General features: G+C 42.1%; 55 protein-coding genes and 1 pseudogene (2 of these 56 only partly in view). 21 read left to right on the top strand and 35 right to left on the bottom strand.

What is annotated here, in order from left to right:
- Together ACFSX4_RS12425 and ACFSX4_RS12420 are read right to left on the bottom strand one after the other, a co-directional pair.
- Window positions 1-511, bottom strand: the 5' portion of a protein-coding gene (locus ACFSX4_RS12425) for a thiamine pyrophosphate-dependent dehydrogenase E1 component subunit alpha (protein ID WP_377775322.1). 491 nt of this gene lie to the left of the window's left edge; 511 of the gene's 1,002 nt are visible here — the first part of the coding sequence; the start codon lies at window positions 509-511; its stop codon lies beyond the left edge, outside the window.
- 208 nt (window positions 512-719) lie between these two features.
- The gene (locus ACFSX4_RS12420; protein WP_377775407.1) at window positions 720-1,463 is read right to left on the bottom strand and encodes an SDR family NAD(P)-dependent oxidoreductase; all 744 of its coding nucleotides are present in this window, start codon (window positions 1,461-1,463) and stop codon (window positions 720-722) included.
- Between the two features lie 206 nt (window positions 1,464-1,669).
- Between ACFSX4_RS12420 and ACFSX4_RS12415 the strand changes: the two genes are divergently transcribed.
- Window positions 1,670-1,957, top strand: coding sequence for a hypothetical protein (locus ACFSX4_RS12415; RefSeq protein ID WP_377775320.1), 288 nt, complete (start codon window positions 1,670-1,672; stop codon window positions 1,955-1,957).
- A 40-nt stretch (window positions 1,958-1,997) separates the two neighbouring features.
- Here ACFSX4_RS12415 and ACFSX4_RS12410 read toward each other — a convergent pair whose 3' ends face one another.
- The 7 genes from ACFSX4_RS12410 to ACFSX4_RS12380 form a co-directional block, all read right to left on the bottom strand.
- Window positions 1,998-2,954 (bottom strand): FUSC family protein, encoded by a 957-nt coding sequence (locus tag ACFSX4_RS12410; protein WP_377775318.1) that lies wholly within the window; start codon window positions 2,952-2,954, stop codon window positions 1,998-2,000.
- Window positions 2,955-3,018: 64 nt separating this feature from the next.
- A complete protein-coding gene (locus ACFSX4_RS12405) occupies window positions 3,019-3,528 on the bottom strand; it encodes a CueP family metal-binding protein (protein ID WP_377775316.1) in 510 nt (169 codons plus the stop codon).
- A gap of 154 nt (window positions 3,529-3,682) precedes the next feature.
- Window positions 3,683-4,561 (bottom strand): agmatinase family protein, encoded by an 879-nt coding sequence (locus ACFSX4_RS12400; protein ID WP_377775314.1) that lies wholly within the window; start codon window positions 4,559-4,561, stop codon window positions 3,683-3,685.
- Window positions 4,562-4,595: 34 nt separating this feature from the next.
- Entirely contained in the window at window positions 4,596-5,882 is a 1,287-nt protein-coding gene (locus tag ACFSX4_RS12395) for a TRAP transporter large permease (protein ID WP_377775312.1), read from the bottom strand.
- Window positions 5,879-6,379, bottom strand: coding sequence for a TRAP transporter small permease (locus ACFSX4_RS12390; RefSeq protein WP_377775311.1), 501 nt, complete (start codon window positions 6,377-6,379; stop codon window positions 5,879-5,881). The genes ACFSX4_RS12395 and ACFSX4_RS12390 overlap by 4 nt, the downstream gene beginning before the upstream one ends.
- 11 nt (window positions 6,380-6,390) lie before the next feature.
- Window positions 6,391-7,389 carry a DctP family TRAP transporter solute-binding subunit gene (locus ACFSX4_RS12385; protein ID WP_377775309.1) on the bottom strand — a complete coding sequence of 333 codons (999 nt, stop codon included), beginning with the start codon at window positions 7,387-7,389 and terminating at the stop codon, window positions 6,391-6,393.
- A 183-nt stretch (window positions 7,390-7,572) separates the two neighbouring features.
- On the bottom strand, window positions 7,573-8,331 hold the full coding sequence (locus tag ACFSX4_RS12380) for an alpha/beta hydrolase (RefSeq protein WP_377775307.1): 759 nt from the start codon (window positions 8,329-8,331) through the stop codon (window positions 7,573-7,575).
- 226 nt (window positions 8,332-8,557) lie between these two features.
- Between ACFSX4_RS12380 and ACFSX4_RS12375 the strand changes: the two genes are divergently transcribed.
- Genes ACFSX4_RS12375 through ACFSX4_RS12360 form a run of 4 tightly spaced genes read left to right on the top strand, consistent with a single transcriptional unit; the run spans window position 8,558 to window position 11,977 of the window.
- Entirely contained in the window at window positions 8,558-9,700 is a 1,143-nt protein-coding gene (locus tag ACFSX4_RS12375) for a betaine/proline/choline family ABC transporter ATP-binding protein (RefSeq protein WP_377775305.1), read from the top strand.
- Window positions 9,697-10,332, top strand: coding sequence for an ABC transporter permease (locus ACFSX4_RS12370; RefSeq protein WP_377775303.1), 636 nt, complete (start codon window positions 9,697-9,699; stop codon window positions 10,330-10,332). The genes ACFSX4_RS12375 and ACFSX4_RS12370 overlap by 4 nt, the downstream gene beginning before the upstream one ends.
- A gap of 17 nt (window positions 10,333-10,349) precedes the next feature.
- Complete coding sequence (locus ACFSX4_RS12365) at window positions 10,350-11,282, top strand: osmoprotectant ABC transporter substrate-binding protein (protein ID WP_377775301.1); 933 nt, start codon at window positions 10,350-10,352, stop codon at window positions 11,280-11,282.
- Window positions 11,282-11,977 (top strand): ABC transporter permease, encoded by a 696-nt coding sequence (locus ACFSX4_RS12360; RefSeq protein WP_377775299.1) that lies wholly within the window; start codon window positions 11,282-11,284, stop codon window positions 11,975-11,977. Before ACFSX4_RS12365 ends, ACFSX4_RS12360 begins: the two co-directional genes overlap by 1 nt.
- 173 nt (window positions 11,978-12,150) lie before the next feature.
- On the opposite strand, the gene ACFSX4_RS12355 is transcribed toward ACFSX4_RS12360, so the two are convergent.
- From ACFSX4_RS12355 to ACFSX4_RS12335, 5 genes are all read right to left on the bottom strand, one after another.
- Window positions 12,151-13,347 (bottom strand): amidohydrolase, encoded by a 1,197-nt coding sequence (locus ACFSX4_RS12355; RefSeq protein ID WP_377775297.1) that lies wholly within the window; start codon window positions 13,345-13,347, stop codon window positions 12,151-12,153.
- A 153-nt stretch (window positions 13,348-13,500) separates the two neighbouring features.
- Entirely contained in the window at window positions 13,501-14,988 is a 1,488-nt protein-coding gene (locus tag ACFSX4_RS12350) for a DHA2 family efflux MFS transporter permease subunit (protein WP_377775295.1), read from the bottom strand.
- 31 nt (window positions 14,989-15,019) lie between these two features.
- The gene (locus ACFSX4_RS12345; RefSeq protein ID WP_377775293.1) at window positions 15,020-15,904 is read right to left on the bottom strand and encodes a TetR/AcrR family transcriptional regulator; all 885 of its coding nucleotides are present in this window, start codon (window positions 15,902-15,904) and stop codon (window positions 15,020-15,022) included.
- A 283-nt stretch (window positions 15,905-16,187) separates the two neighbouring features.
- Window positions 16,188-16,610 carry a GNAT family N-acetyltransferase gene (locus tag ACFSX4_RS12340; RefSeq protein WP_377775291.1) on the bottom strand — a complete coding sequence of 141 codons (423 nt, stop codon included), beginning with the start codon at window positions 16,608-16,610 and terminating at the stop codon, window positions 16,188-16,190.
- 12 nt (window positions 16,611-16,622) lie between these two features.
- Complete coding sequence (locus ACFSX4_RS12335) at window positions 16,623-17,081, bottom strand: YaiI/YqxD family protein (protein ID WP_377775289.1); 459 nt, start codon at window positions 17,079-17,081, stop codon at window positions 16,623-16,625.
- 74 nt (window positions 17,082-17,155) lie between these two features.
- Here ACFSX4_RS12335 and ACFSX4_RS12330 point away from each other — a divergent pair, with 74 nt between their 5' ends.
- Both ACFSX4_RS12330 and ACFSX4_RS12325 read left to right on the top strand, forming a co-directional pair.
- Window positions 17,156-17,758: a LysE/ArgO family amino acid transporter gene (locus ACFSX4_RS12330; RefSeq protein WP_377775287.1), complete on the top strand. Its 603-nt coding sequence runs from the start codon at window positions 17,156-17,158 to the stop codon at window positions 17,756-17,758.
- A 150-nt stretch (window positions 17,759-17,908) separates the two neighbouring features.
- Window positions 17,909-18,769: a PhzF family phenazine biosynthesis protein gene (locus ACFSX4_RS12325; RefSeq protein WP_377775285.1), complete on the top strand. Its 861-nt coding sequence runs from the start codon at window positions 17,909-17,911 to the stop codon at window positions 18,767-18,769.
- 63 nt (window positions 18,770-18,832) lie between these two features.
- Here ACFSX4_RS12325 and speB read toward each other — a convergent pair whose 3' ends face one another.
- Both speB and gltS read right to left on the bottom strand, forming a co-directional pair.
- A complete protein-coding gene (speB, locus tag ACFSX4_RS12320) occupies window positions 18,833-19,753 on the bottom strand; it encodes an agmatinase (protein WP_377775283.1) in 921 nt (306 codons plus the stop codon).
- Between the two features lie 27 nt (window positions 19,754-19,780).
- Window positions 19,781-20,983 (bottom strand): sodium/glutamate symporter, encoded by a 1,203-nt coding sequence (gene gltS / locus ACFSX4_RS12315; protein ID WP_377775281.1) that lies wholly within the window; start codon window positions 20,981-20,983, stop codon window positions 19,781-19,783.
- Between the two features lie 115 nt (window positions 20,984-21,098).
- Between gltS and ACFSX4_RS12310 the strand changes: the two genes are divergently transcribed.
- Together ACFSX4_RS12310 and ACFSX4_RS12305 are read left to right on the top strand one after the other, a co-directional pair.
- Window positions 21,099-21,983: a LysR family transcriptional regulator gene (locus tag ACFSX4_RS12310; protein ID WP_377775279.1), complete on the top strand. Its 885-nt coding sequence runs from the start codon at window positions 21,099-21,101 to the stop codon at window positions 21,981-21,983.
- A gap of 158 nt (window positions 21,984-22,141) precedes the next feature.
- The gene (locus tag ACFSX4_RS12305; RefSeq protein WP_377775277.1) at window positions 22,142-23,437 is read left to right on the top strand and encodes an MFS transporter; all 1,296 of its coding nucleotides are present in this window, start codon (window positions 22,142-22,144) and stop codon (window positions 23,435-23,437) included.
- A gap of 338 nt (window positions 23,438-23,775) precedes the next feature.
- Here ACFSX4_RS12305 and ACFSX4_RS12300 read toward each other — a convergent pair whose 3' ends face one another.
- From ACFSX4_RS12300 to ACFSX4_RS12290, 3 genes are read right to left on the bottom strand one after another with little or no spacing between them, the layout of a single operon-like run.
- Complete coding sequence (locus tag ACFSX4_RS12300; RefSeq protein ID WP_377775275.1) at window positions 23,776-24,858, bottom strand: 5,10-methylene-tetrahydrofolate dehydrogenase; 1,083 nt, start codon at window positions 24,856-24,858, stop codon at window positions 23,776-23,778.
- A gap of 1 nt (window position 24,859) precedes the next feature.
- Complete coding sequence (locus tag ACFSX4_RS12295; protein ID WP_377775273.1) at window positions 24,860-26,059, bottom strand: 5,10-methylene-tetrahydrofolate dehydrogenase; 1,200 nt, start codon at window positions 26,057-26,059, stop codon at window positions 24,860-24,862.
- A gap of 17 nt (window positions 26,060-26,076) precedes the next feature.
- Window positions 26,077-26,532 carry a GNAT family N-acetyltransferase gene (locus ACFSX4_RS12290; RefSeq protein WP_377775271.1) on the bottom strand — a complete coding sequence of 152 codons (456 nt, stop codon included), beginning with the start codon at window positions 26,530-26,532 and terminating at the stop codon, window positions 26,077-26,079.
- Window positions 26,533-26,635: 103 nt separating this feature from the next.
- Between ACFSX4_RS12290 and ACFSX4_RS12285 the strand changes: the two genes are divergently transcribed.
- A complete protein-coding gene (locus ACFSX4_RS12285; protein WP_377775269.1) occupies window positions 26,636-27,346 on the top strand; it encodes a hypothetical protein in 711 nt (236 codons plus the stop codon).
- 68 nt (window positions 27,347-27,414) lie between these two features.
- On the opposite strand, the gene ACFSX4_RS12280 is transcribed toward ACFSX4_RS12285, so the two are convergent.
- Window positions 27,415-27,933 carry an NUDIX hydrolase gene (locus ACFSX4_RS12280; protein WP_377775267.1) on the bottom strand — a complete coding sequence of 173 codons (519 nt, stop codon included), beginning with the start codon at window positions 27,931-27,933 and terminating at the stop codon, window positions 27,415-27,417.
- 261 nt (window positions 27,934-28,194) lie between these two features.
- Here ACFSX4_RS12280 and tenA point away from each other — a divergent pair, with 261 nt between their 5' ends.
- Complete coding sequence (tenA, locus tag ACFSX4_RS12275; RefSeq protein ID WP_377775265.1) at window positions 28,195-28,869, top strand: thiaminase II; 675 nt, start codon at window positions 28,195-28,197, stop codon at window positions 28,867-28,869.
- 48 nt (window positions 28,870-28,917) lie between these two features.
- Here tenA and ACFSX4_RS12270 read toward each other — a convergent pair whose 3' ends face one another.
- Window positions 28,918-30,009, bottom strand: a complete 1,092-nt coding sequence (locus ACFSX4_RS12270; RefSeq protein ID WP_377775263.1) for a glycerol dehydrogenase — start codon at window positions 30,007-30,009, stop codon at window positions 28,918-28,920.
- A 363-nt stretch (window positions 30,010-30,372) separates the two neighbouring features.
- Between ACFSX4_RS12270 and ACFSX4_RS12265 the strand changes: the two genes are divergently transcribed.
- Window positions 30,373-32,007, top strand: coding sequence for a BCCT family transporter (locus ACFSX4_RS12265; protein ID WP_377775405.1), 1,635 nt, complete (start codon window positions 30,373-30,375; stop codon window positions 32,005-32,007).
- 216 nt (window positions 32,008-32,223) lie between these two features.
- Window positions 32,224-32,820 (top strand): class I SAM-dependent DNA methyltransferase, encoded by a 597-nt coding sequence (locus ACFSX4_RS12260; protein ID WP_377775261.1) that lies wholly within the window; start codon window positions 32,224-32,226, stop codon window positions 32,818-32,820.
- Between the two features lie 226 nt (window positions 32,821-33,046).
- On the opposite strand, the gene ACFSX4_RS12255 is transcribed toward ACFSX4_RS12260, so the two are convergent.
- The 5 genes from ACFSX4_RS12255 to ACFSX4_RS12235 form a co-directional block, all read right to left on the bottom strand.
- On the bottom strand, window positions 33,047-35,686 hold the full coding sequence (locus ACFSX4_RS12255) for an MMPL family transporter (RefSeq protein WP_377775259.1): 2,640 nt from the start codon (window positions 35,684-35,686) through the stop codon (window positions 33,047-33,049).
- 197 nt (window positions 35,687-35,883) lie between these two features.
- On the bottom strand, window positions 35,884-36,291 hold the full coding sequence (locus ACFSX4_RS12250) for a hypothetical protein (RefSeq protein ID WP_377775257.1): 408 nt from the start codon (window positions 36,289-36,291) through the stop codon (window positions 35,884-35,886).
- 42 nt (window positions 36,292-36,333) lie between these two features.
- The gene (locus tag ACFSX4_RS12245) at window positions 36,334-37,041 is read right to left on the bottom strand and encodes a TMEM164-related integral membrane acyltransferase (protein WP_377775255.1); all 708 of its coding nucleotides are present in this window, start codon (window positions 37,039-37,041) and stop codon (window positions 36,334-36,336) included.
- Between the two features lie 127 nt (window positions 37,042-37,168).
- Window positions 37,169-37,852 carry a small-conductance mechanosensitive channel gene (locus tag ACFSX4_RS12240; RefSeq protein ID WP_377775253.1) on the bottom strand — a complete coding sequence of 228 codons (684 nt, stop codon included), beginning with the start codon at window positions 37,850-37,852 and terminating at the stop codon, window positions 37,169-37,171.
- A gap of 32 nt (window positions 37,853-37,884) precedes the next feature.
- Complete coding sequence (locus ACFSX4_RS12235; protein ID WP_377775251.1) at window positions 37,885-38,601, bottom strand: DUF5058 family protein; 717 nt, start codon at window positions 38,599-38,601, stop codon at window positions 37,885-37,887.
- Window positions 38,602-38,932: 331 nt separating this feature from the next.
- Between ACFSX4_RS12235 and ACFSX4_RS12230 the strand changes: the two genes are divergently transcribed.
- Complete coding sequence (locus ACFSX4_RS12230) at window positions 38,933-39,379, top strand: helix-turn-helix domain-containing protein (RefSeq protein ID WP_377775249.1); 447 nt, start codon at window positions 38,933-38,935, stop codon at window positions 39,377-39,379.
- 85 nt (window positions 39,380-39,464) lie between these two features.
- On the opposite strand, the gene ACFSX4_RS12225 is transcribed toward ACFSX4_RS12230, so the two are convergent.
- Window positions 39,465-40,496, bottom strand: coding sequence for a M42 family metallopeptidase (locus tag ACFSX4_RS12225; protein WP_377775247.1), 1,032 nt, complete (start codon window positions 40,494-40,496; stop codon window positions 39,465-39,467).
- Between the two features lie 187 nt (window positions 40,497-40,683).
- On the bottom strand, window positions 40,684-42,423 hold the full coding sequence (locus ACFSX4_RS12220) for a pyruvate oxidase (RefSeq protein WP_377775245.1): 1,740 nt from the start codon (window positions 42,421-42,423) through the stop codon (window positions 40,684-40,686).
- A 223-nt stretch (window positions 42,424-42,646) separates the two neighbouring features.
- On the opposite strand from ACFSX4_RS12220, the gene ACFSX4_RS12215 reads away from it, so the two are divergent.
- On the top strand, window positions 42,647-43,414 hold the full coding sequence (locus ACFSX4_RS12215; RefSeq protein WP_377775243.1) for a M50 family metallopeptidase: 768 nt from the start codon (window positions 42,647-42,649) through the stop codon (window positions 43,412-43,414).
- A gap of 112 nt (window positions 43,415-43,526) precedes the next feature.
- On the opposite strand, the gene ACFSX4_RS12210 is transcribed toward ACFSX4_RS12215, so the two are convergent.
- The 3 genes from ACFSX4_RS12210 to ACFSX4_RS12200 all read right to left on the bottom strand — a co-directional run bounded on the left by ACFSX4_RS12210 (window position 43,527) and on the right by ACFSX4_RS12200 (window position 46,993).
- The gene (locus tag ACFSX4_RS12210; RefSeq protein WP_377775403.1) at window positions 43,527-44,432 is read right to left on the bottom strand and encodes a macrolide 2'-phosphotransferase; all 906 of its coding nucleotides are present in this window, start codon (window positions 44,430-44,432) and stop codon (window positions 43,527-43,529) included.
- 148 nt (window positions 44,433-44,580) lie between these two features.
- Window positions 44,581-45,921, bottom strand: coding sequence for an SGNH/GDSL hydrolase family protein (locus ACFSX4_RS12205; protein WP_377775241.1), 1,341 nt, complete (start codon window positions 45,919-45,921; stop codon window positions 44,581-44,583).
- Between the two features lie 226 nt (window positions 45,922-46,147).
- Window positions 46,148-46,993, bottom strand: a complete 846-nt coding sequence (locus tag ACFSX4_RS12200) for a DUF368 domain-containing protein (protein WP_377775239.1) — start codon at window positions 46,991-46,993, stop codon at window positions 46,148-46,150.
- 210 nt (window positions 46,994-47,203) lie between these two features.
- Here ACFSX4_RS12200 and ACFSX4_RS12195 point away from each other — a divergent pair, with 210 nt between their 5' ends.
- A complete protein-coding gene (locus ACFSX4_RS12195; RefSeq protein WP_377775237.1) occupies window positions 47,204-47,542 on the top strand; it encodes a hypothetical protein in 339 nt (112 codons plus the stop codon).
- Window positions 47,543-47,627: 85 nt separating this feature from the next.
- Here the strand turns inward: ACFSX4_RS12195 and ACFSX4_RS12190 are convergent, their stop codons facing one another.
- Window positions 47,628-48,401 (bottom strand): SDR family NAD(P)-dependent oxidoreductase, encoded by a 774-nt coding sequence (locus ACFSX4_RS12190; RefSeq protein ID WP_377775235.1) that lies wholly within the window; start codon window positions 48,399-48,401, stop codon window positions 47,628-47,630.
- Window positions 48,402-48,599: 198 nt separating this feature from the next.
- Here ACFSX4_RS12190 and ACFSX4_RS12185 point away from each other — a divergent pair, with 198 nt between their 5' ends.
- Window positions 48,600-49,436, top strand: coding sequence for an alpha/beta fold hydrolase (locus tag ACFSX4_RS12185; RefSeq protein WP_377775233.1), 837 nt, complete (start codon window positions 48,600-48,602; stop codon window positions 49,434-49,436).
- Between the two features lie 42 nt (window positions 49,437-49,478).
- On the opposite strand, the gene ACFSX4_RS12180 is transcribed toward ACFSX4_RS12185, so the two are convergent.
- Together ACFSX4_RS12180 and ACFSX4_RS12175 are read right to left on the bottom strand one after the other, a co-directional pair.
- The gene (locus ACFSX4_RS12180; protein WP_377775231.1) at window positions 49,479-50,081 is read right to left on the bottom strand and encodes an FMN-binding negative transcriptional regulator; all 603 of its coding nucleotides are present in this window, start codon (window positions 50,079-50,081) and stop codon (window positions 49,479-49,481) included.
- 21 nt (window positions 50,082-50,102) lie between these two features.
- Window positions 50,103-50,837: an MBL fold metallo-hydrolase gene (locus ACFSX4_RS12175; protein ID WP_377775229.1), complete on the bottom strand. Its 735-nt coding sequence runs from the start codon at window positions 50,835-50,837 to the stop codon at window positions 50,103-50,105.
- Between the two features lie 207 nt (window positions 50,838-51,044).
- On the opposite strand from ACFSX4_RS12175, the gene ACFSX4_RS12170 reads away from it, so the two are divergent.
- Both ACFSX4_RS12170 and ACFSX4_RS12165 read left to right on the top strand, forming a co-directional pair.
- On the top strand, window positions 51,045-52,025 hold the full coding sequence (locus ACFSX4_RS12170) for an aldo/keto reductase (protein ID WP_377775227.1): 981 nt from the start codon (window positions 51,045-51,047) through the stop codon (window positions 52,023-52,025).
- Window positions 52,026-52,182: 157 nt separating this feature from the next.
- The gene (locus ACFSX4_RS12165) at window positions 52,183-52,713 is read left to right on the top strand and encodes a GNAT family N-acetyltransferase (RefSeq protein WP_377775225.1); all 531 of its coding nucleotides are present in this window, start codon (window positions 52,183-52,185) and stop codon (window positions 52,711-52,713) included.
- Window positions 52,714-52,732: 19 nt separating this feature from the next.
- On the opposite strand, the pseudogene ACFSX4_RS12160 reads toward ACFSX4_RS12165, so the two are convergent.
- Window positions 52,733-53,887: pseudogene (locus tag ACFSX4_RS12160) on the bottom strand (IS3 family transposase).
- Window positions 53,888-55,479: 1,592 nt separating this feature from the next.
- On the opposite strand from ACFSX4_RS12160, the gene ACFSX4_RS12150 reads away from it, so the two are divergent.
- The gene (locus ACFSX4_RS12150; protein WP_377775221.1) at window positions 55,480-55,848 is read left to right on the top strand and encodes an ArsR/SmtB family transcription factor; all 369 of its coding nucleotides are present in this window, start codon (window positions 55,480-55,482) and stop codon (window positions 55,846-55,848) included.
- Window positions 55,841-57,671, top strand: the 5' portion of a protein-coding gene (locus ACFSX4_RS12145) for a heavy metal translocating P-type ATPase (protein WP_377775219.1). 404 nt of this gene lie beyond the right edge of the window; the window shows 1,831 of its 2,235 coding nt (coding positions 1-1,831); the start codon lies at window positions 55,841-55,843; its stop codon lies beyond the right edge, outside the window. Before ACFSX4_RS12150 ends, ACFSX4_RS12145 begins: the two co-directional genes overlap by 8 nt.

Raw genomic sequence — 57,671 nt, 5'->3', positions numbered from 1 at the left:
CCGCCGCAAAATTCAATCCTTCATGGAAGTCCCCCTGGTTTGAGGAACCTTCACCAAACGTCGTAAATGTAACAAAATCTTTTCCTTCAATTTTTCCGCCGAGCGCAATTCCCGCAGCATGGGGAATCTGCGTTGATACCGGTGATGACTGGGTGACAATTCTGTTTTCGCTCTGTCCGAAATGGTTCGGCATCTGTCTGCCGCCTGAATTCGGGTCCTCAGCCTTCCCAAAGTTATTCAGCATCAGTTCACGCTCCGTCATACCGCAGGCAAGCACTACACCGACATCCCTGTAGTACGGCAGAATATAATCTTTCGAACGGTCAAGTGCGAATGCTGCACCAATCTGTGCAGCCTCCTGCCCCTGCCCGGAAACAATGAAAGAAATTTTTCCTGCGCGGTGTAAAAGCCATAACCGTTCATCCAGCTTTCTCGCCCGCAGCATCAATTCATACATTTCCAGCACATCTTCATCCGTAAGTCCAAGTGACTTGTGACGTGATTCACTCATAATGTCCTCCTTAAAATAATGATATATATAATTGAAATATTCAGATATTTATAAAGTGAAATAAAAGCTTTACAGCTGTTAAAATTAGTACCTAGTAATAATAGTTTATTATAATAATAGCCGATAGATTAGTAAAGTAATTAAGGTTCGAATCCGGAGAAACATAAAAAATCCATCCCCATATCAGGGACAGATTTTACAATGAATTCTACTGTGCGGTATATCCGCCGTCTGCAAGCAGTGTAGTCCCATTAATGAATGAAGATTCATCACTCGCAAGAAATACCACTGCCTTCGCAATTTCTTCAGGTCTTCCGAGTCTGCCTTCCGGGTGAAGGGATTTAAGATGATTTAAACCGGCCTCATCCACTTCCTTTAGAAGCGGTGTTTCAATATAACCCGGGCAGATTGCATTTACTTTAATGCCTTCTTTTGCGTATGCTGTACATAAATTCTGAGTCAGCAGTTTTACTCCGCCCTTGGCAGCAGAGTACGCTGTCGGATTCGGCAGTGATACGAAGCTGTGGATGGAACCCGCATTCACAATAGTGCCGCCCCCGCCCTGCTTTTGAAACTGTTCAATCGCATATTTATCTGACAGAAATACACCAGACAGATTTATATCAATCGTCTGTTTCCACTGTTCGTAAGACAACTCCGCTGCCGGTGCATCTTTTGCGATACCTGCGTTGGCGTACATGATATCAAGACGCCCGTATTTTTCAACTGTTTTCTCAATTAAATGCTTTGTCTGTGATTCACTCGTCACATCCGTTTTAACAAACAGCGTATCGTATCCGGCGGCATTTAATTCATCAGACACTTCCTGACCGCGTTCAGCAAAATCTGCGATTACCACTTTCGCACCTTCATCTGCAAAAGCACGGACAGACGCTTCACCAATACCGCTCGCTCCACCTGTAACAATCGCGACTTTGTCTTTTAATCTCATCATAAGATCAAACTCCTCATTCATTAATATAATGTCTCTCAACAGGATATTATACGCTTTTTTATGATTTCATGAAATTAAAATACATCATTGTATATTTATTCGAGAATTAAAATTCCGTTATTTTTATAGATACAGTAACACATGTTTTATTACTCAATGTTCAGGCAATATACCATTATATACAATTTGAGGAGGATTTTACGATGAGTGACAGACTGATAAGATTCCTCAGCTTCTTTCTCGGCATTGTTTTTTTCATTTTCTACACATTTATTTTCGAGGATTTTCTTAACCTGAACATCTTCGGTTTCCCATACATTTTTCTAACCACTTATCTTTTTCTTTCCATATTCATTTACCCGGCAGTAAGTATAGAAGCGGGTGAAAAGACAAAAAATCTGCCGCCGTTATACGCCGTCATGACTGCTTATTTTATCTCTCCTGTATGGCTGATTGTAAACAGTTTTAAGGATGAAGAGCATCAAGACTAAAAAACTCCGGACAGGCAGGCCCTGTCCGGAGTTTATCTATTCATTCGTTATCTTTATAATGCATTTCAATAATAATAATGATCTCATGAAGCAGATGAACTTTAAAATCATTTTGATGAATTTCGGTAATATTGATTTTTTCATTCAGAAGAGACAATCCTTCACTGTCAAATTGCCCGTCTTTCAACTGTTCACTTAAAGAAAGCAGTATTTCTTTTTCTTCATCATCAAGCTGTATCGAATCTGTATCCGGCAGATAAATTAAATTCCCGATACGTGTCAGGAGCATTTTTTCATACTGCAGATCATGCTCAATCTGGTGAAGCTCGCGGAGTTCAGTCCTTTTTGATTTATGATACCTGTACTCCTGCTGCTGGTACTGAATTAATTTCTCCGATGCGTTCAGCTGCTTTTGAATGGCGCTGTACTTTCTTTCGATTTTCACCGATGTATACCGTTCCCGGGCAATTTCTTTCAGCCTGTCCCTGAATAGTGCTTCTGTATCTTTTTTCGCTTTTGCCACCTGGAGTTTAATCTGCGGTGTATATTTCGGCGGCAGGACAAAGTAATTAATCAGGGTGCTTGTCCCGAGTCCGATGGTTGTGGTGGCGAGGCGTGACACAAAATTATAGACATATGCATCTTCTACTGACGGAATCATGGCGACAGAAGTAATCGCCGCCACCAGCATACCGTCATATAATTTTAACCGGTATGTCACAAAAATAGTGAGTGTTGCACTGATGGCGTATGTAAAGGCATTTTCACCAATCAAATATAATGAAACGACTGCGATAAATGCACCGATAATCGATGCGGGAAATCTCACAAATGCCTTTTTAATAGATGCCTGTGCGGTCGGCTCTATTGTGACAATCGCAGTAATGACCGCAAAAATCGGAGGCAGATTCAACAATATGCAGATTAAGGCTGTCAAAAACGTTGAAAGTGCCGTCTTTATCATTCTCGGACCGAATACTTTACGTATATCAAACATGTCATAACTTCTTTCTAATGAGGGTTACACTGATTATATCATTCTATATTCCGGAAGAACCGGCTTAAACGAGCTGCATTGTTGTGATGCACGTATCATCACCTTCAAATGTTGAAATTTCTGATTCAGACGTTTTACCGTCATGTTCAATTTCGACAGTGAATGTCTGTTCGCGCGGCAGCCATAAATCAATAAAGCCGTTTTCAAATGATGTCATCTCTTCATCCACTACAGTATTTCCTGATTCATCCGTTATTTTCACATTGAATGTCTCTTCTGTCATCTCGCCCTGACAGCCTGTTAAGCTGTGGACTGCACAAGGATGAGTCATCTCAACAAAAGGTGCCACAGAAACAAAAAATTCATCTTCAGGCAGGCTTGTTTTCGTCACTTCATCACCGTCGGTCACAACCAGCTCTTCCGATGTAATAGATGCCTCTATATCCCCGTGATCTTCTACACTGTATGAATGCACCTGCTCTTTAACATCCGCCTGTGCATCTCCTGTATCGTTACCACATGCGCTTAAAACCATCATCAGAAATCCAGCCGTTAACAGCATACACTTCTTCATTTATGATCGACTCCCTGTATTTTAATATCTGTCTTCAGTGTAATATAAATTTTTACATAAATGAATGTCCACATTGTGAATTTTTAATAAAACAAACCTCCCAGACTGTCTTGAAGCTTCAGACAGACGGAAGGTCTTTATTATCATATATATTTTAACTGAGCTTATTCACTGCACATTCAAACATAATTTTCGCCGCAATGGACGAGGTAATTTCACGCACATCATACAAGGGATTTACTTCAGCAATATCAAAAACATCCACCTTATCATACAATTCTTCAAGCATCGAGAATGCCTGAACCACTGTCAGACCACCGGGTTCGTTGGCACCTGTGCCGGGTGCAAGACCCGGCTCCAGTACATCCATATCAAAAGTTAAGTAAATATGGTCGACATCTTTTAATTTCTCTTCAAGAATCTCTTTAACAATTTTTTTAGGATTCCCGCTGTGCACGTCTCTTGCCGTGTACTGAACTACACCCGCTTCTTTTAAATATTCCGCATACCATGGATAATTAAAGCTTCTCACACCAATCTGAATCACATGCTCCGGACTGATTCTGTCCAGTTCAATCGCACGCCTCATCTGACTGCTCTGGGAAAACTTCCCCTGCACCGGAGAGTTGTCGACGAGATCCAGATGCGCATCAAACTGAATGATGCCGATACGCCCTTCAGTGTGCTCATGCAGTGCTTCGATGATCGGATAGGAGATTGAATGGTCACCGCCGAGTACAAAAGGAAATACCCCCGCTTCAAGCATATCGAGTGTCTGCTGTCTGGCATTTTCAAATGTTTTTTCCGTACTGTATGCCGCAATGTCAATATCTCCGAAGTCTTTAATACTTCCTTTATCCAGAGTGTAAAGTTTCCTTTTGTCCACATCATACACTTGATTATTCTCAATACGATTTTCAAACCACTGATAGGCCTCTCTGATATTTTTCGGTGCAAACCGTGCACCCGGCCGGCCGAGTGATGCACCGCCGTCCCATGGGAACCCTAAAATACCAAATGTCGTTTCCGGCATAATTCAAACCCCTTCCAATCTTTATTTCAATTCATTATCCTTCAAATAACCCGGGCAGCCAGAGTGACAGCTGCGGTACAAATGCAATGACCAGCACTGCAATAATCATTACGATAATAAACGGTACAACAGCGACAACAATTTTCTCAAACTTCACCTTGCCGACACTGGATGCGACAAATAAATTCACACCTAAAGGCGGTGTAACAAATCCGATTGCGAGTGTCGATACCATAATGACACCGAAATGGACAGGATCGATTCCAACAGATGTCACAACGGGTAGAAGTATTGGCGTCAGTACAATTAATGCTGAAATCGTATCGATAAACATACCGACAATCAGTAAAAACAAAATAACAATCAATAAAATGAATACCGGGTTCTCAGTAAAGCTTGTCATTGCGGATGCGATACTGCCCGGAATCTGTTCGAGCGTCATAAAAAATGCGAATGAAACTGAGAAACTGATAATAATCATTGTCGTTGCATTAATGACCACCGTGTCGAGAAAACATTGATACATTGTCTTTAAATCCAGTTCTTTATAGACAAAAACGCCGATAATAAGTGCATATACCACTGCCGCAACCGCCGCTTCTGTCGGAGAAAATATCCCGCCGTAGATTCCGCCTAAAATAATCACAGGGATAAAGAGCGCCCATTTGGCTTCCCAGAATGCTTTTAATACATCTTTCGCCTTAAACTCTGCAGCATCTTCAGATTTGTATCCTTTTCTTTTTGAAATGACATATGCCGTGAGCAGTATCACAAGACCGACAAGAATACCGGGTATAATACCTGCTAAAAACATTGCACCGACAGACACACTGCCGATGGCGCCGAATAATACAAACGGAATACTCGGCGGCAGAATCACACCGATTGATCCTGCTGCTGCAGGCACTGCTGCAGAAAAGCCGACATCATATTTTTTCGCAATCATTGCCGGTATCATAAAACCGCCGATAGCTGCAACAGTCGCAGGACCGGAGCCTGAGATTGCTGCAAAAAACATACATGCAACCACCGTCACCAGCGACAGTCCGCCTGTTATAAAGCCGACAAGTGATGATGCCAGGTCGAGCAGCCGTCTTGAAATCCCGCCCTTCCCCATCAATACACCCGCAAGCATGAAAAATGGAATGGCAAGAAGCGGGAAAGAATCGAGTGATGTAAATGCCTTCTGTGCAACAAGATCAAGCGGTAAATCCGTGCCGAAATAGATTGCTGCAATGGCTGCAACACCCAAAGAAATCGCAATCGGAACACCAATCAAAAGGCAGACAGCAAGCGTCCCGAAAAGTATAAATATTGTCATTGGACTGCCTCCCCTGCATCTGAATCTTTCTCTGTCTCTTCACCTTTGTAAATACTCACAAGCTGTAAAATCAGTCTGACTGCCATAATGAAAGCACCAATTGGAACAGCCAAATAAGGTATCCAGAACGGAATCTGTGACGCTGGTGACAGCTGACCGTACTGGAATGTAGACATCACAAGCTGCATACCGAATACTGCTACAAACAGAACAAGCAGAAACCATATAATGACGGCCGCCATGTCCATCATCTTTCTTACTCTCCCTTTAAACAAATCAATAAATGCATTTACTTTAATGTGCTCCCTCAGTTTCACCGCATAGCCTGCACCAATCCACACTTGAAAAATATGGATATACCGGGTCGCTTCCTCCGTCCAGCTTGGTGCACTCTGAAACACATACCGTCCAATGACCTGTCCGAATATCAGGAGGACCATCACAGCCAATGTCAGAACAAGAAAACCTTCTTCAAGTCGATTTAATTTTTTTAACATACTGCACCCCCTTATTGATCTCGTGCCCGGTAAAATTCTTCAAACAATTCGCTGCCGAGCTTCTCTTCATATTTTTCATATACCGGAACGGATGCCTCTCTGAACTCATCCAATGCTTCATCGCTCAGTTCGTTGACCTCCATGCCGTCTTCAACAAGCACTTCAAAATACTCATCATCCTGTTCACGGGCGAGCTTCCGCTGTTCATCCCTGAACATCACCGCAGCCTCATCCACCACCTCTTTTAAATCATCCGGCAGTTCTTCATAAAACTCATTATTCATTAATAATGCAGTCGGCATGTAATAATGATTCGACAATGTCAGATAATCCTGAACTTCCTGAATGTTGCTCGTGTAAATTAACGATATCGGCCCCTCCATCGCATCATATACACCCTGCTGAAGCGCAGAATACATTTCACCGAACGCGAATGGTGATGCATTTGCCCCAAACGCGTTATAAACATCTGTCTGCACCGGACTCTCAAGTGTTCTGAATTTCTGCCCGTTCAAATCGGACATTTCTTCAATCGGCTGAACATTATTTGTAATGTATCTAAAGCCGTTCTCTCCAAATACCAGACCTTTTAAATTATATTCTTCCAGTCCTGCGAGCAGATTTTCTCCAAATTCGCCGTCGAGCACATCATACACCTGCTCATGATTTTCAAATAAAAACGGCAGATCCAAAATCATAAAATCCTGATCAAATGATGATACTGAAGCAAGTGCCGGAATCGTCATCTCCACATTGCCAAGCTGTACAGATTCGATTGCCTCTCTGTCTGAAGGAAATAAAGAACCACTTGGATAAATTTCCACCGTAATCCTGCCGTCCGAGTTTTCCTCGACCATGTCTTTAAACTCCAGTGCCACTAAGTGGCTGGAATGAGTTTCAGCCACCACATGCGCGAGCCGGATGGTATACACTTCATCATCTTCCGTCGGTCTTCCGCATGATATCAGCACCATCACTGAAATCAACAGAATCAACACACACTTTTTCATCTCAATTCATCCCTTTAATATGTAATCAACAATATAAATATTATTTATACACTATTAAATATAAATATTCAAATTGATTTTTCACAATTCTGTCTTTTCATCCATGGATTCCACAGCCAATAAAAAAACTCCCGTGTAATATCCTGAAAGATACTTACGGGAGTTTTTACTGCCATTTATTTTTTATTCAACGAACCATTGAATCGCTTTTTCAATTCCTGTATTCCAGTAATCCCAGTCATGATCACCCGGGCCGTCTTCATACTTCAAAGGAATGCCCTTTTCTTCCAGAAACGATTTGAACTCCAGATTATCCGGATAAAGCACATCTTCAGTACCGCACATCATATAAAGCTCCGGAACAGTATATTCTTCCGCGAGCGCCCGGTTTACAAGAAACTTCAAATCAAACTCTGTGCCCTCTATACTCTCACGGTCACCGATAATTGCACTGCCCGAAAAGTCAAACCAGTCATAATCCAGCAGATTTTGAAAATTTGCCGCACTCGACATAAAACATGCTTTTTGAAACCTGTCACCTTCTGTAAATGCAGCCTTAATCGTACCGTATCCGCCCATGGAATGACCCGCAATAAAATTATCCTCCCGTTTTTTCGATAACGGCAGAATCTGGCGGGCGTAATCATGCACTTCAAGAATATAATCATAATAACTGTGACCATGTGCCATGTTCAGATAGAAGCTGTGGTCCGCACTCGGCATAATGACAGCGATACGGGCTTCATTCGCAAATCGTTCAATATTGGTGTACCGCGTGTACACAGTATCATCATTCGATAAACCGTGAAGAATCATTACTGACTTTAACAGGGGAACCTCTTTCCCGGTGTTATACTGTGCATCTTCCTCCGGCAGGATTACTTTAAAAGAATGGTGTTTGCCGAGTGTTTTAGTGTGGTGATTGATTGAAATCAGCGCCATATAATTCCTCCTGGTTTAATATGATTTTACAGACAAATAATTTAAGTGAAATTTTATTTCTTAAGTATAATTAATAAATTTAATATGAATTATAAAGGATTTTTTCAGAAAAACAATTGGAAAGCGTTTTATATACGCTCATTTTGTAGCACAGTTTCAATTACATCGATATTTGTTATAATAGGACAGTAGTAACAATTTACAAAAAACGTAAAGGAGCAACATTATGTTAAGGATTAAAGGATTGACTAAAGTCTACCAGGGAAACACAAAAGCTGTCGATGATATGACAATTGATGTTAAAGACGGGGAATTTGTCGCCTTTATCGGAACATCAGGCAGCGGTAAAACGACCGCCCTCCGCATGCTGAACAGAATGATTGAACCGACTTCAGGAACGATTGAAATCGACGGCAAAGACATCAGCAGAATGAACCCCGTTGAACTCAGACGGAGTATCGGTTATGTCCTGCAGCAGATCGGCCTTCTGCCTCACATGACAATACGGGATAATATCGTCCTCGTGCCGAAACTTCTCAAATGGGATGAGAAAAAGAAAAATGAGAAGGCAAAAGAACTGCTTAAACTCGTCGACCTGCCGGAATCCTATCTGGACCGCTATCCGGCCGAACTTTCCGGCGGACAGCAGCAGAGAATCGGGGTCGTCCGCGCACTTGCCGCCGAACAGAATATCATTTTAATGGATGAGCCTTTCGGTGCACTGGACCCGATTACACGGGATACCCTGCAGGATTTAGTGAAAGAACTGCAGCAGAAACTCGGACGGACGTTCATCTTTGTTACACATGATATGGATGAAGCTATCAAACTTGCAGATAAAATCTGCATCATGTCAAAAGGGAAAGTCATTCAGTTTGATACGCCGGACAACATATTAAAGCATCCCGCAAACGACTTTGTGCGTGATTTCATCGGTGAAAACCGCCTCATCCAGGACAGCCCGAACATCCGCACCGTTGAAGATGCGATGATTCAGCCGATTACCATCAATGTGAATGAATCATTGAATAACACAGTAAAACTTATGCGTGAAAAACGTATTGATACGATTTTTGTAACCAATACCGACAACAAGCTGCTCGGTTACCTGGACATCGAAGAAATCCGGGACGGAATAAGAAGCGGAAGTGAACTGATTGATATTATGGAACGTGATATTTACCGCGTCCGTCTCGATACCAAACTTCAGGACTCCGTCCGTACCATTCTGAAACGGAATATACGTAATATTCCTGTCGTTGATGAAAATAACGTGATCAAGGGACTCATTACCCGTTCCAATCTTGTGGACATTGTATATGAGTCAATCTGGGGCGAAGAGGAAGCCGCAGGAGTTGATAGCCAATGATGGAATTTTTAAATGAGTACGGCGGTGAATTGTTTGATAAAACACTCGAACATTTTTACATCTCAATTATTTCACTCTTCATCGGTATTTTGATTGCTGTACCTCTCGGGCTCTTGCTCGCGAAAAATAAAAAGCTCAGCAGCGGTGTACTGACAACTGCAGGCGTACTGCAGACCGTCCCGACACTGGCAATTCTTGCACTGATGATTCCTTTATTCGGCGTCGGAAAAACACCCGCTATTATTGCATTGTCCATCTACATTTTACTGCCGATATTAAATAACACCATTCTCGGCGTTCAGAATATTGACAGTGATGTTAAGGAAGCCGGGAAAAGCATGGGGATGACCAAGTTTCAGGTTATGCGTTCCATCGATTTTCCTTTGGCACTGCCGTTAATTATGTCCGGCATCAGACTGTCGAGCGTCTATGTCATCAGCTGGGCGACGCTCGCAAGTTATATCGGGGCAGGCGGACTCGGCGACTTTGTATTTAACGGACTCAATCTATATGAACCGGCAATGATTATCGCAGCAGCTGTGCTCGTTACAGCTCTTGCACTGCTTACCGATTTTATCCTTTCATTTGTTGAGAAATGGACAATACCTAAAGGATTAAAAGTATCCAGATAAAAGGAGGACAATAGACAATGAAATCATTTAAAAAATTATTCATCGTGATGTTTACAGCCCTCCTGGTACTTTCTGGATGCGGCCTGCCGGGACTCGGCGGAGGTTCTGACGACCCGGTAAGAATCACATCATTGAATACAAGTGAATCACAAATTATGGCGCATATGGTACGACTGATGATTGAACATGATACAGACGGTGAAATCAATCCGACCATCATCAACAACCTTGGTGCTTCAACACTCCAGCATAATGCCGTGGTGAACGGGGATGCGAACCTGTCCGCCATCCGTTACTCGGGAACTGAGATGACCGGACCGCTTAACCATGAACCGGTTCTGGACCCTGAAGAAGCCATGACTGTTGCACAGGACCTTTTCCAGGAGGAGTTTGATCAGACTTATTTCAATTCATTTGGTTTTGAAAATTCATATGCCTTCATGGTGACAGAAGAAGTCGCAGAAGAATATAACCTTGAAACAGTGTCAGATCTTGAAGAATATCAGGACGAACTGCACCTCGGTGTCGACAGCTCATGGCTGAATCGTGAAGGTGACGGCTATCCTGCATTTGTTGAACATTACGGCTTTTCATTCGATTCTGTCAGCGCAATGCAGATCGGCCTGGTCTATGATGCACTTGAGAGCGGCAGCCTGGATGTAACGCTCGGCTATACCACTGACGGTCGTATCGCTGCCTACAATCTTGTCATACTGGAAGATGATCAGCGGTTCTTCCCGCCGTATGACGCTGCGCCGCTCGCAACTGACGAACTTCTTGCAGAGCACCCTGAAATCGGGGATATCTTGCAGAAACTTGAAGGCAAAGTATCGACTGAAACCATGCAGGAACTCAACTATGAAGCAGACGGTGAAGGTAAGGAGCCTGCTGTTGTTGCGGAAGAATTTTTAGAAGAAAACAGTTACTTTGAAGAAAGTGGGGATGAGTAATGAGTGGAAATACACTAGTCGATTTTTTCAATTATTTCACTGTAAACGGCAATTACCTGCTCGGATTATTCTTTGATCACCTTCTGATGTCCGTATACGGCGTGCTGTTTGCTTCAATCATCGGAATACCTGTCGGTATTCTCATCGCAAGATTTTCAAAAATTTCAGGTCTCGTGATTACTTTGACTAACATTATCCAGACGATTCCTGTCATTGCCATGCTTGCTATTTTGATGCTTGTCATGGGACTCGGCAACACTACCGTTGTTGTTGCAGTATTCTTTTATGCACTGCTGCCGATTATTAAAAACACTTATACCGGTATTGTCAGTGTCGACGGTAATATTAAAGATGCCGGCAAAAGTATGGGTATGACAAGAAATCAGGTCCTCCGGATGATTGAACTGCCGCTTGCACTGTCTGTTATTATCGGCGGACTCAGAATCGCACTGGTTGTTGCGATCGGGGTTGTTGCGGTCGGCTCATTTATCGGAGCCTCTACATTATCTGATGTCATCATCCGGGGTATTAATGCATCCGACGGCACTGTGTTCATACTCGCAGGCGCGGTTCCAATTGCGATTATCGCCATCATTATTGACATCGGATTGAGACTTATCGAACGAAAACTTGATCCGACAAATAAAAAGAAATCAGTCAGCGAAACAGACCCTGAGGCCCAGACGATTAATTAATATACCGGGGTATTTTATTCCGACAGATTCTAAATGATTCATATTTAAAAAGAAGCAGAAATTCATGTAAAACTGAATTTCTGCTTCTTTAGTCTGTATAGGGATAAATCAATCATCGTATGCAACAGGTTATGCCGGCCTGCTGCTTGACCCGTTCAGAATACCGCATGAATCTATTTTCCACTGCCCAGACGGTCGAGTACCACTTCACCAAGTGCCTTCGCACAAATCATGAGTGACTCTTCATTCACATCAAACTTCGGATGATGGTTCGGATAGGGTTCCGTCACCCCTTCAGGTTTGGTGCCGACATTGATAAATGTTCCCGGCGCCTTCTCAAGATAATAAGAAAAGTCTTCCGAGCCGCTGGAAGGTTTTGAATGCACGATTTCATTAAAATATGTGCCTCTGCTCTTTTCCAGTATTTCTTCCACATGTCTCGTTTCTTTCGGATGATTGTATGTGACCGGATAATCATATACATAATCCAGACTGCACTCAACTCCGAATGACCGCTCAATACCTGCAACAATATCCGACATCGCATCATACGCAGGCACTTTATTCTCCTCTTCCAGATAGCGGACTGTTCCGCGCAGCACCACTTTATCCTGGATGACATTATAGCCGCCCGGTGCATCAAAGGCTGTCACAGAGACAACCACACTGTCCATCGGATTCATCCGGCGGGATACTATTGTCTGTGCTTCCGTAATAAAGTACGCCCCCGCTACAAGCGCATCTCTTGTTGACTGAGGCACTGCACCGTGCCCGCCTCTTCCCTGAATTGTCAGATCAAAATTAGAACGTCCCGCCATCGCATTCCCTTCAATCAGACCGATAGTTCCTGTATCAAGCATCGGGAATACGTGAATACCATAAACTTCATCGAGGTCATCAAGAATACCTGACTCCACGATACTTTTGGCACCGCCCGGCGGCACTTCTTCTGCATGCTGATGAATCAGTTTCACTGTGCCTGACCACTCATCTTTCAGCTCAATCAGTGCTTCTCCGAGTGTGAGCAGGTATGACGTATGCATATCATGGCCGCAGGCATGCATCACACCATCGTTTTTAGATTTAAACGGTACATCCGCTTCCTCCTGTATCGGCAGTGCATCAAAATCCGCACGGAGACCAATAGTTCTCCCCGGACCACGGCCGTTAATTTCAACGATAATACCATAACCGTTGCCGACATTGGAAGTCACTTTAACATCCTTGTCTTTATAGAAATCTTCAATTAGTTTCGCTGTATTTTCTTCCTTAAACGATAACTCAGGATTCTCATGAAGATAACGTCGTGTTTCAACCATCTGTGATGCTTTTGCTTCCAGTTTTTCAAATAATTTTTCCTGCAGACTCATCAAATTCCCCCCAGTAAATTTCATATGTATTTTAACATTATGAAATCCCGTACTCAAATTATTTATTGAATTTTAAGAAATCTTAAACACCCTGGTCGTATGAGATGAAAAATAAAGGCCTCTGCACTCAAACGGTACAGAAGGCCTTTTATTCTAAGCATTACTGGATTGGAATGTTTCTTCAGAAACGTTGTCATCATCTGATTTGATGCCGCGTTTCAGGAAGAAGGACAAGATGAGTGCGACGACCGCAAAGATTGTGGAAACCATAAATGCATGGTTAATCCCTTCCACCTGTGCAAGATTCATCGCATGCACCATATCCGCCTGATTTTCAGGATTGAACTGGTGTTCAACAATGATGCCTTCAATACTGTTTCTCGCATCATTTGTCATTAAAGTGACAAGCAGTGCAGTACCGATAGCACCCGCAACTGCTCTGACCGTATTCACCATCGCCGTTCCATGCGGATGCAGACTCTGCGGCAGCTGGTTTAAACCTGCTGTCATAATCGGCATCATAATCATGGACATACCGAACATACGGATGGTGTAAATCGTAATCAGGTAAGAGTAACTTGTTGTATCTGTAAGCTGTGTAAATAAATACGTTGTAATCACCGTAATTAAAAGTCCGACAATCGCAAGTGGTCTTGCTCCAATTTTATCGAATATTTTACCTGTAACAGGTGACATAATACCCATAATAATCGCACCCGGCATCAACATTAAACCGGAGTTCATCGGTGATACACCCAGAACATTCTGTAAATACAGCGGTATTAAAAGCATCGGCGCAAACATTGCGACAGTCACCGCAATATTAATCACAGTTGTCAGTGAGAAAATGCCGCTTTTAAATACCCGGAAGTCGAGCATCGGACGTTGCGCACGAAGTTCACGGACGACAAACAATGCCAGACTGACAAAACCGACGATTAAACCGGTCACTACAGTGACGTCACTCCAGCCGTTTGATCCCGCCGTACTGAAGCCGTATAAAATACCGCCGAAGCCTAGTGTAGATAACATTACTGCAATCACATCGATTTTAGGGAAAGTTTGTTTTGTAACGTTTTTCAGGAAGAAAATACCGAGTACCAGGCTTAATACTGCGATTGGAAGAATAATGTGGAACAACATTCTCCATGTATAATGCTCAACAACAAACCCTGAAAGTGTCGGTCCGACTGCTGGTGCGAAAATAATCGCCACACCAATCAGTCCCATAGCACCCCCGCGTTTTTCAACAGGGAATAAAGCGAGTACCACTGTTGTCAGAAGCGGCATCATAATACCTGCACCCGCTGCCTGAATCACACGTCCGGTCATTAATATCGGGAAATCCGGTGCTATGCCGCATATCAGCGTACCAAGTGCGAATAGTCCCATTGCTGCGATAAACAGCTGTCTGGTCGAAAATCTTTCCATTAAAAAAGCTGTAACAGGAATTAACACCCCGTTAACAAGCATAAATCCTGTCGTAATCCATTGTGCTGTACTTTCTCCAATTGATAAATCCTCCATAATTGAAGGCAGGGCAACATTCATCAATGTCTGATTTAACATTGATACAAATGCACCCAGTATCAATACTGTAAGTATTGGTCCTTTTTTTATATTCTGCATTGAATCGTTCATACTGCTTGTTTCATCTCCTAAATTCTTTTACTTATAATCTCTTCATTGCTTTAAGCAGCTTCTCAAGCTGCTTCATCAGCCCGCGGTTAATATCAAGCGCGTTTAAATACAGGAATAAAGCCTTGATTAAAAACAGCTTCGGAGTCTCTTTCTCGAGCTCTTGCTCAAGCGCGTTCACTGCTGATACGTATTCTTCATGCTCTAAAGAAGCTTCTGTTCCCGGCGCTTTCCTCCGTAATTCATCAAGTAAATCAAGCATCTGCTCTTCAGGCGACCTGGATTTTATCTCTGTCTTAAATGAGATGTATTCTTCCATTTCCTCTGTCGTCAGAACAGGCTTAATATCCGCTGGTCCTTCTACAATCGTATCGAAACGAGCGACGATAAATCTGGCCACATCTTCAAACGACATATCTTTCTGATCACGGAATATCAGCGTGGCATATTCTTTCATAATCCCCTGAAGCATTAATGCCAAATCCCAGATATACGGCTTCACTTTACTGCCGTAGGCTTCAATCAGACATTCTTTATACCAGTTCATCATCGTAAACTGATTTCGTTTCATCATTAATAAAATTTCAGGATTGTCATGAGGCGGGAGCGCACTGAGCAGCATATGCATATAATCTTTGTTTTCACGGATACCGACAAACTGCACGACAATTTTTTGAACCAGCTTTTCTTTCTTCGGCAGTGTATCATCCAGATTCAAGTTTTCAGCCTGTCTGAGCATCTTCTTGTAGTTATACTGAATCACTTCAATTAACAGTGCTTCCTTGGAATCAAAGAAGTTATACAATGTGCCTTTTGAAATTTTACATTCGTGTGCAATCTCCTGAACGGATGTCGATGCATATCCTTTTTCAGAAAACAAATGAATCGCAGCCTGCATAATCTCTTCTCTTTTATCCATCTCTTCACCTCTCCAAAGTAAAATTTTATTTCCATTATGACTAGGTAGTCATCAAAGAACTACAAAGTCATCTATGAAGTCAGAACTATATTGTAAGTGACCGACGGGTTCTCTGTCAACCAGCGGGTACTAAAATTTTATTTCTTTATTTTTAATTTTTGTAAAAAATGACAGCTAACTTAAAAATTGTAATAACTTTATTCAGCAGAATCTTGAATACATTAAAACAACGACCTGCTCAGATGATTAAAATAAAAAAATCCCGGAAATTCCGGGATTCACACTATAATTCATGTTTAAATACGTAACTGACTTTATCGTAGTTCATTTTGTCTTCATAAAAACGATGGGCATCTGTCCGCTTCAGTCCGGAGGACAAAGCGACACTTTCATAATGATTCTCTTCTGCCCACCGGTGGATATAGGAAAGTAATGTCTCACCATATCCTTTGGAGCGTGCCTCAGGAGCAGTTACTAAATCACATACCCATACAAACCGTCCGTAATACAATGTGATCATCGGCTTAAAACCCGTGACCGCGACCATGCTGCCCTCATCATATAGTGCATATAAATGATAAGAATCTTTCTCCATCGCTTCATTGACCAGTTCCAAATACTCTTTTTCTGTTAAATGTGTACGGAGTGTTTTCATTATTAAAAAAGCACACAGTATTTCTTCCGATGTTTTCAACTCTTTAATCATACATCAGACCTCCTATTTTCTCTGTGATAATTCTTCACTGATTACCTTCTTGAAAATACCAAGAAAACTTTGCTTATCCTCTTTTGACAACGGCTTCGGACCTTTCGTTCTGCCGCCGCCCTTTCGAATCATACTGCCTATGTACCGTGTTTCGAGCAGGTGATTCATATTATCTCCAGTGTATTCAAAGCCTTTATGATGAAGTACTCTGCATTTTTTCGGCAGAAGAAGTGATGCGAGGCCGTAATCCTGCGTCACCGCAATATCACCTTGATCAATCAGTGCCACAATTTTAAAATCTGCTGCGTCACTGCCGCTGTCAACATAGACGACACTGACATGTTCATCCAGATCTTTTGATGAAAAATGTGAAAAACTCGACACAAGTACGACCGGAATATCTTTTTTCTTTGCTTCTTTAATGATGATATCCTTCACCGGACACGCATCGGCATCTACAATAACTTTCATCTCTATATGCATCTCCTTTTGTCTTTCGTTTTATTGTATACTAAAAAATAACATATAAAAAAGAGTTGATACATATGGAAGCTGTGCTTCACGGAATTATTCTGGCTTTCGGGCTGATTCTGCCTTTAGGCGTTCAGAATGTTTTTGTTTTTTCACAAGGTGCCACACAGCAAAGCCTGCTCCGGGCCGTTCCTGCCACAGTAACCGCAGCAGTTTGTGACACATTATTAATACTCCTTGCCGTCCTCGGCTTATCGATGGTTGTGCTGCAGTTTGAATGGCTGAGAGTCGGATTAATGAGTGCAGGGATTTTATTTTTATTATATATGGGATACAGTATCTGGCGTACACGTCCTGCTGCGATGAGAACGGGAAAGGCATTGAACGGGAAGCAGCAGATTGTCTTTGCATTATCTGTTTCTCTGTTAAATCCGCATGCAATACTTGATATTTTCGGTGTCATCGGAACAAGTGCACTCAGATACACCGGCTTTGAGCAGTTCCTTTTCACTGCCGCATGCATTATTGTGTCATGGTTGTGGTTCATCGGTCTCATGCTTGCAGGCAGCACCATGCAGCGGATTGATGACAGCGGACGCTTAATGAATATATTTAATAAATGCTCTGCCGTCTTTATATGGGGCACTGCCGTATATTTATTTTTCGGGCTGATATAAAAAACATTCATCCGCCGGTATATCCATACCGCCTTGGATTGAATGTTTTTTTACGTCCTTAAATTATTTATAAACGGCCAAATATGTCATAATAGACTGTAATCAAAGCAGAGTATTTCATTCAGAAATTAAAACCAAGGAGGCGTAATCATGACATCCCCACTCCCCTTCCAGCAAGTTGACGTTTTTACTGCGGTTCCTTTTACAGGGAATCCTGTTGCGGTTGTACTTGAAGCAGACGGCCTGTCCGCTTCAGAAATGCAGCGCATCGCTCACTGGACCAATCTGTCAGAAACGACATTTGTATGTACACCTGATCATCCGGATGCAGATTATAAGCTCAGAATCTTTACACCCAACAGCGAACTCCCCTTTGCAGGACACCCGACACTCGGGTCCGCTCACGCTGTACTGCAGCACGGCATCAAACCTAAAACACCGGGACGGCTTGTACAGGAATGCCGAATCGGCCTTGTGGATATCCGGATAGACCATGATGAAATATTTTTCACGCTGCCAGAGGCAGAAATTAAAGAAGTAGATCCTCAAATGATGCTTTCACTGATGGATGCATTGGATATTAACGCAGATGACGTGAAGTACAGCAGGGTAGTTGATATCGGTGCTGTATGGGTCACACTTCAGCTTCCGAGTGATGAAATAGTCGGAAAGCTCATTCCCGATATGCAGAAATTATCGTCTATAATCCCGGACGGTATTACCGGCGTCACTGTCTTCGGCGAGACGGACCCCAACAGCAGAACGCAGTTTGAAGTCCGCTCATTTGCACCGAACGAAGGTGTCCCCGAAGATCCGGTGTGCGGCAGCGGCAACGGCTGTGTGGCAAATATGGTAAAACTGTTCAATCTGATTAATGAAGACCGTTATACCGCATCGCAGGGTTCACGTGTGAAACGAGACGGCTATATTGAAGTCCGTTTTAAGGAAGACGGCCGTATTGAACTCGGCGGACATACTGTAACATGCGTGGACGGAACGTTGAACAGCTGACAATGATGCCGGTCATCAACTGAATAACACGAAAAATGCGGGTGCCCGGCACCCGCATTTGATTTATCTATTCTTTAATATAAATGCAATAAAGTTCAAAATTACGAGAGATGCTGTCCGCGTTGTCGTATCCGTCGGATCATACTGAGGCGCAACCTCCACAAGATCAAAACCTGCGACATTCCCTTTCTTTGAAATACCCTCCAGGAACTCAATCAGCCACTCGAAACTTAATCCCCCCGGTGACGGAGATCCTGTTCCCGGCGCAATGGAAATATCCAGTCCGTCAATGTCTATTGTGACAAAACAATTTTCAAAATCCGGAATTCTATCCATTAATGTATCCACATCCATTGTTTTCGCTTCCTGTGCCGAAATTAATTGACAGCCATAGTCCCGGGCATCTTCATAATCTTCTTTTCTACTGCTTCCCATGCCTCGTAATCCAATCTGAACAATATCACCAATATGAGACATTTCAGACATTCTTCGAAGCGGGCTCCCGTTTCCATATTTCTGACCGTCTCTTGAATCCGTCCAGTCCAGGTGCGCATCAATTTGAATGACAGTCAGATTTTCATATTTATCAAGCGCCTGTGCAACAGGGATTGAAATCGAATGGTCACCGCCGAGCACAACCGGCAGTGTGTCAGAAGCTGCTATCTTTCTTACGCAGTTTTCAATATTTGAAAGCGTCGCTTTTAAATCTCCTTGTACAAGCGGGGCATCTCCGCAGTCCACAATATTATTTTTTCCTGCCAGATAAGTTTCATCTCTTTCCGGATCATAAAAACCCACTTCACCTCTGCCGTATTGTGTAGACGCTTCCCTGATTCTTCTCGGACCGAGTCTCGTTCCCGATAAAAACCCAACACCGATATCGCTCGGTGCACCAAGAATTCCGACTTCAGCTTGAATATTATCCAAATCATCACATAACGGATAACGTCCGAAAGTAGCAATCCCCGTAATTGGCAGTGTCATATTATCACCCTTTTATCATCTGTAGTTTTACCCGAATAAATTGATAAAGAATACAATAATCGGGATATTAATTGTATCAATCAAGAACGCACCGACAATCGGCACGATTAAAAATGCAGTTCTTGATTCACCGAATTTTTTCGTCAAAGCATCCATATTAGCCATCGCTGTCGGTGTTGCTCCGAGACCATGGCCAATCATACCATTCAACATAACAACTGCATCATAATTTCTTCCGAGTACTCTGTAAACTATGAAAATAACGTATAAAATAATAAATAACACATGCATTGAAACGATAAGCAGAATCGGTAATGCAAGATCTGCAAGTTCCCACAATTTTATACTCATTAAAGCCATGGCTAAAAAAATACCAAGGGATACTCCTCCAATCGAATCATTCAGAGTGGTATCAAATTCAAACGAAATACGCTCCTGTCCGGCATCAATCAAACTTCTGATTAAAACGGCAATCAGCATAGCACCTACATAATCCGGGAGCACAAAACCTGTGAGTTCAGAAAACCTGTCACCAATGAATGTCCCCAGTGCCATTGAAAACGTAATAATTCCCAGGTAAACGAAAAACTGAGTTGTTGAAACTTTCTTCCCTCGAGCCTCATTAAAAGTGTGCGCATCAATATCATTCTGTACTTCACCCTTTAAATGATGTTTATTTAATAAATATCTTGCGACCGGACCGCCAACCAAACCACCGGCTACCAGTCCCAGTGTTGCAGCAGCAATACCTACAGCTACAGCACCATCAACACCAAGTCCTTCAACTGTTGCGCCAAATGCTGCCGCACCGCCATGGCCGCCAATCATAGCAGGGGAAGATGCCATAAGCCCAAGCAGTGGATGTATCCCGAGAAGACTTGCAATTGTAACGCCCATCGTATTCTGTACTAAAGATAAAAAACCTGCTGCAAGCAAATAAATAATTAATAACTTACCGCCCATTCTGATAAGTCTGACACTCGCACCAAGCCCTACCGTTGTAAAAAATACCAGCATAAATAAGTTCTGCAAAGATGTATCCAAAGTGATTGTGATAATACCTGAAGCATGCATCACAAATATCAATAACGCAAATACCAGCCCGCCAGCCACCGGTGCCGGAATGGAAAACCGATCCAGTAACTTAATGTGTTTTACCAAGTATGCACCTATAAGAAAAACCAACACTGCCAAGAACAATGAAGTAACCTGATTAAACTCCATAGACATCCCCCCTAGAGATTTTAAAGAAAATTCTCAATATTATTATAATATAGCGTTATAATAGATACCAATACTATTTATCTATGTTTATATAGAAGGAAACTATGAAGGGATGGGGAGAATGGATATAAGAACTATCAAATACTTTGTTGCATTGGCAGAGCATGAAAATTTCACTAAAGCGTCTCAATCGTTAAAAATTGCACAGCCGTCATTAAGCTACGCAATTAAAAAATTAGAACAGGATACAGGGACCCAGTTGTTTGAAAGAGAAAAGAAAAGAGTCATATTAACTGAAATAGGCCAACAGTTTTTTATTTTCGCCAAAGAATTTCTAAACCATCATCAGTCATTGGAGAAAAATCTTGAGTACCTGGGAGAGTATGGGACAGGCGCTATATCCATCGGTATGATTGAATCAGTAAAAAACTGGCTGCCGCAGATTATTGATAAGCACCATCAGAAATACAAAGATCAAAAATTTGAGCTCTATGAGATAATTACTTTGAAGGAGATGAATAATGCTTTAAAAACCAGCAGTCTTCACCTCTGCATATCTAATCATAAAATGGAGGACGATTTAATTAATTGTGAGCTTCTCTATGAAGAAGAATTCATACTTGCTGCAAGGGAAGAAATTTTCGGTAAAAGAAAAGCAGTTGTGTCTTTAAAAGAACTGAAAAATATCCCGTTGATTATCACACCGAACAAATTTCTGACACATCAGGATATACTTACAGTATTCGAAACTGCTGGTATTACACCACTCATAAAATATGAAGTGGAGCGCTTTGATACCGCCTGTTCTCTTGTCGAATCAGGGCTTGGTGTCACCTTTCTTCCGAAAAGTTATGTAACCATTCCCGGCAGCAATACTTTTCAACAGATGGAAATCTCAGATTTTACTCCAAAGCGGAAAGTCTATCTGCTCTATAATAAAAACCGGGTATCTATCAATTCTGTTAGTCATTTCATCTCACTATGCAGATCATTTTCAAAAAAATAATATCTTCAAATATTTCTACAAGAAATTAAATTCTAAACATTAAACCAAACCTCAAAACTGTGATGATTTCAATATTTAAATTGACAGAAAATTTATGTTGACTTATTTTTATAATGAAACTAATATAAATCTATAATTATGCGTTTGGGGGTATAATCATGGATAAGAAATTACGTAATAAAGTACTCACTGCAAGCTTAATCGGGTCATCTATTGAATGGTTTGACTTCTTCCTTTATGCTGCAGTCGCAAGTATCATCTTCAATACGCAGTACTTTGTAACAGAAGATGCTTTTCTTTCAACAATACTTGCTTATTTTGGTCTGGCACTTTCGTTTTTCATTCGTCCTTTAGGCGGCGTTGTTTTTGCTCACCTTGGGGATAGAGTCGGACGCAAAAAAACACTTATCATCACGCTGACATTAATGGGGGTAGCTACAGCGGGAATCGGTTTTCTTCCAACGTATGCGCAGATCGGTATTGCAGCACCTTTACTTTTACTGCTGTTCAGAATCATTCAAGGACTTGGTATCGGCGGCGAATGGGGCGGTGCACTTTTACTGGCAACAGAATATGCACCTAAAAACCAGCGCGGCTTCTACGGCAGTGTGCCGCAGATGGGGATTACCATCGGTCTGGTGCTGGCATACGGATTTTTCTTCCTTTTAACTACTCTTCTGCCGGAAGAAACATTTTTAACATGGGGATGGCGTATTCCATTCATTTTCAGCCTGCTTCTCGTCGGCTTTGGATTATGGATACGTAAAGATTTAGATGAAACACCGGCATTCAAGAAAATGAAGGAAGAGGCGGCAAAATCCGATCAGGTGCCAAAGCTTCCAATTGTTGAAACATTTCAGAAACACACTAAGGAAGTATTCATTACTTCAGCGGCAAAATTTGTTGAAACGGGACCGTTCTATATCTTCACTACATTTATCGTAGGGTATGGTACTGCACGTCTCGATGTTTCATTTGAGTTTATGATGTTATCAGTCATGATTGCGGCATTAATTACAACATTTCTAATCCCGGTTTTCGGAAGTCTGTCAGATAAATACGGCCGCCGTAAAATGTTCCTGATTGGGTCCACTGCAATGTTAATTTATGCATTCCCGTATTTCCTGATTGTCAACACACACCAGCCGTTCCTTATGATACTGGCAACATTAATCGGTCTTTCCATCATATGGCCGCCGATTACCGCTGTTCTTGGGACAATGTTCTCTGAAGCATTCAGTAAAGAGGTTCGTTATACAGGCGTAACGCTCGGCTATCAGATTGGTGCTGCACTGGCAGGAGGTAGTGCACCAATGATTTCAGAATTTTTAATGGAACAGTTCAACGGTTCAAGCATTCCTGTATCCATCTACATTGTCGCAACTTCCATTATCTCTATTATTGCTGTATGGTCAATCAAAGGCGTTCAGGCTCAGGATTTGGATCACGAGTAATTTACTAAAAACAGCACTGGTTACCGGCATTCCCGGTATCCGGTGTTGTTTATTTTTAAAGTAATTTAAATCTGCAGGTCCTCATTAACAGTCGTTATTTTTTTAATAAAAATACAGAAACGGAACCCGCTTCTGTACTTCACTTCTTCTATTCATATTTAACAGATACAATTATTTCCCGGAATTTTTCTTTGACAGCTTCATTCGTCTGATGACGATAAAAATGATGAACGCGAGAACCAGCATGATAACAAATGACATGGGGCTTACTGCTCCTATAATCACAGCACTTCCTCCTACACTCCCATAAGGGAATCAATTTTCAAATCATACTTCTTTTATTCTTTAAACGACCGTTCATAACGAAAGCGCTGTCTGTACCCGTACGTACTTTCTCTGATTAAATCACGGTCCTGTATACCTGCACCAATGGCTCCTGCAACTGTTGACAATGACGCTGCAAACCACGCAAGTTCCAGATAAAAACCCGGGCCGATATTATCGACACCAATTGTGGATGCCACATAAGTGGATGGTAATAATATAACCCCCGCACCCAAAAACATCAAATAAAGTACTGTATAGTAAAAAAATAAAGAAATGATAAGCGTCAGCACTGTGGTGCTGTTATATAGTCTTACGATATGTTTACTTCGCCCGCTCCCCGGCGATTCCCAGAGACTGTGTGACACAATAATCCAAATAACCATACCGAAAACCGCAAGCACACTGACCGCTGCGAGCCGCCATAACGGAAAATGATAACTCAAATTCCACATGGTTGAAAAAATCAGACCGAATGAGCCTGTCGCAAAAGCAATCGCGATTACACCGCTCAGACTCCGCATCATGTTAAACGGATTATTTGTCCATGCCATACCGCCCATTAAACGCAGAGTGCCTCTGGTATTATTATTTAAATAATATAATGCCCGGCTGTCTGAACTGTCAGGGTTGTCTGTCGTATACTGCAGTCTGCTTGTCGGAAAAAAATTCTTGAATAGACGTCCATGCCTCGTTTCATCATAAATACCATCCATCATTTTAACAATTGAAATAATCGAACGTTCAACTTTCTTTTTCACCGGCGGGAAACCGTAGGAAGGAGTTGAAATGATTGCGGCCTTCCTTGTCTTATTAACATCAATCGCAATAATTTTTTCTTTCTCGTATACAGGCAGGTCAGTGACTGTAATCACATAATTCCATCCATTATCCTCAAAATATTCTAAAGTTTTTTCATAAATCTCTTCTTTTGACTCCGCAAAACCTGTAAGTGGATCTGTCACCACTTCCACCTTCCAGTCGACTGTATCCGATACTCCTTCTGAAAGCTGATTCGGCAGTTTCTCTTTAAATGTTTCAGTCACATTTCCGAGTGCACCGGGTGCTATAATCACTCCAACACATTTATCCGTCATATCATTCAGCCTCCTCAGATTCCCGGTGTGCTTGTTTTTGACCTTCATATTCTTCAGTCTCTTCCTCTGATTCATCCTGGGTTTTACTCTCACTCTCCCCGGATTCTTCATATGACTCAGTTTCATCCTCTTTTTCAATCTGCTCGTGACGGTACAGCTGTCGGTATGAATAGGTTACATTACGAATTTTATCTTCGTCTTCAACAGTAGACCCGAGTGCGCCGGCAAGTATTCCAAGTGAAGAAGCAAACCAGATTAAATTAAAGTAATCATTCCAGCTCGTATTCGGGTCGGCAGGGGTCCAGCTGCCGAACAAGTCCGGCGGTACAAACAGAAGAATCGATATAGTTAAAAGTACAAAAACGATAGCGTAATTCACAAGTGTCACACTCGTCACTGTAAGGAGTGTGGTTAAGTTATAGAGGGAACGGTACAGCGTCTGGGAATTATGGGATTTCTTTTCCCAGAGCCTGTGTGCATAAATCAGCCATCCAGTCATGCCTGAAACTGCGATAAACATCCCGAGTAAAAAGCGCCAGAGCTCATATTCAAGACTCAGCTCCCATGCACCTGAGAATATTGAAATATACGTTCCTGTTGCGAACGCCAGGGATACAATAGTTTTAAAACCAGTTAAAACAGTCCAGGGCTCATTAATATATGTCATACCTACAACCAGACGACTCCACCCTGTCACAGTGGATTTAATAATATAACGCTTTGAACTGTCATTGTCTTCTTCCGGTGTCACACTCGTAATCTTATCAATAAACTGCGACTTCACCTCGCCGTTTTCTTCAGAAGAGCCGCTGCCGTATAGAATTTCCACATGATGAATAATCAGATTCTGGAGTTTCTGCTTCAGCTTAAAACAGCCGAGCGCAGGCAGAGAAATAATCGAAATCCCCTTTTCCTGATTAAACTCTGAAATTACCACTTTCCGCTCGGATAAACTCGGCAGATCCGTTACGGCAATGACCATATCCCAGTTGTTTTTCCGCCGTATGTCGTCTGCCCGGTCGATATTTTCGTTGATATACTCTGATGAACTTGCCAGAGTATTTGTCTCACATTCTATTTCCCAGGAAATACGATCATCCACTACACGACTCAACACTTCGGGCAGGATTTCTATTAACTTTTCAACTAATTTTTCAGGTCTTCCTGGTGCCGGCACCAGCCCGAGTGTTCTTTTTGACATGGCAGTCTCCTTCTCAGTTATGATTTAAGTATTAATTTCATTCCTTCGTGACTTGCAGTGAAGCCGAGTTTTTCATAGAAGCGGTATGCATCAGGGCGCTGTTTATCAGTCGTTAACTGCACAAGTCCGCAGCCCTCGTCTTTTGCGATTCGAATCGCTTCAAGAAACAATGCCTCACCTATTTTCCTGCCTCTGTATTTTTTATCCACACGCACCCCTTCAATTTGAGCACGTTTCATGCCGAGTCTTGCGAGACCAGGAATGATTGTAAGTTGGATACACCCTAACACATTCCCACCTTCCACTGCGAGTAAAATCTCGTTCCCTTTCTGCGCCTGAATTGCGGAAAAGGCGTCATAGTATTCTGCAGACAGCGGATGTTCGTATTTTTCACGTGATGCACCAAGGTCATCGTCCGCAAGCATTCGGACAATTTCTTTTACATCACTTTCTTCTGCTTTTCTAAAATCCATCTCTGCTCACTTCCCAATATTTATTTTATTAATTATTTGTTTCATTCCAATTTTTTAGTGAATATATAGTAATAACAATCTAATATTACAAGGAGCTGATTCAATGTACCGGTTTTTATTTATATTATTCACAACCGTATTCCTTGCCGCCTGTAACACCCAGTCGCCTGAAGATATTATGAGTGAAACACGGACCGCTTCCGACGATGTATCCTCTTACACCCTGAATCTTGAATATACTTATGAAGATCCCGTCAATGAAGAAACATTCGAACGGTATTCAGGCACTGTCGATGCATCAATTGACTCAGAACAAAATACGGGCAGAGTATATTTTATCCAGCAGGATGATGAATATGACTACTACTACGACAATGATGATACATTTGAAAATATTTTGTCATATGAAGAACCTGAGTGGAAAACATCCGTATTCTCTGTGGACCAGATTAAAGAACTCTACTTTACAGAATATGAAATTGTCACCAGCATCCTCTCTTTAATGGAAGATGAAGAAATACGACTCCATGGTGAAGAGGACACGATGTATGAAGCCTTTTATGAAATCGACGGCGAACGCGCCAAAGAAGTTGTCGACGCGATTGGTGTTGAATTCCCTGAAGAAGAATCGACCACCGGCGGCACAGTCAGAGTCGGTGTTGATAAGGACTCTATGCAGACAGCCTATTTAAATGTGACCTACACCACAACATTGGATGACACTGAGATGTATCATGAATTGACTTTCAACTATTCAGACATCAACAGTGATGACATCGTTGAACAGCCTGAAGATATCGATAACATTGAATAACGACTCAACCCTCCAATCATTCACAGGAGGGTTTCTCATTTGATGAGGCACTGTGACTGTTTGAAATTTTAATTACATGTCTTGTGAGAGTGATCAACTTCGCCTCCAATGACATTCATCACCCGCTGATTATACCCCGGCACATGTGATGATGAATTTAAAAATGATTCAACAGCCGCTCTTTCAATCCATTGATATCCCATGGTTTCACCGTCCTGCAGCTGAACCGCTTCTTTTTCTACATCCACGTCTGCTTTGTAACAATGATAAATCGTCTGCTGTGCTTCTGACACTGTGATATACTTCAGTTCCATATCTTCAATATGTATTCCCGTCTCTTCACCCGCTTCACGAACGGCACCTTCTCTCGATGTTTCGCCTTTTAATACGCTTCCGCCGGCAGAAATTTCATATAAGCCGGGATATGTTTTTCTTGTGTCCCTCTGCATCGCAAGGTAATGCGTTCCTTTATTCAATATGACCACTTCTGATACTAAGTGATAAGATCCCGGAGGTATTGACTCACCTCTCAAAAGTTCCATACTCTGCTTCTTCCCATTACTGTCATATGCATCCCAGATTTCCATCAAGCAGTCCCCCAATCTTTTTGTAAATACCCTTTTTTATCTGTTGTAATCTCAATTTTCCATCCTTCAGTAACACAAAACTGTTCTGAGTATAGTATATTGAAGATATAACGGCTGGGGGCGCACGATGTGCTGAGAGAGAAATCAACCCTTTGAACCTGTAGGTTAGCACCTGCGCAGGAAAGTCTTCGATTTTCTGATGGATGATATCGGAGCTTCGAGTGCAGGTGGCGTTATCACAGCCTGTAAAGGAGTGTTTAAATGAAATTCACAGACAGATTATGGCCGAAAGTAGAACATTTGTGGGACAGCTATCTTGATCATCCCTTTGTCAAAGGAATCGGTGACGGCTCACTTGAGACAGAGAAATTTCAGCACTGGCTGAAGCAGGATTATGTTTACCTTGTGGAGTATGCACGTTTAATGGCAGTAGGTGCAGAAAAATCTCCGGATTTAGAAGCAATGGGGATGTTCACTGAACTTCTCCACGGGACTTTATTTGTAGAAATGGAACTCCATAGAAAATTTTCAAACGCATATGATATTTCCGTAGCATCACTTGAAAACACCGAAGCTTCTGCAGTAAACACTGCCTACACAAGCTACATGCTGAATCATGCCCAGCGTGGTGATGCTGCCGTGGCAACGGCATGCCTGTTATGCTGTGCGTGGAGCTATAACTATATCGGCAAAGGACTCAGCGGGGGTGACGGATACAATGTCAGCAACCCTTATAAAGAATGGATTGATATGTATGCCGGCGAAGAATTTACAGACCTCACTCAGACGGCATTGAATTTGATGAACAGACTCGCTGACGGTAAACCTGAAAGAGAACTTCAGCACCTTGAAGAAATCATCATTAAAACCGGGCTCTATGAATATATGTTCTGGGATATGTGTGAACAGAGAGAAGAATGGCCGGTTAATATATAAAGAATCAAAAATAAGCTGCAGCCGATCGGCCGCAGCTTTTTATTACGATTATTTCTGACTCAACTGATTCACTGCAAGAATGGCATCAGCGACATCTTCTGCAGTGACTTCAGACGACAGATTGCCCATCGTCTCGCCTTCTTGTGTGGCCGCTTTACCTACTTTAACCAAATCTTCGTAAGACACATTTTCTAAATGCATATCCTCCAATGTTACAGGCAGTCCGAGAGACTGATAAAATGAGATATACTTCTCAATTTCCGCTTCGGGATGCAGTTCAAGCACCAGCTGTGTCAGTGTACCGTATGCTACTTTTTCACCGTGTGTCAAATGATGGATGTCCCCGTCAAGTACTGTGAATCCGTTATGAATAGCATGTGCTGCTGCAAGTCCGCCGCTTTCAAAACCGAGCCCTGACAAGAGTGTGTTGGCTTCAACAACTGCCTCCACTTGTTTCGTAACAAGACCTTTCTCAACAGCTTTATACGCTGAATGACCGTATGAGAACAGTGTTTCTTCACACGCTTTTGCGATTGCCGCCGCTGCGATACTTGTTTTTCCGCCGGCCATCGCTTCGCCGTTACTTTTGATTGTTGCTCTCGCCTCAACCCATGTCGCCATAGCGTCCGCAATTCCTGACGCAAATAATCTCGGCGGGGCACCCGCAACAATTTTTGTATCAACTAATACGAGTTCCGGGTTTTTATTATAAAATTTATATGATTCAAATACACCGTCATCATTATAAATTACGGATAATGCACTCGTCGGTGCATCCGTTGAAGCTGTTGACGGTACTATGACAATACTTTTACCGAGTTCATCGGCAACAGCTTTTGCTGTGTCGAGTGTTTTCCCGCCGCCGACACCAATGACAAAATCCGCCGCTTCGTTTCTGCCTTCTTCTGCGATTCTCTCTATCTCATTTAAAGATGCTTCACCGTTAAATAATACATAATGAAAGTCAATGTCCTTCTCTTCAAGACTCTTCCCGACTGTTTCACCGGTAATTTCCCAAACTACATCATCTGATAAAACCAACGGTTTTCTGCCGATGGATTCCACATTTTGACCAAGCGTTTCGAGAGCTCCTTTGCCCTGCACATATTTTGCCGGTGACGTAAAAATAATGTTTGACATCCAATCACTCCAATAAGTTTTTACTGCCTGATTAACCCGGGCAGTTTATCCTGTACACTTTAATATTTCCCGGGAATCTTCACCACAAACGTGAATAATATAGAAAACTATGACCATTTTATTACAACTCACCGCTTCAGTATTTAAAATATCAACAGGAATTTCATTATTTTATTCGGCGGGTATTGAAATACCGTATTTATAGATGTTAGTGTGTCCGGTAGACCTTTTTTTATTTCAAAGAACAAGGGTCACTATCTTAAATAAATCGTATAGAATAAGGCGGTGTTAAATGCTTTTTTTCGAATGTTCATCATGAGATTGCATCAAAACTAACAGGAGGTTTTCACATTGAAAAATAAGATGAACGTTACAATTGTGTTCTGGATTGCCATCGCAATCGCAGCACTTTTTATTTTATGGGGTGTTTTCCTTCCGGAAAATGTTGAATCCGTACTTGGTGTAATAGACGGATTTATCTCCACAAATTTCGGCTGGTTTTATATGTTATCGATGACCGGCTTTGTACTCTTCGCAATTTTTATGGTCTTCAGTCCATTTGGTAAAGTTAAATTAGGGAAACCGGATGAAAAGCCGCAGTACAGCTATTTCACATGGTTTTCATTTTTATTTACAGCGGGTATGGGTGTCGGACTTGTCTTCTTCGGTGTTACCGAACCTTTAACGGACTTCCACTCCCCGCCGAAAGCAGAACCCGGAACTAATGAAGCAGCGGCTGAAGCCCTGCAGTACTCAATGTTTCACTGGGGTCTCCATCCATGGGCTGTGTATGCTGTAGTCGGACTGGCGCTTGCTTACTTCAAATTCAGACACCAGGCGCCGTTATTGATGAGTTCTGCCCTTTCTCCTATTTTAGGAGACCGTACAAAAGGCGCACTCGGTCATGCCGTAGATGTACTCGCCGTTTTCGGAACCATCTTTGGTATCGCGACATCCCTCGGGCTCGGTGCTTCTCAAATCACTGCCGGACTCAGCTTCAGCTTTGAAGGAATAGAAAATAATATTCTGACACAGGCGATAGTCGTACTGATTATTACGGTTGCTTTTGTCACTTCTGCAGCGACAGGTGTAAATAAAGGTATCCGTTATCTGAGTATAACGAATGTCATCATCGCACTCGGTCTGATGGTGTTTATACTCATTACAGGGTCGACACTGCAGATGTTCGAATCATTTATGTCAACTGCGGGGAACTATTTCCAAAACCTCCCAACCATGACTTTTGACATGAACACATTTACAGGAGACAGAGACTTTCTGAATGACTGGACACTGTTCTACTGGGCTTGGTGGATCGGCTGGTCTGCTTTTGTCGGCAGCTTTATCGCACGCGTGTCCAGAGGACGTACAATACGTGAATTTGTAATCGGTGTTGTTTCTGTACCGTTTATATTCAGTTTAATATGGTTCTCAATCCTTGGTGTTGCAGGTATCGAACTGGATCAGTCATTAAACGGTGCTTTATATGACCTTGTCGTTTCACAGGGTGATGAAGTCGCACTGTTTGCATTCCTCGAGAACTATCCATTCGCACCTGTTGTACTCGGTATCACTATACTGTTAATCGCATCATTCTTCGTCACTTCTGCAGACGGCGGTACCTTTGTACTCGCTATGATGTCAACAGGCGGCAACATTAATCCGTCTGTCAGAATCAAGATTATCTGGGGTGTAATACTCTCGGCAACTGCACTTGTCCTGCTGTTCTCCGGCGGACTTGAAGCACTCGAGATGGCAATGCTGATTGCAGCCTTCCCATTTACTTTTGTGGTCATTCTGCTGGCTGTATCCGTCATTAAATCATTGAGTAACGAATATGATATTCTGACGATGGAAAGAAAGCAGCTCGAGCATGAACCTGAATATTTAGAACAAGCTCAAAAAGAACTCGAAGAAAAACGTGAAGAATTCCAGGAAATTCTTCCGGATGAAATGCCTGAACCTGAAGAGGAAGATCATCAGGATCAGAAAGAATAAAATATTTAAAGACATTAACCCCCGGCGGCAATGAGATTCACTTCATTGCCGCCGGGGGTTACTCAATGTTCAAAGCCTTCAATCGTCTGGATTGGCGCTGATACATTCCAGCCGGAACATATCTTCCGAGTCATAATCTTTCCGCATTGCGTTAAACTATTGTACACTAATAAACCACTTATCGTTTTAATATTTATTTTCAACCCGGAGGGTCAAATGAACAATACATTTAATAATATGGCAGAGAAATATGATACCAAAGACCGTAAAGCACTGGCAGATGTGATTACCGGAGAGATTGTTAAAGTACTCAATCACACACATTATTCATCCCTGATTGATTACGGCGGCGTGACGGGACTCGTCGGCTTAGAGCTCGCTGATTATTTTGAAACAGGGGTGCTGATTGACGCATCTCCCGAAATGATTAATATTGCCCGGCAGAAAATCACCTCACAAAATATCAATCACTTTGAAGCAGAGGTATTAAATCTTTCCGATGAAGATCACTTGAATGTTCAGGCGGATGTGATTGTACTGTCCCTCGTTCTTATTCATGTACCCGATTTTAAACACCTGCTTAAACAGCTCAGCAGAAACCTTAACACTGACGGGCGTTTTATCATTGTTGATTTTGATAAAAACCCGCGCGTCACACACCCAAAAGTTCATAACGGTTTTAACGAAACAGAATTAAATGATGCACTCACCGAAGCGGGTCTGACCCCTCTCGAGCGCCGGACCTTCCACCACGGAAAAAACATTTTCGTCAAAGAAGACGCTTCTCTCTTTATCTCAACCAGTACCAAATAGAAATTACCTTAAGCTGCCGGAGTTCCGGCAGCTTTTTTATCATCTATGCTCGGTTTAATCATCGTCTCGTCCCTGTCAATATTGATTCTCATCAACGGCATATCCATCATGTACTACCGTAAAAAAATATAAGTGCAGTAAAATAAGCAGTGCCCGGAAGTCAATCTCCCGGGCACTGCTTTATATTATATGACTTTCAAAAGGACAACAGTCCTTTATTCCCAATCTATTCATCTTTAAATTTGTCTTCACGTTCTTTACCGCCCGGCATTCTGAACGGCCACCAGTTACCGCGGTTAAAAGTTACAATCAGTGCCGGTACAAGCAGCGGCAGGACGATAAATGCATAGAACAGTAACGCAAAGATGATGATACTTGTTACCTGCACGAGAATCACAATTCCTGACGGATACAGTGCTGCGAATGTGCCGGATAAGATAATCACAGCTGTAATGACTACCGTTCCCATACGGCGGATGGCAATTTCAATCGCACCCCGGATGGAATGATTAACGAGTTCCTCTCGGAAGCGGTCGATGATAAATATCGAATAATCGATACCCAGCGCTGCAAATATAATCAGGCTGAAGAACGGCACTGCCCAGTTCAATGTGTCGATTCCAAAGAGTGACAGGATCCACTGCGTCATCGTAATAGATGCAAAATAAGTTACAAATATTGATCCAATCATTGCGACAGGAAGGATTAATGATCTGAAGAGTACAGCGAGAATCACGAATAATGTTGCGATGAAAATGATAACAACATTTGTGTAGTCCTCACCTGTAATCTGGTCTAAATCCCGGTTCATGCTGGTAACACCGGAGAAATAGGCATCCGTTTCCGTACGGTCCAGACGTTCAAGTTCTTTGTGAACCGTGTCTTCAATATCATTCAGTACCTCAATCGCTTCAAGACTGTATGGATCCACAGACAATACGACATTCATATTTACGGCGGTATTTTCACCAAAAGCATATTGATCCAGTGCCTGGTCGAGCGCTTCATTCTCAAGGAACTCGGCCGGCACATTGATTCCGGTGCCGTCGACAGCCGTATTTTCATCAATGCCTGTCATGAGTGACTGCAGGTCTTCAATACCCTGATTGATTTCATCAATGCCTGCAGCCATTTCGCTCAGACCGTTGGACAACTGACCGAGCTGCTCAACCGCCGCTTCCTGCTGCGCCGACAGTTCATTATTGGCTGCTGTCATTCCCTCACTCAACTGGCCGAGACCGTCTTCCAGCTGACTCAGCTGGGCAGCGGCACCCTCAGCATCTCCTGTCGCCTGAAGGTATTGAGAGACACCTGAAACTCCTTCACTGATTTCCGAAATTCCGTTCTCAAGTTCACTTAAATCACCGCCGCCCGTATCCTGGCCTGAAAGTTCGGTGCTGACAGCAGTTAAGTTCTCTGAAATTTCCGCGAGGCCGTCAGTAATCTCATTAAGCCCCTCTTCCGACTGGGCAATCTGACTTCTGACTTTCAAATCATCAATCGGTTCGCCCGTCGGACGTGTCACAGTCTGGACTTCCGAGACACCTTCAATTTTTGTCATCGTTTCACTGATTGATTCAAGTCGTGACAATCCTTCTTCCGTAATCAGGTCTTCTCCATTTGAGAAAGTCACCTGAACAGGGAACACTACACCTTCATCGAAGCTGTCACTGATGACATTTGTTGCATGCACTGCACTGTATGAATCATCAAGTTCGCTTAAAGAATCATAGCTGACTTCATCATTTGAGAACCACGCCACCGCAATCAATACTGCAACAAGCGTGAAAATAATGCGTGTCGGATATTTAATTGAAATCAGTCCGAGCGGTGACCAGACTCTGCTTTCATCGACACCTTTTATCTTAATGCTCGGCCAGAATAAATACCTGCCGAGTAATGCCATCAAGGTCGGCAGCACGGTATAAAGCGACAACAGTAAGAACAATACGCCGATTGCGACACCGACAGCGGAACGGTAAATTTCAAATTCCGCAAAGTACAGTACTGCAAATACAAGCGCCCCGGAGATTCCGCTGATAAAGACCGTTTTCCCGCCTGTTTTAAACGTATGGATAATTGCTTCTGTTTTGTCACGGTGCTGCAGCTCTTCTTTAAAACGATTTAAGAGGAGAATACAGTAATCCGTTCCGATACCAAACAGTATGACAATTAAAAAGCTTTGTGTCTGCGGGGACACCGGAAAATCAAACCACTCAACAAACCATGCGATAAACGACTGTCCGATTAAATAGGACAGTCCGACAACAATTAAAGGAACAAACGGCGTAACCACTGAACGGAACATCACGAGAAGCACAACGAGAATAATCACAACAGTGAATATTTCAGTCGTCTGAATACCATTCATCGCATCCTCTTCCAAAGTCCTCTGAATCAGTTCATTGGATGTGATGGAGACCTCGGCATCCGTCACATTCATCTCTTCAATCTCATGTGCTGATTCCAGTATTGTTGTCTCATTCCCTATGTATTCCATTGGAATCATCATGACGCCTGTGTCATCATTGATAAAGTTCTCCTGCATATCTGCATCAAAAGAGAACGGATTGACGATATTCTGAACTTCATCAATCGTTTCAAGATCACTGATATAACTTTCGATATCTGACTGATGTTCACTCACACTGCCGTCAAACTCGAGAACAAGCGACATCATCTCCTGGTCTTCCCCGTGGCTTTCAAGGAAATTACGGGCTTCTTCACTCGCCGAATCCGCCGGCAGCTGCACATCTCCTTTTTCTGTCGCGAGCTGATTTAAATCCGGTGAAAATATGAAGGACAGCACCGCAAAAATAATCATTAATGCAGTCACCGGCCACTTAAACTTCAATATATATTTCATCCTGCACATCCTTAGTTTTATATGTGATTATGTACTTTAAAACGATATTTCAATGTAGAATCATACAAAAAATGAGTCAGTATGATAAATTACTTTAGCATGTGCACATCATTTGTTCAAAAGATATCATTAAAGTTTTTCATTTTTATACTTCTTTCCTGCACAATAAAAACCTCAGGGCTCCCTGAGGCTTCAAGTTAACTGACAGGTGCAATCGTAACCCCGTCTTCATCTTTTGACAGATTCCAGTTTTGTGACAGCAGTGCTTCAAGCTCTTTTGTCTCGTCATCAGAAATTTCAAGACCTCTGACTACAAAATCATCAAACGTGAAATCCTCATCCGCTTTTTTATCGTACTTCATACGAATTAAGTTCTTCAGTCCGTTTGATGTCAGGAATGTCACCTGATAGCCTTCTTTTAGAATACTTTCAAGATTTCCTGACGCTTCAAGTAATTCCAGAGTTGTAAAATCCATATTTTCTTTAACAGATTGGAATGTCTCTGTATTCTTATTTTTTGTTTCTTCTAAAATTGTTTCATTACTCACGCCGTGACTTCTTAACGTTTCAATAACGTAAGCATCCATTAAATTGATTGAATGCATCGTAATTCCTCCCAAATATTGATTGTCTGTTACCATTATATTTTAAAGTCCACTGTTTGTCCTGTCGTTCAACTTACGGGAAAGAACGCTGAACATCAGACCGATAATAATAAAGGCTGTACACACCCCAAACAGATTCAACATAAAGTAATTCATATCACCCATGTTATGCAGGAACGGCCGCTCGTTCGTATAGAAATAGTTGCCGCCGACCATATTGCTGAATGCCGAAACAAGCGGCATGTAAACCGCAAATAAGAGTGCAGATATCACTGCACCCTTTAGATCCGGTACAAATCCTGAGGTGTAGTGTCTGATTAACGGAAATACTATAATCAGACCGTGCAGAATGACAAAAGTAATCCCCGTAATATGTACAGGACTTGAAATATCCACCGGGTAGATAAATGATCCATAGGCAAATAAACCCCAGTAAAATATCACCTGGTCGAGCCATTTATTTCTGATAAAAAACTGAATAATGATGAACAGACAGACGAGGCGGCATATGTAAAGAGGCAGTGCTTCATCAATCGGGTAGCCTGCTGAAAAAATGTAATAGCTATTGCTCAGCACACGCTGAATGACTGCTGTAATCAATACTGCAGTCATGACGCCCTTATGGTGTCTAATATAATCCCTGAAATACACTATGACTGCGAGCAGGCCGATAATTAAGGCAAGATATATAAAGTGTTCTGTACTTCCAACATCAATCACCGGCGGTACACGGCTGAAAAACCCGTCCATCTTCTCACCTCTTGTTTACTTCATTAAACCACAGCCCGATTTCAAAAGTCATCTCTTTCTATCAATATGCTGGACCTTGAACAGTTAATTTATATTTTGACGGAACGATTGTTCAAGAACATATTAATCAGGATTGTTTCTTCTCTTTCCGCTGCTCCAAATAATATATCATTGCGACTGTCAGTATGACACAGGATAATATTTTTAACAGACTTGGGATCGGTGAGAAGAAAATCAGTATCCCAAGTACCATCGCAAGTACACCATACATTGGTGTTTTAAACGCAAACTGTCCGAGTACCGCTCCAAAAATCGCAGGCAGCACAAAGGAAAATGAAGACTGTATAGACTCAGGAATCAGCCCGATGATATACACCCCGCCGACAACCGTCGCAAGAATCACTACAGTATTTGTGAGTGATGCGGATGCAATCCCGAGAACACCGGCGATTTCAGCTTTCTCAGTCCCCGGCTCTGCTCCGACAGCTTTCTGGGCGGCAGAAGATGACGGCAGACATAAGTTTGAGATATTTCCTGATAAGAACGCAATATATGTCCCTGCAATCCCAAGCACGGGGAAATATGTAACAGGCTCAATAAACCACAGTACTCCGATAAACGCTGCATATCCAATGAATCCTGAGAGAATCGGGCCCCAGCCCGGATGTGCACCGACAATAAAAGATAAGTATAAGGGTAACGCCAGTGAGGCGATGATTACCAGTGATAATGTCAGCCTCCCCCAAAAATGCGATTTTTCATGAAAAGCCTTCATCCCGGCCTCCATATGCATCTCTGTATTTGTTTTCATATTAAATTTCCACTCCCTTTAAAATAGAACACCTATAAAAATAACGTTGTAAATACCGAGCCGCCGATCATCCCGCATACCATTGATATCCCAAGAGACCATTCCCTGAGCCAGCTGATATTCCATTTGTCAGACACAATCATCAATGTCACCATTACAGCAAGTGCAAAGACACCGGATGCCGCATAGTTCAGACCGCTGACCATCTGTTCAGCAAGCAGGTAGCCGAATGCACCAAGCATAGCTGCAAGAGATACAACCGCCATAGCTTTTGGATTCCTTCTGCGGACCACTCTCTCGGTTTTACCAAGTGTTTTGGTAAATAATAATGTAAATACGAGCCATCCCATACCGCCTAAACACATCGTCCATACCATCGTCGTAAACGCCTGTGCGTTAAAGTCCGGATCGCCCAGCTCAACTCCGAAAGCATTCGCTCCAATCTGCGCTGCCGCTGTTTCTGTTGCTGCAGATCCAACGATACCGATACGCATTAATGTGACAGGCGCTCCCATAATCGAAATTAAAGAAATAATCACAATCGCAATACCAAATGAGGGTCCGAGTGAACTGATAAATCCTGTTCTTGCCGCCCTCACGACTTCTGTTTTACTAAGTCCCGCTGCAGGTGCAGCATCTTTAGCAATTTTAAAGAAAATAATCGCCTGAAAAATAACGAAAGAAATGACTAATAAGGCGATCATCCAAACCACACCGTCGCCTGCGATACTTAAAACTTCCTCCGACATACATTTCCTCCTCTGAATCTTATATGTACAATTAAAATAAAAAATCCATATCTATAAGATTTTATCTAGTATCATATAATATTTTACCTGTCTATACAATAATAATCAGAATAAAATGAACATTCTTTAATTTTTAAAACGCTTACTTTTTTATTCGAATACATACTGTACTGATATAATAATTTCATAATAATAACTTCTGACGCTGCGTTATACCAGCGTTATTCTAAAAAACACAGCTGCGCAACTGATTCGTTACACCATGCCACTTATAGATTCTGACCACAAGAAAGATAATCATTTACATTCAATATATGAAGGAGGCAGAATGATGGAATTTCATATCAAATTAAAAACAGAGCGGAAAAAGCTGAATCTGTCACAAGAAGAACTTGCAGAAAAATTAAATATCAGCAGACAGTCTATTTCAAAGTGGGAACGTGAAAAAGGATACCCCAGTATTGAAACACTTATTAAACTCAGTGAATTGTTTAATATCACTGTCGATGAACTGCTCAAAAGAGATGATGTTTTGAAAGATCAGATTATAAAGGACGGAAAAAAATTAAAACATCCCGTTCTCTTTAATATTGGAGAATTAATCGGGTTGGCGGGGTTAATATTATTAATCCTGAATTTTGGATTAAGAGGATTAGAACTTGCGACAGGCAGCGATATTCTCCCATTTCTCCAAGGAAGTCTGCCGGGCACTGTTGCGGTTGTTTTTCTACTGTTAAGCTGGCTCACATATGAAACAGCAGGAAAAAGTTATAAATAGCTGGTTACAGAAAATACATCATTCTCTCTTTCACACTAAAGCAGGGACCGGAAATGTTCCGGTCCCTGCTTTATATTTCATACACTTAGTTCTCTATATATTTCTCGATTAACTTAAACGTGTTTTCCAAGGCATCGACATGTGTACGTTCCATGCCGTGACTGCTCGCAACACCGGGGCCGATTAAAGCGGCTTTAATGTTGGCACCGCCGCCTAGCGCAGCAGAGGCATCACTTCCGTACATCGGATAGATATCCACTGCATAGTTCAGACTGTTATTTTTCGCATGATTAATCAATGATGTGGTTAACTCATAATCATACGGACCAGATGAATCTTTTGCACAGATGGATACATCATATTCCGTACATGCAAGATCGAGTCCGATACAGCCCATATCCACTGCCAGAAGTTCAGTAATATCTTCCGGAATCCACGACGCACCATGCCCAACCTCTTCATACACTGTAAAAATGAATTTGAGACTGGTCTTCGGCGTGATACCGCCCGCTTTGATTTCCTTTAAAATACTGACCAATACTGCGACAGATGCTTTATCATCGAGGAATCTTGATTTAATAAATCCAGAGTCTGTGATGTAAACTTTCGGATCATACGCAACAAAATCCCCGTTTTCTATACCGAGCGCCTTCACATCTTCCTTACTCTCCACCCGTTCATCGATTTTCACCATTAAATCATCAACATCCCTGCTTCTTGTACCGGCATCTTTATATACATGTCCGGAAGGGGATTTTGATAAAATAGTGCCTGTGTATACTGTGTCGTCCCGCGTAATAATGTCACAGTATTCTCCGTCAAGGGTCGCCGTTACCGGCCCGCCGAGCTTTGTGAGAGAAAGTGTCCCGTCATCATTGATTGAACGTACCATTAATCCAAGCGTGTCCACATGACCGCTTAACGCACGTGTCACTGAACTATCCTCACCATCAACATGGACAATCAAGTTGCCTTTCGGTGTTGTTTCCGACTTAAATCCAATTTCCTCGATTTCTTTTTTTAGAAAAGCTGTGACTTCCTTTGTATAACCGGTCGGACTGTTGATAGATAGTAAATCTTTTAAAAATGTTAGTGTATCGTCTTTTTTAAATGTCATTTTTTAAAATAAAACAGCTTGTTGGGCTGTTTTATTTATTCCTCCCTGTAAATATTTATCAATCATATTATAATAGTACCTCAATGTCTTCGTACATTCATTAAAAGAAAACATAATATATACTTCCTTCTTTACAAGGAAAACGCTCAATCCTGTTTGAATTGAGCGTTCCCGATATATCACAGTGTTACAAAAACCGTCTCAATGATGTCTTAATAGACGGTATATCTTCCGGGTCTAACTTCTTATCTTCCTTCATTGAACGATACGCCCATTTAGCGAAGTTTTTCGCTTCATCTTTAGTGATTTTACCCGGTAATGGTGCTGCATTCGGATCAACATACACATTCACAAGGGTCGGCTTTTTCTGTTCGAATGCCTTGGTCACTATCGTACCGATATCTTCCGGATCGGTCAGCGTATAGCCTACACCACCGCACGCTTCAGCGAATGCCGCGTAATTCATATCACTGAATTCTATCGCATATTCGAGTTCACCCGCTGCCTGCTGTTCATACTTGATAAAGGACAATTCCTGATTATTCAGGACAAAAATTAGTATCGGCAGGTCGTACTGAACTGCGGTTAAAAAGTCCTGCATTACCATCTGGAATGCACCGTCTCCTGAAATCGCAACCGCCTGTTTTTCAGGATGTGCAATTTTCGCAGCAAGCGCACCGGGCAGTGCACACCCCATCGTGCCGAGCCAGCTGGATATGATAAATCGGTTGGATGTCGCTAAATTCAAATACCTTGTCGACCAGACAGTTGACGTGCCGACGTCAATTGAAAATATCGTTTCATCATTGGTATGACGGTTAATCTCAGCTATTAAACGTTCCGGACGGATGGGTGAACCTTCATTTTCCATATCTTCCTGCATCCACTTATCCCATGTTTTCTTCTGTTTTAAAACATCGTCCAGAAATTCACGCTGACTGACTTCATCGACACTGTTTTTTAACCTTTTCAATGTGTCCGCAGCACCGCCGAGAAGCGGAACATCCACATTGAAGCGGTGACTCATCACTGACTGATCCACATCAATCTGAATACATGGAATATCTTTATCCGGCAGGTAATCGACATACGGATAATTGGTTCCTGCAAGAATCAATAAATCCGCATTCTTCATCGCATTAAATGCCTGCTTCGTTCCAATTTTTCCGAGGTTTCCGATATTATACGGATGACTGTCCGGGAGTATTCCTTTTGCCGGAAGCGTAAATATCGTTGGTATCTTCACTTTTTCGATGAATTCTCTGACCTCGTCCTTTGCTCCCGCTGTACCAAGGCCGATTAACATTACAGGTTTCTCACTTTTATTCAATAAAGTTCCTGCTGCCTGCACTGACGCATCATCCACAACAGGCAGTTCCGGACGCGACGTATCAACAGTACAATCGCCATCTGTTTTTGTTCTGCCTGTCAAAAGATCGTTCGGCAGAGTCAGTACCGCAACGCCTTTTTTAGTATATGCTGTCCGAATCGCTTCATTAACAGTATCAAATACATTATCATCTTCTGTAATCTGCTTATTATACACCGCAACGTCTTCAAACAATCGCGGCAGATTAATCTCCTGGAACCCTTTCGTACCAAGCACATCACTGTCCGCCTGGCCGGCGAGAATCAGCTGCGGTACGTTGTCCATTTTGGCATCATACATCCCGTTTAATAAATGAACAGCCCCCGGACCGCCAATCGCAAGCGCCACACCAATCTTACCGGTCAGTTTAGTGTAGGACGCTGCCGTCAGGCTCGCAACCTCCTCATGCCTTACATGATAAAATTCAATCTCATCTTCCGCTGCCTTCAATCCATCTACGACCGCATCAATGGAATCACCCGGAATACCGTACACATGGTCAATATCCCAGGCTTTCAATGCTTGAATCACTTCGAAATTTGTTTTTATCTTTGGCACTTCATTTCCTCCGCTCTTACTTTCAATATTATGTCGTTCTATAAAAATCCCTTATGCTTTATATACCACGAACGGCACAGTGTGAAACAGAAGTAAAGCTGCGGCTGTTGTAGAAAACAAGCAGGACTTCATTGATTGTAATAGTCATTTAAGGCCTGATCTGCATTTTTGTTATATAATATATGCACTTATACTTCTATATGTAGTAAAAAGGAGATTTTCAATGTCAATGCTTCAATCAGCCGGGGTATTTCTGATGAGTCCCGCACTCACTGCAGTCACGCCCTGGATCATTCTTCTGACGGCTGTCATTTATATATTTCTTCACGGCAGAAGACATAATAAAATAATTGCACACCTCAGTATTATCACAGGTTTTATACCTATTCTGATTCATGAAATCGGCCATGCCGTGATGGCTACAGTAACAAGAGGATCTGTTGGTAATATTTATATGGTACTGACACCTGACAGACAGATGAGAGAAGGCCGGCAGGGATTTGCAGAAACCGGCAGCAGAAACTGGCTATCGAGCGTACTCATTACATTTGCCGGCTACAGCTTCCCGCCTCTCTTTTTTATTGCCGGTGTATTTTTGGCGGTTCAAGGATACAGTATCATATTTATCGGTATTCTGATTTTGATGTTCCTGTACTACCTTTGGCACACATCACAGAAATGGCTGCCTATACTGATTATTATCCTGTTGATTATAGGCAGCTTCAGTATCATCACTTCATCTTCAGGATTTGCAGCAGGCAGCATTAATACCTTCTACAGTATTATACTCGGCCTCCTTCTCGGAGAGATGATTCAAAGCATTATCATCACTGCGAAAATTAACTTTAAAGGCGGCATCGAGTGGGATGGTACAGCCATGAGACAGCTGACTTATATCCCAGCCACAATATGGTGGTTTGTCTGGGCAGTAATTTCGATATGGAGTATGTATCAGTCATTTCAGCTTGTCACACATGCTTTGAACCTCTAATAAGTACTGATTATACAGTCCAAATATCCGCCTTTAACAAAAGCGCCTTTTGTCATTCCACAAAAGGCGCTTCTTATTGATAAAAATAATGCTGTTATGATTTTAAAATGCGTCAGTCCTGGTCTCTTCCGAGGATTTCTTCCGCCATTTTTTCATACTCTTCAAGTCCTGAAGCCATCGCAAATTCTGCGACGGCGACAGCGTAGGCTGCGTCAAGCTCAATAATATGTGCCTTCATATTCGGCCAGTAGATTCCGCCCGCTTCCCGGTAATAATCAATGACTTTATCCAGCGCTTCTTCTCCGAATGCTTTGTACTGAAAGACAAAATCATTGGATATATCCGTAAATGCAGCTTCGGTCCAGTCGATTAAACCCGTGACATCAGCCTTTTCATCTATCATCGTATGACCGGCATGAAGATCTCCGTGCATCAATCCTGTCTTTTCAGGCCACAACGCATCGTTATTTAACCAGTTCTGCCAGCGCTCAATCAAATGCTCCGCCACATAAAACCGTTCTTTCACCTTATCAATACGCTCACGCATCGATTCCCTTGCCTCTTTTGCACTGTACACCGGCAGCCCTGCACCCCTCACCGCTTCTTCCGGTATATTATGAAGTTCGGAAAGGACGCCCGCAAGCGTTTGAAAATGTGATTCCGGAATGTTTTCAATATCCATCTCCCAGACATAATTTTGGATTTCATGATCAATGGTACCCGCCGGGACACCTTCAAGTGTTCTGTATGCGATTAAGTCATTTTCATAAACAGACCAGACCGGCACCTGAAAAGAGACATGCTGATGCACCAGTTCAAGCACCTTATTTTCAAAACCATTGCGTTCCATGACCTCGCTGCGTCTCGGTATTCTGAGTACCCAGTCCTCTCCCACATCATCCTTCGCAAAAGCAACAAGAAAATCAAGTCCCGACTCGTTAAAACGAATAGAATCCTCCTTTATATGAAGCCCGTGTGTTTCAGCCAGTGTCACCACTTCTTTTGTATTCAAAGCAATCACCTCTTCCAACAATCATTGTTTTTATTACCTTACAGATATCTAAAGTCATTTTAACACGCCGTGTGAAATACGTGATTACACGGCAGTGTATCAATAAAAATCATCCAGGGAAAAGTATCTCCGTGGATGATTGTTCTGTGTCATTCTATTTTTCCGGAACGTCCGCATCCGGCAGTTTAAGCTCCTGTCCGGCATGCACTGAATCCGGGTGGAGGATATTGTTTTCCTCCACAACCGCCTGAACAATACTCAAAGTCTGCGCGTCGTCCTCCGTGGAATACTGCTCCCTTACGATACCCCACAGGCTGTCGCCGGATTTAATAATATATGATGCTTCCTTCGGTTTGCCGGAATCTCTATTTTCAACCAGCTGCGTCGTTACTTCCAGTCCGCGTCCGATATCGATACTGCTGTCGCCGAACGTATAAACTGTTGAGAAGTTAGACGGAATTCTATCGTCTTCAATCGCAGCTGCGAAATCACTCTTTGGTCCGTTATAGATTTTTTCAAAAGTCCCTTCCTCTGTCGTAATATCAGAGTTCAAAAGGTAGGTTGCCATGTGTCTGTTGCTTCTGCCTGACAAATGATACTCATCATACGTATAGAAATCATCCGGTTTCCATCCCTCTGCTTCAGGCGTGTAGTAATCACTATCCGTGGAATAAACACCATATCCTTCCTGCACATCCGCTTCACTCACCGGGAAGATGTCACTGTTTTCTTCAGCAGCAAGTCCGTAACCGTAAGCAGGCACCCAGTCTGAAACCATGTAGAATCCCATACTCTTATATCCGAATGCTTCAGGACCCTGTTCATCAATGTTTTCACGCAGCTGGTGATTATGACCGTATATCACCTCAACATCGTCCGGTGTATTTTCATCCGCAAGATAATTTTCTATCTTATTGACGACAAGCTGATTTCTGATGTCTGAAAAATCTTCAAGACCGCTTCTCTCGTCAACAAAACGGTTCGGCAAGAGAATATGCCTGGCACCACTTTCCACAAGGTTTTGTACCATCTGAAGAGAATAATCACTGGTTATATCAGCAGCAGTTTCAACACCAAGGTCTTCCACTGCATAAGCATCATTTCCTCCGATACTGATGATATATAAAGCATCGGGATCTGCTTCTCCATTAACATCATCGAGAAATCGTTCTGTCTGTTCTACACCGCCCCAGCCGTGTATCCACTCAGACCAGTTGGAATGTTCATTACCGCCAGTTGATAAGTCTCCCGAGAATGCACCGCCGACTGCATAGTTAGTTATATTTTCATAATCTCCGGCCAATTCATTTGCCAGATACTCAGAGAATACCCGGTCATTGGAATACCTGCCCTCCCAGTAAAATTCATTTTCTGCCTTAATATACATTCCGTCTTCCGGACTGTACCCTTCTGCCGGCTCTGCTGATGCAGTAGAAGACACGGTCAAAATACAAGCAGCTGCAGAAAGTATTCCGGTTAAAATTTTATTTTTCATTTTTACCCCTTATTTTTAGAACTTTTTGTTCGTTAAATAATATCAATCAATGATTCTTCCGAATAAATCAGTATAAAATTACATAATTTTAAGTATAACATACTTGGAAAAATGATTTTTCGAAGGATTTTTATTTCATTTATCACAACATAAAAATGCGCATATGCCTTTTACATATGCGCAAAAAATTTATTCTAACTGACTGCCGGGAACACTTTTAATTCCATTACTTATACCGCTCTTCCAACTTACCCATCCAGCGGCCGAGCAGAAGACCTGCGAGAAATATCACAACGACCAGAATGTAATCCATAACACCGAAACCTTCATACAGCGACAGTGCAGGTGCAATGATTGCGGTAGATGCGATAACGACACCGAGGATAAAATGAAATACGCCCGCATAGGCAACATCCATAATCTTCCGCATCAATTTTGAGAACAATAACACCACCACAACAGCACCGATACTTACCGGGATAATGACAGAAAAATCCAAAGTCCGTATTCCCTCGGTAAGCGGCTGATACAAATTGAAGTAAATCAGGAAGTTCGACGGACTAAGGCCCGGAACAATCATTCCGCTCGCAAATATTGCGCCGGCAAACAGCCATGACACGGTATTTTGAGCCATATCTATGTTCAGGTTATTATTAGCATAGACTAAAAATGCAAACATTAACACGGCTGTTACAATCGTGATAACAATATGTCTAGTCTCTCTTCCTTCACGACCTGCCTCTTTATATAAAGACGGCAGTGTTCCGACAATCGCACCGATAAATCCCCATAGTACAAAGACAGGGAAAAAGCGCAGACCGTAATCTATCGGTGTCGCAAGAACAAATAATCCAAACAGTCCGCCGAGACCGACAGGCAGAAAGAACATCACATTATTTATAAAATTATTTCTGATATTCGATAAAAAATTAATCAGAGGCTGATACAATCCAAAAATCGCTGCCAGTGCACCACCGCTGACTCCGGGCAGTATGGCTCCGGATCCAATCAGCATCCCTTTTAAAAATTTAATAATCCAATTCATTAATCCTTTATTATTGTTTTCTTTCAAATATATATACCTCTTATTCTTTTCTGATTGATAAAGATAATTTATTCTACACAATATCCGATGATTAAGAAAGAAATTGTATGCCCGCCTGAAATGATTCATAGATAAATACATCAAGCATATGTAATATACAGTCCGAAATATCATTTTTATTTGCACTGTCCGTTTAAGGGTATATAAAAATAACTCAACTGAAAGGAAGTGATTATTTTGAATCCAGAAGAAAGCAGCTATTTCCGTGCAAATACTGCTGAAGACCTGCTCTATGCACTGGAAAATAAAGAAAATTATATCATCGTTACTGAAGATTTCAGGAAAGAATTTGAAAGAAACACACAACTGCCGCTTCCGGAAACAGAACAAATGGGGGCGAACCTCGGCTCCGGCGGTTCAACTGCTGTCACCGGAGAAGTATTATTCCGCATGTTGAATTTTTTCGGAAAAGGCAGCAGGCAGCAGAAAGAAATCAACAAAAAAATCCGCAGCTATCAGTATAAACAATGGAATGACAACGAGCTTCTTTTATACCGTGCACAGTTGGAATACTAGATTGATTCAACACAAAAGATATGCGAATCCCCCACCATAAACAGGCACCCATCACCGGGTGCCTGTCTTATTCATACATTCAACTTTATAAAACTGCTGCAGAACCACCGTCAATGTTCACTGCCGTTCCGGTCACATAGGATGCAAGGTCTGAGCACAGGAATGTAATGACATTCGCCGCTTCCTTAGTGTCCCCGATACGACCGAGTGGAATATTATCACGTCCTGTTACTGCGAATTCCTCCCATGACATCTCAGGTGCCGTTTCTTTCCAGCGTTTCTCAATCTGGTCACTGCGGATGAGTCCGATACAGACCGCATTGACACGGATGCCGTGCTGACCAAGGTCCTTACTCATCGTTTTCGTCAAAGCGAGACCCGCTGCACGGGATACCGATGTCGGTGAGGTATTTGCAGCAGGTGCTTTACCTGCAACGGCAGTCAGATTCAATACGCTGCCCTTACTTTCCTTTAGATAAGGCAGTGCCGCCTTCACCATCTTAATCGCCGAAAGTACTTTTAAGTCAAGATCCCCCTGCCAGTCCGCCGCTTCAACGTTTTCGAAGTTCTCTGCGAATGCACCTCCTGCGTTGTTAACAACAATATCGAGCCGGCCGAATGCTTGAATCACTGCTTCGACAATCACCTCTCCCGCATCCGCATCACTCACATCCTTTACGACATAACTGACATCTCCGAATTCTGAAAGTGTTTCACGTGTCTGAATCAGATTTTCCTCATTACGGGCAACAAGCATGACCTTTGCACCGAGCTTCAACATTTCTTCTGCTGTCTGACGTCCGATGCCTTTACTGGAACCTGTAATCACTGCTACTTTTCCTTCATAACCAAAATTCACTGATATTCACTCCTCTGATAGTTCATTCATAATTCTATTGTAATCAACCCGGCTAATCACAGACAAGTCATCTGCCGCACACTGAAACGACTTTAATGATTCATCCCACTGCTTTGATACGTTTAGGGAAACCATAAACGTGGAATAATATACTGAACTCATTCAGGAACGACTATATGATTTGAAGGAGAGATTAAAATGGCAGTACTCACTGTAGGAGAAGAAAACGGATTACCGATTGAACTGTATTATGAAGACAAAGGTTCAGGTGACCCTGTGGTCCTGATTCACGGCTGGCCGTTAAGCGGACGGTCATGGGAGTATCAGGTTCCCGCTTTGATAGAAAGTGGTCACAGAGTCATTACGTATGACCGCCGGGGCTTCGGAGGGTCTTCACAGCCTTGGAATGGATATGATTATGATACATTCACCAAAGATCTCCACCAGCTGTTGGAACACCTTGATTTAAATCATGTCACACTTGTCGGCTTTTCAATGGGCGGCGGTGAAGTCGCAAGGTATGTATCATCATACGGCACGAAAAGAATCAAAAGCGTCGTATTTGCCGGTGCAGTCCCGCCGTACCTTTATCAATCAGAGGACAATCCGGATGGTGCGCTGGATGATGATACAATCGAAGAATTTGAAAATGCAGTAAAAACAGACCGGCTTGATTTTCTTGAAGGATTTACAAATAACTTTTTTGCATCGGGAGAGGACACCGGACTCGTGAGTGAATCACTCAGACTTTACAATAAAAACATCGCAGCATCCGCATCCCCGAAAGGTACACTCGACTGTATCGCTGCTTTCGGTAAAACGGATTTCAGAAAAGATCTCGAGGCAGTTGACGTACCGGCACTGATTATCCACGGAGACTCAGATGCCATCGTTCCATTTGAAGCAAGCGGAAAACGGACACATGAAGCCATTTCCGGAAGTGAACTCGCACTGATTGAAGGCGGTTCACACGGACTCAATGTGACACATGCCGAAGCGTTTAACGATGCACTGCTCAAATTTTTGAATAAATAATATACACAATTACACTAAATCCCCGCCGGACGGCGGGGATTTTTACATCAGTTCTTTCATATAAGCAGCGATTTTTCTTTCATCTTCTTTTTTGGAAGCTTCCAATTTCTCAATCACACCTGAACGTCTTTCTTCAGAATGGTTCTGGCTCAATTTTGCCTTGCCTTCAATCTTACTGATTTTAATCCTGAAACCTTTAATGGCCGTCCTCATCGCTTTTAAATATCTGTCATCGACCTCGTCCAATTGATACGCACTGTCCGGCGCTTCGTATTTATTAACCAGACGGCTTAAGGATTCTTTTAATTCGCGGCCGCCGATCATCTCTATCAGCCCGGATACATGTACAGAAATATAGTTCCATGTCGGCACTGACCGGTTTGTTTCATACCACGACGATGAAATATAGCTGTGCGGCCCTTGAAAAACAGCCAGTACCGTCTGACCTTCAATATCCTTCCATTGATGATTCGCAACAGAAAAATGTCCGTATAAATACGTCTTATCTTCACTCAGCATCAAGGGGATATGTGTCGCATAAGGTTCACCGTTATGCTGTGAAAACAGTGTCGCAAAACCGTAATCATTGATAATTTCATGATTGAACTGCTCATCCCTGATTTTAAATGCTTTTGGTATATACATCTGTCTACTCCTTATTTTCTGTTAAATTTCAATCACTTGATCCACTTGTGCAAGTTCAACATTCTCTGCCCCTGCCTTCTCTGCAGATTCCGTCAATTCATTCACATCACCGTAATGCGGCAGATGAGTCAGAATCGTCCGCTTAACCCCTGCACGTGATGAAAAGAGTCCCGCTTCTTCCGCGTTCATATGACCGAGTCTTGCGGCATCTTCTCCTTCATAGGAATTACACTCTGTAATTAATACATCCGCCCCTTCAGAGAACTGAACGAGACTGTCCATATAGCTTGAATCCGCGGTGTAAACCAGTACTTTCCCTTCATCATCTGTTATACGCATCGCATACGTTTCCACAGGATGGTTGTTGCGGTGGAACTCAATAGTAAACGGACCGATATTAAGCTGACTGCCGGCATCATACGGATGGAATCGACTCAGTTTCACATCATTAACTTGATCGATGATTTTCTGGTCATCCGGACCGTAAATATTTAATTCTGTATCAATCCGGCCCATAAACATATTAATCATTCTGCCGAATAAAAATGCCCCAAGATCCACCGAATGGTCATAGTGATAATGTGACATTACAATATGATGAAGATCATTCAGTTCAACATAATTCTGCACATGCGCTGCGACACCACTGCCTGTATCCAGTAAAATATGAAACCCGTCCTTCTCAATTAAATAACCTGATGTCGGCTCATCTTCCTCAGGAAAGCCGCCCCACATACCAATGACTGTACACTTCATTTTACTCACCCTTCCATTTCTATAGTTAAACTTGAGTATCCTTTCTTAAATCATATTTCATATGTTCCCTGAAAATCAATGGAGACGTTTAATATCGCCCGATGTATTAAATAAAGTATGGCATAACAAGTGAGACTGGATAATGATGTTTACTTTACCGCAGATCAGTCTATATGTTTACATGAACTATATAGGAGATGATGATGAATGGAATATGTAAAACTCGGCAATACCGGGCTCGATGTCTCCCGCCTCTGTTTAGGCGGAATGGGATTCGGCGACCCGGAAAAATGGATTCATCCATGGGTACTTAATGAATCCGACAGCCGTCCGATTATTAAAAGAGCACTCGAACTCGGCATCAATTTCTTTGATACTGCGAATGTTTACTCGGAAGGTATCGCTGAAGAAGTCCTCGGCCGTGCTTTAAAAGACTATGCCAACCGGGATGAAATTGTCATCGCAACAAAAGTTTATTTCCCGACGCATGATGGTCCGAACGGAAGCGGCCTGTCCCAAAAAGTCATCATGCGGGAAATCGATAAAAGTCTTGAGCGCCTCGGAACGGATTATATTGATCTTTATATCATCCACCGCTGGGACTACAATACACCGATTGAGGAAACAATGGAAGCACTCCATGACCTCGTAAAAGCAGGAAAAGTGAGATATATCGGTGCCTCCGCCATGTATGCCTGGCAGTTCCAAAGAGCAAATCACACGGCTGAGAAAAATGGATGGACAAAATTCATATCGATGCAGAATCACCTGAATCTTCTATACCGGGAAGACGAAAGAGAGATGCTCCCGCTGTGTAAGGAAGACAACATTGCCGTCACACCGTACAGTCCGCTCGCATCCGGCAGATTGACACGCGACTGGTCGGAGACAACAAAACGTTCTGAAACAGATGAAGTTCAGAAATCAAAATATGACACGACAGCCGACACTGACAAAGTGATTGTGGAACGTGTGGCTGAGATTGCCGGGAAGAGAAATGTGTCCCGCGCACAAATTTCACTCGCCTGGCTGCTGCATAAAGAACCTGTGACTGCACCCATTATCGGCGCAACAAAAATGTCCCACCTTGAAGACCCCGTCGCGGCACTGTCCATTAAGCTGACGCCAGAAGAAATCGAGTATTTAGAAGCACCTTATGTCCCCCATCCGGTGGTCGGTGCACACTAAAATAAAATGAAGGATCATTTTAAAATCCTGTACCCCTGACAGTAAGGGGGCAGGATTTTTATTTTAAACCCTGAATTTAAAAAAGCACATACTGGATTTCCCTTAAAACATTCTTTTGATGTATAATTACAGTAAACATTGGGAAAGAAGGGTTATAATGGATATTCGCTGGGTTGAAGAAAGAGATTACGAACAAATCATGACGCTGGAAAATGAAGTTTGGAATGACACAAATACACCGATGATTACTACATACCAGTCTACAGAAGAATTTGCACAGTCTTTGGAATACAGAAAAGTCGCTGTTGCCGTCGAGGATGGTACTGTCCTCGGATTCATCGATGCATTTCAGATGTACAGGGGAATAAACACAAACTTTTCCCTCACTGTCGGCATGGCTGTTTCCCCTTCCGCACGGAGAAAAGGGGTCGCATCCCAACTATTGAAGTGGGTCATTCAATACGCCGAAGGTGAGAACTACAACAAAATTTCCCTGAGAGTCCTCGCAACGAATCCCGCTGCGGTTGCCCTCTATAAAAAGAGCGGCTTTGTTGTAGAAGGAGTGCTGAAGCACGAATTCTTCCTGAACAATCAATGGGCCGACGATATTGTGGACTTCTGTCAAGAATACGGACACAATAAATGGAAACCCTGCAGTGATTTAAATAGAATTGATGTTAGTATTTAAGTATTCATTTTAAATATTTTCATCCCCCTGCATATAACTTTTCAAATTCAATCGGTGACAGATAGCCTAAGTACGAATGAATGCGTCTGTAATTATAAAAACTCACAATGTATTCAAGAATACTCATTTTAGCGATGTCTCTGGTTTCATAATTCTCGTGATGAATTAATTCTTTCTTAATCACACTGTGAAAAGACTCAATGCAGGCATTGTGGTAACAATTGCCTTTTCGGCTCATACTGGTCGTGATGGATTTCTCACGCAGTAATGCTTGATAACCCAGCGATGCATACTGACTCCCGCGGTCAGAATGATGGATTAATCCTGCTTTCGGCGACTGTGTCTGAAATGCGCGCTTCAATGCCTGGATGACCAGGTCTTTTGTCATGCGGTCGGACATCGCCCAGCCAATCACACGCCTGGAAAACAAGTCCATCACCGTTGCCAGATACAACCAGCCTTCTTTGGTGTGTACATAAGTGATATCTGATACCCAGACAGCTCCTTGCTGGGAGACCTTGAAGTTCTGATCGACTAAATTCGGATAGACGGGTAGATTGTGTTTCGAATACGTTGTGGCTTTATATTTCTTCACAGTTTTAGAACGCAGTCCCATCTCTTTCATATAACGGGTGACTGTCCGTTCAGACATGATCCATCCTGCTCTATGAAGCAGAATGGTAATCTTCGGACTGCCGTAACGGCCATGAGATTGTCTGTGAATCATTTTGATTTCACGCTGCAGTGTGGCTTTTCGCTGCTTCTGTGGCGGTGTGGGCTGCTTCAACCACTGATAATATCCACTTTTTGAGACACCCAGGACATGACACATCTTTAATACACTAAATTCGTGTCGGTGCGCTTTGATGAAGGAAAAAATCACTTCTGGTCGTTGGTAAAGATGCGCATAGCATTTTTTAATATCTTATTCTCTTCCTCCAGGTCTCGGAGTCTCTTTTTCAATGCTTTCTCATCCTGTTTCTCCGGTGTCAGATTGCCGCTGCCGACAAATGCCGATGTCCCATTGTGTTTATAATTCTCAATCCATTTGCTGATCGTACTTTTTCGGAATCTCCAACTCACGGGACACTGACGCAATGGACTTCCCATTGTCAATCACTAAACTGACTGCTTCTGCCTTCACTTGCTTATCGTAATTTCTACCTCTTGCCATATAGATGAACACCTTTCGTAAATAATATGTGGATTTAGTATAACTGATTTTGTCCCCATTTACTGTGTCCACTTTCTAGTCTAACTTCATCTTTATCATATCAACAGGATTTATTTAAGGTTGGGAAAATTGGTGATATGTAATGTTTTATCAATAATCTTGATAATTACCTGAGTGCAGAGTAAAATGGAAAACAAATAACGGTGCATCTCTGCGGAATGCACTTGAGGCTGACTGTTGCGACGGTCGCCTCTTTTTTATAAATATGTTTTGTCCCCCAAACTTCTCTTTTAATCTGTAACTATAAAAATAACTCTTCCACCTTTGAGGTTAAACTCAATTTTTATTATCAATATGTTATCAGGCAGCATACGACCAAAGATACTTTTTTGAGATGATCCACATAATTATAAACACAGAATAAATCCAAGACTTATTATTCCAAGGAAGATGTTGTTCCTGTACTGATTGACATCATCCATGCCTTTGAAAGAGAATAGATAGCCATATCAAACATTTTAAAAAGAGAAAGCAGGCACTCTTTTTCATCATAAATCTTCGTAAGTTGAACTACTTGTATTGGACAAATGTTTGTTATACGTTAAATATAGAGTAATCCTACATCATTTTAAATAATTCAATTTTTGCTTTTTTGATGAGGAGGGGTACAGTTGGAAGTTATACTTATTATATTCATATCAGTACTTGGCGTAACTATAGCTAGCATATCAACGTTAAAACGAAAAAAGAAAAATAAATAAAAACTGAATAGAACAAAAATAAGCAGACCTACTGTCTATATCCATAGAGAATATAGACAGTAGGTCTGCTTTATTAAATCAATACATTTTTTCAGCTTACTTTGTCATTTTATCTTTAGACAAATACTGAATCAACATAAAATTAAACATCGGTAATTTATAGAATTTATTCCCACTCAATGAAAATCTACTACTGGCACTTTGCAAGGATTAATAAAAATCCCTTTAAAACAGCATTCTTTAACTGTTTTCTTAGAAAAATTTCCAAGACAAGCTATCCTTTTCCAGATAGTTTGCCCTTTTATTGCCCTGAAAATCATTTATAATAAACTTTCACAGTATGTCTTTGCAGGTTAATGATTTAATTAAACTACTACTAAGAATCGCATTAATAGTTTTAAGAAATGATTTATATTCATATATTGTGTGTTTAGGGTCTACTCTAATCAAACATAAATTTAAGAGAGAAAAATACATCTACAAATTGTTTGAGCGGAAGACTCTTTTTCTAGTTACAAATGAAAATCGTCCGTAAAAGTATATGTAAATAATTGAACGTTCGTAAAATAATTTAGTATGTTTACGACTCTCATTTTGACCTATTCCAAATGTTTTCGAAGTGTCCGTAAAAGTGTACTTTTAAGAACGAATAAATTATTTATCACAATAAAGTTCACTTATGATATCGTAATTTCTTTCAGCTTTATTCCAGAAAATTCTTTATATGGCGAGAAAAACTTATACATATTTATTATTTAAATATCTACTTGAATAAAAAAAACGAGATGATATGCTATACTCAAACGAATATTTGAATGATGAGGTGTATGTATGAATAATAAAGAAACATGTGAAGTTTTTTGTTATGACGAAGAAAAGGTTAACCGGATGCAAGAGAATTTACAAACTGTCGATATTGCTGGTATATCACAGATGCTTAAGGCTATCGCCGATGTGAATAGGGCAAAAATCACCTATTCCTTATGCCGGGAAGAGGAACTATGCGTCTGTGACATCGCAAATATACTCGGTGTGACTGTAGCCAATGCGTCTCATCATTTACGCACACTCTACAAAGAAGGCATCGTCACATTCAGGAAAGAAGGGAAACTTGCGTTCTATTCTCTGGAAGATCAGCATATTAAAGAAATTATGACGATTGCTTTAATACATAGGAAAGAAGTGATGACCAATGTCTGAGGGGATTACAGAGCTGACTGAAGAAGAAAAAAAAGTTTACCGCGTTCAGGGGTTTTCCTGTGCGAACTGTGCAGGGAAATTTGAGAGCAATGTGAAGAAACTACCTGAAGTTCAAGATGCGAAGGTGAATTTTGGCGCATCAAAAATTTCTGTATATGGTTCTGCAACGGTTGAGGAACTGGAAGAAGCAGGGGCATTTGAAAACCTCAAAGTGGTGCCTGAAAAATCTCGAGAAGAAAGTGGACAAGACAAAAAAGAAAAGGAAGTAACCGTTCCATTTTATAAAAAGCACAGCACTCTGCTCTATTCGCTACTATTTATCGCTTTTGGCTTCATTTCAATGTTGGTGGATGGTGATGACAATATTCTTACACCGCTGCTATTCATCACTTCCATGATTGTCGGAGGGGCTTCAATGCTGAAAATGGGTCTCCAGAATTTAGTCCGGTTTGAATTTGATATGCGAACCCTTATGACAGTCGCAGTGATTGGCGGTGTCATCATCGGAGAATGGGCCGAGGTCGCCATTGTTGTCATCTTGTTTGCCATCAGCGAAGCGTTAGAGCGTTTCTCGATGGATCGAGCAAGGCAATCCATCAGTTCATTGATGGATATTGCTCCTAAAGAGGCACTTGTCAGACGCAACGGAAAGGAAATGACAGCGCACGTCAATGATATTGCTGTGGGCGATATCATGATTGTTAAGCCTGGACAGAAAATTGCTATGGACGGCGTAATTGTCAATGGCTACTCTGCAATCAACCAGGCAGCAATCACAGGTGAATCAGTGCCGGTTGAAAAATCGATCGATGATGAAGTATTTGCAGGGACACTGAACGAAGAAGGCTTACTGGAAGTTAAAATCACTAAATTGGTTGAAGATACGACCATTGCCAAAATCATTCATCTGGTGGAAGAAGCACAAGGTGAGCGTGCTCCTGCCCAGGCATTCGTTGATAAATTTGCAAAATATTATACGCCGGCCATTATGGGTGTCGCAGTGCTGGTTGCGATTGTACCCCCGTTATTTTTCGGTGCGAGTTGGTCCACTTGGGTGTATCAAGGGTTAGCGGTTCTCGTTGTAGGTTGTCCATGTGCATTGGTAATTTCCACGCCGATAGCGATTGTTTCAGCAATCGGAAATGCTGCCAAGAAGGGAGTCCTTATAAAAGGCGGGGTCTACCTCGAAGAAATGGGTGGATTAAAGGCCATTGCATTTGATAAGACCGGCACACTCACAAAGGGCGTCCCGGTTGTAACCGATTATCGTTTAATCGACAATGCAATTGATGAAAAGGAAATGCTGGCAGTCATCGCAGCATTGGAAGATCGTTCCCAGCATCCATTGGCATCCGCGATTATAAAGAAGGCAGACGGTTATAACCTTCCTTATTCTGATATCTTTGTCGAAGACTTTTCTTCTATTACAGGCAAGGGGATACGGGGCAAAATCAATAATGAAATGTATTACGTTGGCAGTCCGGCATTATTTGAAGAGATGGAGGCAGCTAATTTCAATGATGCAATTAAAAGTGATGTCAAAACACTTCAAGAACAAGGTAAGACCGTTATGGTTGCAGGAACGAAAAATACAGTTCAGGCAATTATTGCAGTCGCGGATGAAGTCCGCGAATCAAGTAAAGTGGTAATCCAGAATCTGCATCAGGCAGGCATCGAAAAAACAGTCATGCTTACGGGAGATAATCATAGTACTGCCCGTGCGATTGGTTCACATGTCGGTGTCACAGATATTCAATCTGAATTGCTCCCGCAGGATAAACTAGACGTAATCAAGCAACTAAAAACTGATTATCGTCATGTAG

The organism is Corticicoccus populi, from assembly GCF_042686195.1.
In the GTDB taxonomy this organism is placed as follows: Bacteria; Bacillota; Bacilli; order Staphylococcales; family Salinicoccaceae; genus Corticicoccus; species Corticicoccus populi.
This window is presented reverse-complemented; position numbering and strand designations above follow the sequence as displayed.

Coding starts and splice junctions, on each gene's coding strand:
- ACFSX4_RS12295 (WP_377775273.1), bottom strand. CDS start 26,059: ATGTCAAAAAGAACACTCGGGCTGGTGCCGGCACCAGGAAGACCTGAA.
- ACFSX4_RS12250 (WP_377775257.1), bottom strand. CDS start 36,291: ATGCATTCAATCAATTTAATGGATGCTTACGTTATTGAAACGTTAAGA.
- ACFSX4_RS12305 (WP_377775277.1), top strand. CDS start 22,142: ATGGATAAGAAATTACGTAATAAAGTACTCACTGCAAGCTTAATCGGG.
- ACFSX4_RS12175 (WP_377775229.1), bottom strand. CDS start 50,837: ATGAAGTGTACAGTCATTGGTATGTGGGGCGGCTTTCCTGAGGAAGAT.
- ACFSX4_RS12355 (WP_377775297.1), bottom strand. CDS start 13,347: ATGAGTCTGCAGGAAAAATTATTTGAAAAACTGGAAGCAAAAGCATCA.
- ACFSX4_RS12310 (WP_377775279.1), top strand. CDS start 21,099: ATGGATATAAGAACTATCAAATACTTTGTTGCATTGGCAGAGCATGAA.
- ACFSX4_RS12345 (WP_377775293.1), bottom strand. CDS start 15,904: ATGGATAAAAGAGAAGAGATTATGCAGGCTGCGATTCATTTGTTTTCT.
- ACFSX4_RS12300 (WP_377775275.1), bottom strand. CDS start 24,858: ATGACGGATAAATGTGTTGGAGTGATTATAGCACCCGGTGCACTCGGA.
- ACFSX4_RS12415 (WP_377775320.1), top strand. CDS start 1,670: ATGAGTGACAGACTGATAAGATTCCTCAGCTTCTTTCTCGGCATTGTT.
- ACFSX4_RS12245 (WP_377775255.1), bottom strand. CDS start 37,041: ATGGACGGGTTTTTCAGCCGTGTACCGCCGGTGATTGATGTTGGAAGT.
- ACFSX4_RS12330 (WP_377775287.1), top strand. CDS start 17,156: ATGGAAGCTGTGCTTCACGGAATTATTCTGGCTTTCGGGCTGATTCTG.
- ACFSX4_RS12170 (WP_377775227.1), top strand. CDS start 51,045: ATGGAATATGTAAAACTCGGCAATACCGGGCTCGATGTCTCCCGCCTC.
- ACFSX4_RS12215 (WP_377775243.1), top strand. CDS start 42,647: ATGTCAATGCTTCAATCAGCCGGGGTATTTCTGATGAGTCCCGCACTC.
- ACFSX4_RS12230 (WP_377775249.1), top strand. CDS start 38,933: ATGGAATTTCATATCAAATTAAAAACAGAGCGGAAAAAGCTGAATCTG.
- ACFSX4_RS12400 (WP_377775314.1), bottom strand. CDS start 4,561: ATGCCGGAAACGACATTTGGTATTTTAGGGTTCCCATGGGACGGCGGT.
- ACFSX4_RS12375 (WP_377775305.1), top strand. CDS start 8,558: ATGTTAAGGATTAAAGGATTGACTAAAGTCTACCAGGGAAACACAAAA.
- ACFSX4_RS12350 (WP_377775295.1), bottom strand. CDS start 14,988: ATGAACGATTCAATGCAGAATATAAAAAAAGGACCAATACTTACAGTA.
- ACFSX4_RS12240 (WP_377775253.1), bottom strand. CDS start 37,852: ATGAAAACAAATACAGAGATGCATATGGAGGCCGGGATGAAGGCTTTT.
- ACFSX4_RS12265 (WP_377775405.1), top strand. CDS start 30,373: ATGAACGTTACAATTGTGTTCTGGATTGCCATCGCAATCGCAGCACTT.
- ACFSX4_RS12290 (WP_377775271.1), bottom strand. CDS start 26,532: ATGGATTTTAGAAAAGCAGAAGAAAGTGATGTAAAAGAAATTGTCCGA.
- ACFSX4_RS12165 (WP_377775225.1), top strand. CDS start 52,183: ATGGATATTCGCTGGGTTGAAGAAAGAGATTACGAACAAATCATGACG.
- ACFSX4_RS12255 (WP_377775259.1), bottom strand. CDS start 35,686: ATGAAATATATATTGAAGTTTAAGTGGCCGGTGACTGCATTAATGATT.
- ACFSX4_RS12410 (WP_377775318.1), bottom strand. CDS start 2,954: ATGTTTGATATACGTAAAGTATTCGGTCCGAGAATGATAAAGACGGCA.
- ACFSX4_RS12180 (WP_377775231.1), bottom strand. CDS start 50,081: ATGTATATACCAAAAGCATTTAAAATCAGGGATGAGCAGTTCAATCAT.
- ACFSX4_RS12150 (WP_377775221.1), top strand. CDS start 55,480: ATGAATAATAAAGAAACATGTGAAGTTTTTTGTTATGACGAAGAAAAG.
- ACFSX4_RS12260 (WP_377775261.1), top strand. CDS start 32,224: ATGAACAATACATTTAATAATATGGCAGAGAAATATGATACCAAAGAC.
- ACFSX4_RS12340 (WP_377775291.1), bottom strand. CDS start 16,610: ATGATTAAAGAGTTGAAAACATCGGAAGAAATACTGTGTGCTTTTTTA.
- ACFSX4_RS12405 (WP_377775316.1), bottom strand. CDS start 3,528: ATGAAGAAGTGTATGCTGTTAACGGCTGGATTTCTGATGATGGTTTTA.
- ACFSX4_RS12365 (WP_377775301.1), top strand. CDS start 10,350: ATGAAATCATTTAAAAAATTATTCATCGTGATGTTTACAGCCCTCCTG.
- ACFSX4_RS12390 (WP_377775311.1), bottom strand. CDS start 6,379: ATGTTAAAAAAATTAAATCGACTTGAAGAAGGTTTTCTTGTTCTGACA.
- ACFSX4_RS12370 (WP_377775303.1), top strand. CDS start 9,697: ATGATGGAATTTTTAAATGAGTACGGCGGTGAATTGTTTGATAAAACA.
- ACFSX4_RS12380 (WP_377775307.1), bottom strand. CDS start 8,331: ATGGCGCTGATTTCAATCAATCACCACACTAAAACACTCGGCAAACAC.
- ACFSX4_RS12325 (WP_377775285.1), top strand. CDS start 17,909: ATGACATCCCCACTCCCCTTCCAGCAAGTTGACGTTTTTACTGCGGTT.
- ACFSX4_RS12385 (WP_377775309.1), bottom strand. CDS start 7,389: ATGAAAAAGTGTGTGTTGATTCTGTTGATTTCAGTGATGGTGCTGATA.
- tenA (WP_377775265.1), top strand. CDS start 28,195: ATGAAATTCACAGACAGATTATGGCCGAAAGTAGAACATTTGTGGGAC.
- ACFSX4_RS12420 (WP_377775407.1), bottom strand. CDS start 1,463: ATGAGATTAAAAGACAAAGTCGCGATTGTTACAGGTGGAGCGAGCGGT.
- ACFSX4_RS12395 (WP_377775312.1), bottom strand. CDS start 5,882: ATGACAATATTTATACTTTTCGGGACGCTTGCTGTCTGCCTTTTGATT.
- ACFSX4_RS12185 (WP_377775233.1), top strand. CDS start 48,600: ATGGCAGTACTCACTGTAGGAGAAGAAAACGGATTACCGATTGAACTG.
- ACFSX4_RS12360 (WP_377775299.1), top strand. CDS start 11,282: ATGAGTGGAAATACACTAGTCGATTTTTTCAATTATTTCACTGTAAAC.
- ACFSX4_RS12280 (WP_377775267.1), bottom strand. CDS start 27,933: ATGGAAATCTGGGATGCATATGACAGTAATGGGAAGAAGCAGAGTATG.
- ACFSX4_RS12235 (WP_377775251.1), bottom strand. CDS start 38,601: ATGTCGGAGGAAGTTTTAAGTATCGCAGGCGACGGTGTGGTTTGGATG.
- ACFSX4_RS12225 (WP_377775247.1), bottom strand. CDS start 40,496: ATGACATTTAAAAAAGACGATACACTAACATTTTTAAAAGATTTACTA.
- ACFSX4_RS12205 (WP_377775241.1), bottom strand. CDS start 45,921: ATGAAAAATAAAATTTTAACCGGAATACTTTCTGCAGCTGCTTGTATT.
- ACFSX4_RS12285 (WP_377775269.1), top strand. CDS start 26,636: ATGTACCGGTTTTTATTTATATTATTCACAACCGTATTCCTTGCCGCC.
- ACFSX4_RS12335 (WP_377775289.1), bottom strand. CDS start 17,081: ATGAAAGTTATTGTAGATGCCGATGCGTGTCCGGTGAAGGATATCATC.
- speB (WP_377775283.1), bottom strand. CDS start 19,753: ATGACACTGCCAATTACGGGGATTGCTACTTTCGGACGTTATCCGTTA.
- ACFSX4_RS12270 (WP_377775263.1), bottom strand. CDS start 30,009: ATGTCAAACATTATTTTTACGTCACCGGCAAAATATGTGCAGGGCAAA.
- gltS (WP_377775281.1), bottom strand. CDS start 20,983: ATGTCTATGGAGTTTAATCAGGTTACTTCATTGTTCTTGGCAGTGTTG.